This window comes from Marinobacter sp. EVN1 (genome assembly GCF_000475375.1).
GTDB lineage: Bacteria > Pseudomonadota > Gammaproteobacteria > Pseudomonadales > Oleiphilaceae > Marinobacter > Marinobacter nauticus.
Genome location: NZ_AXCB01000006.1, coordinates 1 through 56956, shown reverse-complemented (window position 1 = coordinate 56956; position 56956 = coordinate 1). Strand labels below are relative to the sequence as shown.

General features: G+C 58.0%; 51 protein-coding genes and 3 tRNA genes (1 of these 54 cut by a window edge). 31 read left to right on the top strand and 23 right to left on the bottom strand.

What is annotated here, in order from left to right; genetic code table 11:
• From Q674_RS23320 to Q674_RS23305, 4 genes are all read left to right on the top strand, one after another.
• Positions 1 to 25: the 3' end of a DUF368 domain-containing protein gene (locus tag Q674_RS23320; RefSeq protein WP_023007893.1), read on the top strand. Its footprint begins 965 nt before the window's first position; the window shows 25 of its 990 coding nt (coding positions 966-990); the start codon falls outside the window, past its left edge; its stop codon occupies positions 23 to 25.
• A 290-nt stretch (positions 26 to 315) separates the two neighbouring features.
• Positions 316 to 1086 (top strand): peptidoglycan DD-metalloendopeptidase family protein, encoded by a 771-nt coding sequence (locus Q674_RS23315; protein ID WP_031209663.1) that lies wholly within the window; start codon positions 316 to 318, stop codon positions 1084 to 1086.
• Between the two features lie 193 nt (positions 1087 to 1279).
• The gene (gene rpoS, locus Q674_RS23310; protein WP_023007891.1) at positions 1280 to 2278 is read left to right on the top strand and encodes an RNA polymerase sigma factor RpoS; all 999 of its coding nucleotides are present in this window, start codon (positions 1280 to 1282) and stop codon (positions 2276 to 2278) included.
• A 195-nt stretch (positions 2279 to 2473) separates the two neighbouring features.
• Entirely contained in the window at positions 2474 to 3049 is a 576-nt protein-coding gene (locus tag Q674_RS23305) for a chalcone isomerase family protein (protein WP_011784447.1), read from the top strand.
• 71 nt (positions 3050 to 3120) lie between these two features.
• On the opposite strand, the gene nth is transcribed toward Q674_RS23305, so the two are convergent.
• From nth to metG, 8 genes are read right to left on the bottom strand one after another with little or no spacing between them, the layout of a single operon-like run.
• On the bottom strand, positions 3121 to 3759 hold the full coding sequence (gene nth / locus Q674_RS23300) for an endonuclease III (protein WP_014421910.1): 639 nt from the start codon (positions 3757 to 3759) through the stop codon (positions 3121 to 3123).
• A gap of 16 nt (positions 3760 to 3775) precedes the next feature.
• Positions 3776 to 4492, bottom strand: a complete 717-nt coding sequence (locus Q674_RS23295; protein ID WP_023007890.1) for an electron transport complex subunit E — start codon at positions 4490 to 4492, stop codon at positions 3776 to 3778.
• A gap of 2 nt (positions 4493 to 4494) precedes the next feature.
• A complete protein-coding gene (rsxG, locus tag Q674_RS23290; protein ID WP_031209662.1) occupies positions 4495 to 5196 on the bottom strand; it encodes an electron transport complex subunit RsxG in 702 nt (233 codons plus the stop codon).
• 2 nt (positions 5197 to 5198) lie between these two features.
• The gene (gene rsxD, locus Q674_RS23285) at positions 5199 to 6251 is read right to left on the bottom strand and encodes an electron transport complex subunit RsxD (protein ID WP_031209661.1); all 1053 of its coding nucleotides are present in this window, start codon (positions 6249 to 6251) and stop codon (positions 5199 to 5201) included.
• Positions 6252 to 6271: 20 nt separating this feature from the next.
• Positions 6272 to 8101, bottom strand: coding sequence for an electron transport complex subunit RsxC (rsxC, locus tag Q674_RS23280; protein ID WP_023007887.1), 1830 nt, complete (start codon positions 8099 to 8101; stop codon positions 6272 to 6274).
• The gene (rsxB, locus tag Q674_RS23275; RefSeq protein WP_023007886.1) at positions 8101 to 8679 is read right to left on the bottom strand and encodes an electron transport complex subunit RsxB; all 579 of its coding nucleotides are present in this window, start codon (positions 8677 to 8679) and stop codon (positions 8101 to 8103) included. Before rsxB ends, rsxC begins: the two co-directional genes overlap by 1 nt.
• A 13-nt stretch (positions 8680 to 8692) precedes the next feature.
• Entirely contained in the window at positions 8693 to 9274 is a 582-nt protein-coding gene (rsxA, locus tag Q674_RS23270; RefSeq protein ID WP_014421904.1) for an electron transport complex subunit RsxA, read from the bottom strand.
• Positions 9275 to 9295: 21 nt separating this feature from the next.
• Positions 9296 to 11332: a methionine--tRNA ligase gene (metG, locus tag Q674_RS23265; RefSeq protein WP_023007885.1), complete on the bottom strand. Its 2037-nt coding sequence runs from the start codon at positions 11330 to 11332 to the stop codon at positions 9296 to 9298.
• A gap of 180 nt (positions 11333 to 11512) precedes the next feature.
• Here metG and apbC point away from each other — a divergent pair, with 180 nt between their 5' ends.
• The 4 genes from apbC (at position 11513) to Q674_RS23245 (ending at position 15424) form a co-directional block, all read left to right on the top strand.
• Positions 11513 to 12613, top strand: coding sequence for an iron-sulfur cluster carrier protein ApbC (gene apbC / locus Q674_RS23260; RefSeq protein WP_023007884.1), 1101 nt, complete (start codon positions 11513 to 11515; stop codon positions 12611 to 12613).
• A gap of 307 nt (positions 12614 to 12920) precedes the next feature.
• Positions 12921 to 13487 (top strand): dCTP deaminase, encoded by a 567-nt coding sequence (gene dcd / locus Q674_RS23255; protein ID WP_011784457.1) that lies wholly within the window; start codon positions 12921 to 12923, stop codon positions 13485 to 13487.
• Positions 13484 to 14083, top strand: a complete 600-nt coding sequence (locus Q674_RS23250; protein WP_014421900.1) for a YjaG family protein — start codon at positions 13484 to 13486, stop codon at positions 14081 to 14083. Before dcd ends, Q674_RS23250 begins: the two co-directional genes overlap by 4 nt.
• A gap of 63 nt (positions 14084 to 14146) precedes the next feature.
• Positions 14147 to 15424 (top strand): valine--pyruvate transaminase, encoded by a 1278-nt coding sequence (locus Q674_RS23245; RefSeq protein WP_023007883.1) that lies wholly within the window; start codon positions 14147 to 14149, stop codon positions 15422 to 15424.
• Here the strand turns inward: Q674_RS23245 and Q674_RS23240 are convergent.
• The 3 genes from Q674_RS23240 to purM all read right to left on the bottom strand — a co-directional run bounded on the left by Q674_RS23240 (position 15421) and on the right by purM (position 17958).
• Positions 15421 to 16161 (bottom strand): DUF3108 domain-containing protein, encoded by a 741-nt coding sequence (locus Q674_RS23240; protein ID WP_023007882.1) that lies wholly within the window; start codon positions 16159 to 16161, stop codon positions 15421 to 15423. The two genes, Q674_RS23245 and Q674_RS23240, sit on opposite strands and share 4 nt — an antisense overlap.
• 73 nt (positions 16162 to 16234) lie before the next feature.
• Positions 16235 to 16897 (bottom strand): phosphoribosylglycinamide formyltransferase, encoded by a 663-nt coding sequence (gene purN / locus Q674_RS23235; protein ID WP_014421897.1) that lies wholly within the window; start codon positions 16895 to 16897, stop codon positions 16235 to 16237.
• Positions 16894 to 17958, bottom strand: coding sequence for a phosphoribosylformylglycinamidine cyclo-ligase (gene purM, locus Q674_RS23230; protein WP_014421896.1), 1065 nt, complete (start codon positions 17956 to 17958; stop codon positions 16894 to 16896). Before purM ends, purN begins: the two co-directional genes overlap by 4 nt.
• Before the next feature lie 188 nt (positions 17959 to 18146).
• Between purM and Q674_RS23225 the strand changes: the two genes are divergently transcribed.
• Genes Q674_RS23225 through Q674_RS23205 form a run of 5 tightly spaced genes read left to right on the top strand, consistent with a single transcriptional unit; the run spans position 18147 to position 21936 of the window.
• Complete coding sequence (locus tag Q674_RS23225) at positions 18147 to 19466, top strand: DUF2066 domain-containing protein (protein WP_023007881.1); 1320 nt, start codon at positions 18147 to 18149, stop codon at positions 19464 to 19466.
• A 21-nt stretch (positions 19467 to 19487) separates the two neighbouring features.
• The gene (locus Q674_RS23220) at positions 19488 to 20048 is read left to right on the top strand and encodes a CDP-alcohol phosphatidyltransferase family protein (protein WP_031209659.1); all 561 of its coding nucleotides are present in this window, start codon (positions 19488 to 19490) and stop codon (positions 20046 to 20048) included.
• Entirely contained in the window at positions 20045 to 20743 is a 699-nt protein-coding gene (gene hda, locus Q674_RS23215) for a DnaA regulatory inactivator Hda (protein ID WP_014421894.1), read from the top strand. The genes Q674_RS23220 and hda overlap by 4 nt, the downstream gene beginning before the upstream one ends.
• 43 nt (positions 20744 to 20786) lie before the next feature.
• Positions 20787 to 21584 carry a ParA family protein gene (locus tag Q674_RS23210; protein WP_011784466.1) on the top strand — a complete coding sequence of 266 codons (798 nt, stop codon included), beginning with the start codon at positions 20787 to 20789 and terminating at the stop codon, positions 21582 to 21584.
• Between the two features lie 10 nt (positions 21585 to 21594).
• Positions 21595 to 21936 (top strand): YqcC family protein, encoded by a 342-nt coding sequence (locus tag Q674_RS23205; RefSeq protein WP_022991712.1) that lies wholly within the window; start codon positions 21595 to 21597, stop codon positions 21934 to 21936.
• A gap of 16 nt (positions 21937 to 21952) precedes the next feature.
• Here Q674_RS23205 and nadC read toward each other — a convergent pair whose 3' ends face one another.
• Positions 21953 to 22792, bottom strand: a complete 840-nt coding sequence (gene nadC / locus Q674_RS23200) for a carboxylating nicotinate-nucleotide diphosphorylase (protein WP_011784468.1) — start codon at positions 22790 to 22792, stop codon at positions 21953 to 21955.
• A gap of 225 nt (positions 22793 to 23017) precedes the next feature.
• Between nadC and Q674_RS23195 the strand changes: the two genes are divergently transcribed.
• The 4 genes from Q674_RS23195 to Q674_RS23180 all read left to right on the top strand — a co-directional run bounded on the left by Q674_RS23195 (position 23018) and on the right by Q674_RS23180 (position 29069).
• Positions 23018 to 25318, top strand: a complete 2301-nt coding sequence (locus tag Q674_RS23195; protein WP_023007879.1) for a DUF1631 domain-containing protein — start codon at positions 23018 to 23020, stop codon at positions 25316 to 25318.
• A 105-nt stretch (positions 25319 to 25423) separates the two neighbouring features.
• A complete protein-coding gene (ampD, locus tag Q674_RS23190; protein WP_023007878.1) occupies positions 25424 to 26035 on the top strand; it encodes a 1,6-anhydro-N-acetylmuramyl-L-alanine amidase AmpD in 612 nt (203 codons plus the stop codon).
• Complete coding sequence (locus Q674_RS23185) at positions 26035 to 26922, top strand: histidine kinase (protein WP_014421889.1); 888 nt, start codon at positions 26035 to 26037, stop codon at positions 26920 to 26922. The genes ampD and Q674_RS23185 overlap by 1 nt, the downstream gene beginning before the upstream one ends.
• A 116-nt stretch (positions 26923 to 27038) precedes the next feature.
• Positions 27039 to 29069 (top strand): methyl-accepting chemotaxis protein, encoded by a 2031-nt coding sequence (locus Q674_RS23180; protein ID WP_014421887.1) that lies wholly within the window; start codon positions 27039 to 27041, stop codon positions 29067 to 29069.
• A gap of 27 nt (positions 29070 to 29096) precedes the next feature.
• Here the strand turns inward: Q674_RS23180 and Q674_RS23175 are convergent, their stop codons facing one another.
• From Q674_RS23175 to Q674_RS23155, 5 genes are all read right to left on the bottom strand, one after another.
• Positions 29097 to 29654: a cob(I)yrinic acid a,c-diamide adenosyltransferase gene (locus tag Q674_RS23175; protein WP_023007876.1), complete on the bottom strand. Its 558-nt coding sequence runs from the start codon at positions 29652 to 29654 to the stop codon at positions 29097 to 29099.
• Between the two features lie 23 nt (positions 29655 to 29677).
• Complete coding sequence (locus tag Q674_RS23170) at positions 29678 to 30562, bottom strand: ketopantoate reductase family protein (protein ID WP_023007875.1); 885 nt, start codon at positions 30560 to 30562, stop codon at positions 29678 to 29680.
• 4 nt (positions 30563 to 30566) lie between these two features.
• Positions 30567 to 33419, bottom strand: coding sequence for a valine--tRNA ligase (locus Q674_RS23165; protein ID WP_011784475.1), 2853 nt, complete (start codon positions 33417 to 33419; stop codon positions 30567 to 30569).
• A gap of 91 nt (positions 33420 to 33510) precedes the next feature.
• A complete protein-coding gene (locus Q674_RS23160) occupies positions 33511 to 34023 on the bottom strand; it encodes a DNA polymerase III subunit chi (RefSeq protein WP_023007874.1) in 513 nt (170 codons plus the stop codon).
• Positions 34013 to 35503 (bottom strand): leucyl aminopeptidase, encoded by a 1491-nt coding sequence (locus tag Q674_RS23155; RefSeq protein ID WP_031209656.1) that lies wholly within the window; start codon positions 35501 to 35503, stop codon positions 34013 to 34015. The genes Q674_RS23160 and Q674_RS23155 overlap by 11 nt, the downstream gene beginning before the upstream one ends.
• Before the next feature lie 237 nt (positions 35504 to 35740).
• On the opposite strand from Q674_RS23155, the gene lptF reads away from it, so the two are divergent.
• Both lptF and lptG read left to right on the top strand, forming a co-directional pair.
• On the top strand, positions 35741 to 36844 hold the full coding sequence (lptF, locus tag Q674_RS23150; protein ID WP_014421881.1) for an LPS export ABC transporter permease LptF: 1104 nt from the start codon (positions 35741 to 35743) through the stop codon (positions 36842 to 36844).
• The gene (gene lptG, locus Q674_RS23145) at positions 36837 to 37898 is read left to right on the top strand and encodes an LPS export ABC transporter permease LptG (protein WP_014421880.1); all 1062 of its coding nucleotides are present in this window, start codon (positions 36837 to 36839) and stop codon (positions 37896 to 37898) included. Before lptF ends, lptG begins: the two co-directional genes overlap by 8 nt.
• Before the next feature lie 8 nt (positions 37899 to 37906).
• Here the strand turns inward: lptG and Q674_RS23140 are convergent, their stop codons facing one another.
• Positions 37907 to 38443 carry an RDD family protein gene (locus Q674_RS23140; RefSeq protein ID WP_023007872.1) on the bottom strand — a complete coding sequence of 179 codons (537 nt, stop codon included), beginning with the start codon at positions 38441 to 38443 and terminating at the stop codon, positions 37907 to 37909.
• Between the two features lie 158 nt (positions 38444 to 38601).
• Between Q674_RS23140 and alaS the strand changes: the two genes are divergently transcribed.
• From alaS to Q674_RS23110, 6 genes are all read left to right on the top strand, one after another.
• Entirely contained in the window at positions 38602 to 41232 is a 2631-nt protein-coding gene (alaS, locus tag Q674_RS23135) for an alanine--tRNA ligase (protein ID WP_011784481.1), read from the top strand.
• A 105-nt stretch (positions 41233 to 41337) separates the two neighbouring features.
• Complete coding sequence (locus Q674_RS23130) at positions 41338 to 42576, top strand: aspartate kinase (RefSeq protein WP_023007871.1); 1239 nt, start codon at positions 41338 to 41340, stop codon at positions 42574 to 42576.
• A gap of 172 nt (positions 42577 to 42748) precedes the next feature.
• On the top strand, positions 42749 to 42946 hold the full coding sequence (gene csrA / locus Q674_RS23125) for a carbon storage regulator CsrA (protein ID WP_011784483.1): 198 nt from the start codon (positions 42749 to 42751) through the stop codon (positions 42944 to 42946).
• A gap of 126 nt (positions 42947 to 43072) precedes the next feature.
• Positions 43073 to 43162, top strand: a tRNA-Ser gene (locus Q674_RS23120).
• A 55-nt stretch (positions 43163 to 43217) separates the two neighbouring features.
• Positions 43218 to 43294: transfer RNA gene (locus tag Q674_RS23115), tRNA-Arg, on the top strand.
• A 20-nt stretch (positions 43295 to 43314) separates the two neighbouring features.
• Positions 43315 to 43391, top strand: a tRNA-Arg gene (locus tag Q674_RS23110).
• Between the two features lie 98 nt (positions 43392 to 43489).
• Here Q674_RS23110 and Q674_RS23105 read toward each other — a convergent pair.
• Complete coding sequence (locus Q674_RS23105) at positions 43490 to 44026, bottom strand: DUF2058 domain-containing protein (protein WP_011784484.1); 537 nt, start codon at positions 44024 to 44026, stop codon at positions 43490 to 43492.
• Between the two features lie 104 nt (positions 44027 to 44130).
• Here Q674_RS23105 and dbpA point away from each other — a divergent pair, with 104 nt between their 5' ends.
• The 4 genes from dbpA to Q674_RS23085 all read left to right on the top strand — a co-directional run bounded on the left by dbpA (position 44131) and on the right by Q674_RS23085 (position 49159).
• Positions 44131 to 45504 (top strand): ATP-dependent RNA helicase DbpA, encoded by a 1374-nt coding sequence (dbpA, locus tag Q674_RS23100; RefSeq protein ID WP_022991728.1) that lies wholly within the window; start codon positions 44131 to 44133, stop codon positions 45502 to 45504.
• A 225-nt stretch (positions 45505 to 45729) separates the two neighbouring features.
• A complete protein-coding gene (locus Q674_RS23095; RefSeq protein WP_011784486.1) occupies positions 45730 to 45981 on the top strand; it encodes an OadG family protein in 252 nt (83 codons plus the stop codon).
• 42 nt (positions 45982 to 46023) lie between these two features.
• On the top strand, positions 46024 to 47811 hold the full coding sequence (gene oadA, locus Q674_RS23090) for a sodium-extruding oxaloacetate decarboxylase subunit alpha (RefSeq protein WP_014421876.1): 1788 nt from the start codon (positions 46024 to 46026) through the stop codon (positions 47809 to 47811).
• Between the two features lie 13 nt (positions 47812 to 47824).
• Complete coding sequence (locus tag Q674_RS23085; RefSeq protein WP_031209652.1) at positions 47825 to 49159, top strand: sodium ion-translocating decarboxylase subunit beta; 1335 nt, start codon at positions 47825 to 47827, stop codon at positions 49157 to 49159.
• Positions 49160 to 49215: 56 nt separating this feature from the next.
• Here Q674_RS23085 and Q674_RS23080 read toward each other — a convergent pair whose 3' ends face one another.
• The 3 genes from Q674_RS23080 to imuA are packed head-to-tail and all read right to left on the bottom strand — an operon-like array spanning position 49216 to position 54452.
• The gene (locus Q674_RS23080) at positions 49216 to 52335 is read right to left on the bottom strand and encodes an error-prone DNA polymerase (RefSeq protein WP_023007870.1); all 3120 of its coding nucleotides are present in this window, start codon (positions 52333 to 52335) and stop codon (positions 49216 to 49218) included.
• Positions 52335 to 53756: a Y-family DNA polymerase gene (locus Q674_RS23075; RefSeq protein WP_023007869.1), complete on the bottom strand. Its 1422-nt coding sequence runs from the start codon at positions 53754 to 53756 to the stop codon at positions 52335 to 52337. The genes Q674_RS23080 and Q674_RS23075 overlap by 1 nt, the downstream gene beginning before the upstream one ends.
• A 3-nt stretch (positions 53757 to 53759) precedes the next feature.
• Positions 53760 to 54452 carry a translesion DNA synthesis-associated protein ImuA gene (gene imuA, locus Q674_RS23070; protein WP_011784491.1) on the bottom strand — a complete coding sequence of 231 codons (693 nt, stop codon included), beginning with the start codon at positions 54450 to 54452 and terminating at the stop codon, positions 53760 to 53762.
• 127 nt (positions 54453 to 54579) lie between these two features.
• Here imuA and Q674_RS0120515 point away from each other — a divergent pair, with 127 nt between their 5' ends.
• On the top strand, positions 54580 to 54918 hold the full coding sequence (locus Q674_RS0120515; RefSeq protein WP_014421872.1) for a 4a-hydroxytetrahydrobiopterin dehydratase: 339 nt from the start codon (positions 54580 to 54582) through the stop codon (positions 54916 to 54918).
• 32 nt (positions 54919 to 54950) lie between these two features.
• Positions 54951 to 55226, top strand: coding sequence for a YrhK family protein (locus tag Q674_RS23065; RefSeq protein WP_014421871.1), 276 nt, complete (start codon positions 54951 to 54953; stop codon positions 55224 to 55226).
• On the opposite strand, the gene Q674_RS23060 is transcribed toward Q674_RS23065, so the two are convergent.
• Positions 55223 to 56209, bottom strand: coding sequence for an integron integrase (locus Q674_RS23060; RefSeq protein WP_023007867.1), 987 nt, complete (start codon positions 56207 to 56209; stop codon positions 55223 to 55225). The genes Q674_RS23065 and Q674_RS23060 overlap by 4 nt on opposite strands.
• Positions 56210 to 56956 lie beyond the last annotated feature (747 nt).

Genomic DNA, 56956 nt, shown 5'->3' with positions numbered 1-56956 from the left:
GCCTGCGGAGAGTGGTTCTGCCTGAGCCAGAGAAAATGTTACCTGGCGCACAAAAAGACTGTTCCCGAGGGTAACAATCCTGTGCGCAGGGTAACTTGGAATTGCCCGATAATCGTGCAATATATTAGTAAGTTAGTCCTGAATGATAAGAAACTGGATAAAATCAGGGCAATTCTTAAGACGGATTTTTCATAACCGGGCAGCTTTTAATACGTGACTCTTTTTAACGGGCGCATTCAATTCGAGCATTTCCCCGTTTGGTGGTCTGAAGTCCCGGCTTCTGAGCGCCGGAGCCCTCCATTGTTCCGGGCCCTCATGACGGCGCTTCTGGTCGTCGCCGTGCTTATGCTCTCCGGCTGCAATACCAGTGCAATCTATCAGGACGATCTGTATAACCCTCCGGTTTACTGGGGCTCCCACGTGGTCAAGAAGGGTGAAACCCTGTATCGAATCGCCTGGCAATACGGTCGGGACTACCGGGAGCTGGGGAATGCCAATGGCATCGGGCCGCCCTGGAATATTCGTCCGGGGCAGGTGCTTCGACTCGATCGCAAGGGCACGATCCCCCGGACCGCGCGGACGACCGCGCCCTCCAGGCCCGCGGCATCACCACCCCCTTCCCGTTCAGATGCAGGCGCGACGGTGTCGAAACCGGCTGCCAAACCAGCGACCTCCGCTCCGACGTCCAGGTCATCCGGTAGTCAGGTGGTGGCCAATGTACGGTGGCACTGGCCGCATTCTGGCACTGTAATTGCAAACTTTTCTTCGTCTGGCAAAGTCAATAAAGGCATTGATATCGCCGGCAATCCCGGTGATGCTGTCAAGGCGGCGGCTGATGGAAGCGTGGTGTACGCAGGAAACGGGTTGCTAGGTTATGGCAATCTGATTATCGTGAACCATAACGAACATTATTTGAGCGCCTACGCACACAATCGGAAAATTCTCGTAAAGGAAGGGGAGGGTGTGAAAGCTGGACAGGTAATCGCCGAACTGGGCAATACCGGAACCGACAAACCGAAGTTGCATTTCGAGATACGCAAGAATGGCAACCCGGTAGATCCATCCAGGTATTTACCAAGGCGCTGAAAATGCGCACGGGCTCCAAGCCTGGAGGATATTACCCAACAGCCTGACTGAAACCGCGAAACAGAAGAACAAAAACGGCAACGGTAATTGCCAGCCAACAAGTAAATGTCCTGAAGAAAACCAAAACTGAAACACTCCCGGAATAAAAAGAAGTAGCGGGTGACAACAGGATTATTGAGAGGCGGGGTAAACAATGTCAGTAGAACAGGAAGATATCATTATTGATCGCGTAGCAGATCTGGAAGACGCCGACGATCAACTGTTAGCCGAAGACAAGCCTGAAAAAGCGTCTGCCGAAGACGAAACCACAGAAGTCGAAGACGGATTTCCCGCACAGGGAAAGTACTACTCCAACCAGAAGCAGCTGGATGCCACTCAGCTGTACCTCAACGAAATTGGTTTTTCTCCCCTGCTTACTCCGGAAGAAGAGGTGTACTTCGCGCGGCTTGCCCGTAAAGGGGAAGAGAGCGGCCGTAAGCGCATGATCGAGAGTAATCTCCGGTTGGTGGTCAAGATTGCGCGCCGCTACGTCAACCGTGGGCTGACACTGCTCGATCTGATCGAGGAAGGCAACCTGGGGCTGATTCGGGCAGTTGAGAAGTTCGATCCCGAGCGTGGATTCCGTTTCTCCACCTACGCTACCTGGTGGATTCGCCAGACCATCGAACGAGCCATCATGAACCAGACCCGCACCATCCGTCTGCCGATTCATGTGGTCAAGGAATTGAACCTGTACCTGCGGGCCGCCCGTGAGCTGACCCAGAAACTGGACCATGAACCGACCGCGGAAGAAATTGCCCGCATGGTCGACAAGCCGGTTGACGACGTAAAACGCATGCTCGGCCTCAACGAGCGCGTTGCCTCCATGGACACTCCGATCGGGGCTGGCAGTGACAAGTCCCTGATGGATACCGTGGCCGATGAGGGCGCGTCGGATCCTGCGGATCTGCTGCAGGACAACAACATGTGTTCTTGCCTGGAGAAATGGATTGACCAGCTCAGCGACAAACAGCAGGAAGTGCTTTCCCGCCGTTTCGGGCTGAGGGGCTATCCCATCAGTACCCTGGAAGAGGTTGGCCAGGAGATTGGCCTGACCCGGGAAAGGGTGCGGCAGATTCAGGTGGAAGCCTTGCGTCGCCTGCGGGAGATCCTTGAGAAAGAGGGATTGTCCGGAAGTCTGCTGTTCAAATAGACTGGATTGACGAGATCAGTGAAAAAGCCGGCCATGGAAACATGGTCGGCTTTTTTGTTAAATGTGGCGGCAAATGAGAACCAGGTGGCGATCAGCCCGCAAAGTTCGTTGTTAGAATGGGCCACCGGGCAGATCTAGGGAGTCGCCCTGGTGTCGAATGAAACACTCAATAATAACGATCGAAAGGAAAGGACTATGAAGAAGGCTCTTACTGCAGGATTTGCATCCCTTTTGCTAACCGGTGTTCTGTCAGCCCCGGCTTCCGCCCTGACCGTAGGGGACGTCGATGTGCCCGATACCTATTCTGCCATGGGGCAGGAACTCAAGCTCAATGGCGCCGGCACCCGTTCCAAGTGGTTTATGGATCTTTATGTGGGTGGTCTTTATGTACCTGAACAGGTGAGCGATGGCGAAGCGGTTATCAACGCTGATGAGCCCCAGGCCATCACGCTGCACATTACCTCGGGGATGATCACCAGCGAGCGCATGACTGAGGCGACCATGGACGGCTTCAAGGCATCCACCGATGGTGACCTGTCTGCTATCCAGTCGGATGTGGACCAGTTCATGGCGGTATTCCAGGAAGAGATCACCGAAGGTGATGTGTTTGATCTGGTTTACCTGCCCGGCGAAGGCGTGCGCGTACTCAAGAACGGCGAGCAGAAAGATACCGTTGGTGGCCTGGAGTTCAAGAAGGCGCTGTTTGGTATCTGGCTGTCAGACAAGCCCGCCCAGGAAGACCTGAAAGAGAAAATGCTGGGCCAGCGTTGATCGCAACCCAGATCTGAAAAAGCCGGCATTCGCCGGCTTTTTTGTGCCTGTCAGTTCGCTTTTAACACAGTTTACTGGTAGTCCCGCTTTTGCTTGAATTCGCACAGATCCTCAATTATGCAGGCGCCACATTTCGGCTTTCGGGCTGTGCAGGTATACCGGCCGTGCAGGATCAGCCAGTGGTGAGCGTCCATCAGGAACTCTTTCGGCACCAGCCTGACCAAGCGTTTCTCGACTTCCAGTACATTCTTGCCCGGCGCGATACCGGTACGGTTGGAGACCCGGAAAATGTGGGTGTCCACGGCCATGGCTGGCTGCCGGAACGCTGTGTTCAGCACCACATTAGCCGTTTTACGGCCGACGCCGGGCAAGGCTTCCAGGTCTTCCCGCCGGGCCGGGACTTCACTGCCGTGTTTCTCGATCAGAATGCGGCAGGTCTTGATCACATTCTCGGCCTTGCTGTTAAACAGGCCGATGGTCTTGATGTATTCCTTCAGGCCGTCAACGCCCAGGGCAAGAATGGCCTCGGGCGTGTTCGCTACCGGGAACAGCTTGTCGGTGGCCTTGTTCACGCCTACGTCTGTGGCCTGAGCGGAGAGAATGACCGCAATCAGTAGCTCAAATGGCGTGCTGTAATTGAGCTCTGTGGTCGGATTGGGGTTAGCCTCCCGCAACCGGGAGAAAATCTCGGTACGTTTTTCTTTGTTCATGCTGGCCCGATCTGGTTCAGGAAATAGTGCCGGTTACGCGCACCCGTTTGCTACCTGTGCTGGCCGGAGCGGGTTCGGCGGCTTTTCTGCGTTCTTTGAGGTGATTGTCGATGCCGTTCTTCAGGGCAATCAACAACCCGAGGCCCACAAAGGCGCCCGGTGGAAGCACCATGAACAGCATGTCGGGGTACTGTTCGAACGGCCGGATGACCCAATCCGCCGCCATGGGGCCGAGGAGCAGGTGCATGTCGGCGAACAATGTGCCCTGGCCGATCAGTTCCCTCATAGCGCCCAGGGTCATCAATACCGCAAGGAAGCCGATCCCCATCATGGCGCCGTCCAGAATGGCGGGTAACGGTGGATTCTTGGAAGCAAAGGCATCGGCACGGCCAAGAATGGCGCAATTGGTAACGATCAGCGGGATGAAGATGCCGAGAATCTGGTACAGCTCATAGGTGAACGCTTGCATCAGCAGTTCGGCGCAGGTTACGAACGAGGCAATGATCATGACGAACGCCGGCAGTCGAACGGATTCGCTGACGAAGTTCCGGATAAGGGAGACCGACAGGTTTGAGCCCATTAACACCAATAGTGTGGCCAGGCCCAGGCCGATGGCGTTGACGACCGTGCTGGTGACGGCAAGCAGCGGACACAACCCGAGAACCTGCACCAGGGCAGGGTTGTTGTGCCAGAGGCCATCCTTGATGATTTCGCTGGACGTTTTCGTGCTCATGATCAGGAGTGCTCCGCTGGTTGAGTATCGGCGGCAATGGCTTCCGGAGACAGGCGGCGCTTACCGGGCTCCGGGGGCGCGTTCACCCGTTCTCGGATGATCTCACGGTTCTGGCGAAAATAGACCAGGGTTTTCTGTACCGCTTTCACCACCGCTCTCGGAGTGATGGTGGCTCCGGTGAACTGGTCGAAGATGCCACCGTTCTTCTTCACATTCCAGGCGTTGGGGGCAGGGTTACCGAGAGACTTCCCGTCAAACCCATAGATCCAGTCAGACTTGCGGGTTTCGATACGATCGCCAAGCCCCGGTGTTTCCTTATGGCTGGTGACCCGAACGCCCAATACCCGGCCTTGAAGATCCAGGCCAACCAACAGGCGGATATTACCGGAGTAGCCGTCTGGTGCCACGGTGGGCAGTATCATGCCGATAGGCCGGCCGTCTTTTCTGGCAACCCAGGCCCGCACGGGGCCTTCAACGGGTAGCCGCTCGCTGGCAGGCAGGGTGACCATATCTCTCAGCAGGTCATTATCATGCTGGCTTTCCGGAATAATCTCGAACAGTGCCCTGGCCTCGGCGCGGGCAGCCTGCTCCTGAATCCGGTCTTTGGTCAGCCCCTGAGTCAGGGCAATGGTGCCGCCGGTAATAATGGCAAACAGGCCCAGGCCGATTGCGCTTCGACGGATGGCGGTGGTTACTGCACTCATGGTCAACCTCCACTCCGGCCCGGGACGCCCCGGCGGGCCTTGTGATGGCCGTAGGTGCGGGGTGGTGTGTAATGGTCGATAAACGGAACCGCGAAGTTCATCAGTAGCACGCTGAACGCGACCGCATCGGGATAGTTACCCCAACTGCGAATCAGGTACACCAGGACACCGATGCCGGCACCGTATATCAGCTTGCCCTGATGGCTGGTGGCTGCTGAAACCGGGTCGGTGGCAATAAAGAACGCGCCAAGCATGGTACCACCGGCCAACAGGTGCAGCTGCAAAGGCGCGTACTGGTCGGCGTTGCTGCCAAAGGCCAGGCTCATGGCGGCAATACCGGCCAGGAAGGCAACCGGAATATGCCAGGTTATGATTCTAAGGGCGATCAGCAGGACGCCGCCGGCCAGGAAGGCCAGATTGACCCACTCCCATCCCCGGGCAATCAAGTTGCCAAAGGTGGGGTGGCCGAGCACTTCCACTGACGTGTGACTGGCAATCTTGTGTTTGTATTCGTCCAGCGGTGTTGCCATGGTCCAGCCGTCGACGGCGGTCTGGCCCCCAGTGAAAATCTTCGCGAGGGTCTCACCAAAGCCGGGCGCGCCGCCCCAGAGCGTGGCTGCTTCGGCCCAGTTGGTGGTCATGGCGACCGGAAACGAGATCAATGCCAGGGCATAGCCCACCATGGCCGGGTTAAAGGGATTGGAGCCCAGACCACCGTAAAGCTGCTTGGCCACTACGATTGCTGAGACCACGGCAATACCGGAGACCCACCAGGGCGTGAACTGGGGCAGGGATAGCCCCAGCAGCAGGCCGGTGACCGCCGCGGTGTTGTCACGCAGGAAAAAGGCGACGGGTTTGCCGCGCAGCTTCAGGAAGGCGGCTTCAGAGCTCAGCGCCAAGGCAATGCACCAGACGACATTGATCAGGTTGCCCCAGCCAAAGAACAGAGTCTGGGCCAGCAGGCCGGGCAGAGCGGCCAGAATGACCCAGAGCATGACCCGTGACGTGGGCCGCGCGCGACGAGCATGGGGTGAGGACTGTTGAACAAGAGCCATGAAGTTCCAGCCTGATTGAATTATTGAGACGACGCGGGTTCTTCCGCCACTTGCTTGCGAGCCTGATCAAGCGCCTGCTGAGCCCGTTGCACCCGATCATGGTTCTTGGCGACAGCACGTTCGAGTTTCTCAACATTATCCGCCTGCTGAGCCCGGGCCTCATCGAGCATGCCCTGCATGGTGTTGAGCTTGGCTTCTGCCTGGGTGAGTTGCTTCTCCAGCGCCTCTATGTCGGGTTTGTCATCGGCCACTTCAGTGCTGCTCGGTACCGGTTGCTCTTTGGTGTCGGCGGCTGTTTTGGCCTTCTTGCGTTCCAGGGCCTGCTGTACCAGGGCGGCTTTGGCTGCCCGGTCGTCGCTTGCCTGGCCATCGGCGGCGGCCATTTCTGCTTCCGCCTGCTTTTTGGCCTGAGCTTCGGCAGCAGCCTTGGCCCGCTCCTTGCGCCGTAATTCCTTTTCCTGTTGCTCCCGTTCCAGGCGGGCCTGACGTGCCTCGAAGCGCTCGCGAGCGCGATCCGCTTTCAGCTGTTCCGCGCGCTGAGTGCGAATCTCGCCTTTGGCAAACCGATAGTACTGGACCAAAGGGATGGAGCTGGGGCAGACGTAGGAACAGGCTCCGCATTCGATGCAGTCGAACAGGTTCAGGTGTTCTGCTTTCTCGAATTCACCCGCCTTGGAATACCAGAACAATTGCTGCGGCAACAGTTCCATGGGGCACGCCTCGGCGCACTGTCCACAGCGGATGCACGGCTGCTCTGGCGGCGGAGCCGGCAGTTCTGCCGCGGTTGCCGCGATCACGCAGTTGGTGGTTTTTACCACAGGCACGGAATCGGTGGTCAGGGTATACCCCATCATGGGGCCGCCAAGAATCAGCCGGTCAAGACGTTCCTGTGACATCCCTGCCGTTTCGAGCAGGTGATGGATCGGCGTGCCGATCAGGACTTCAAAATTGCCGGGTTCCCGCACTGCCTCGCCGGTAACGGTTACCACACGGGATATCAGCGGCTTGCCCTCAAAGACAGCACGGCCCACGGCGACTGCAGTTCCGATGTTCTGGCACATCACCCCGATATCGGCCGGAATACCGCCACTGGGGACTTCCTGGCCGGTCAGAATCTGTATCAACTGTTTTTCACCACCAGACGGGTACTTGGTGGGCACCACCGCAATTTCAATCTGAGTGCCCGCCACCGCCTTGCGCATGGCGGCAATGGCCTCGGGCTTGTTGTCTTCAATGCCGACAACGCACCGGGAGGGCCGGAGAATCCACGCCATCACTTTCAGGCCTGCAACCACCTCGGCGGCCTGCTCGCGCATGGTCATGTCGTCGGCGGTGATGTAGGGCTCGCATTCCGCGCCGTTGAGAATCAGGGTATCGACCTTGCGATCCCTTGGAGGCCTCAGCTTGATATCGGTAGGAAAACCTGCGCCCCCCATGCCGGAAATGCCGGCTTCGCGAATTCGCTGCAGCACCGCTTCCCGGTCAAGTTGTTTGTAATCGTCAATCGGTGACAGGGCGCACCACTGGTCTTCGCCATCCGGTTTCAGTACCACGCACCAGTCCGCCATACCGGACGGGTGGGGAACCGGACGTTGTTCAATGGCCTCGATCACCCCCGAAGTGGGAGCATGCACCGGCACGCCCATGCCATTGGTAACGTCTGCGATTTTCTGACCCTTCAGTACCCGGTCGCCCACCGCAACCACCAACTCTGCCGGTTCGCCGATGTGTTGTTGCAATGGCAATACCAGGCGATCGGGCATGGCGGCCTTGCGGATCGGGCGGGCCGTGGACTGATGCTTGTTCTCGGGCGGATGAATGCCGCCGGTGAAATCCCACAGCTGAGTCATCAGGCGCTGGCTCCCTGGCGATCGGTGGCGATGATTTGGGGCACTGGAGGTGTCCAGGTCCAGGTACGGATATCCGGCTCGATGGTGATCATGTCGATGCAATCCACCGGGCAGGGTTCCACGCACAAGTCACAGCCGGTGCACTCGCTCTCGATAACGGTGTGCATGTGCTTGGCGGCGCCCAGGATGGCGTCTACCGGGCAGGCCTGAATGCATTTGGTGCAGCCAATGCATTCGTCCTCGCGAATAACTGCCACCCGCTTGGCCTGCTCAACACCGTGTTCTGCGTCCAGCGGTTGTGGCTCTACATCCAGCAGGTCGGCCAGCGCCTTGATGGTGCTTTCACCACCGGGCGGACATTTGTTGATGGCGTCGCCGTTGGCAATGGATTCGGCATAGGGCCGGCAGCCGGGGAAGCCACACTGGCCGCACTGTGTCTGCGGCAGCAGCGAATCAATCTGGTCTACCAGTGGATTGCCTTCAACTTTGAACCGTTCAGAGGCAAACCCCAGTAGCCCGCCAAAGACCAGGGCAAGCGCCAGCAGGACCACAACGGCAATCAGGAAACTCGTCCACATAACAACCGCTCCGTCAGACCGCGACCAGGCCGGTGAAGCCCAGGAAAGCCAGCGACATGAGCCCTGCGGTAATCATGCCGATAGCCGCGCCCCGGAAGGCCACCGGCACATCGGATACGGCAATGCGCTCGCGCATGGCGGCAAACAGCACCAGCACCAGGGAGAAGCCGACGGCGGCGCCAAAGCCGTAAAGCACAGATTCCACAAAGTTGTTGTTTTTGTTGAGGTTAAGGAGGGCTACACCCAATACCGCGCAGTTGGTGGTGATCAGGGGCAGGAAAATCCCGAGAACCCGATACAGCAGCGGACTGGTCTTGCGTACCACCATTTCGGTGAACTGTACCACCACCGCAATCACAAGGATGAAGGTGATGGTTTTCAGGAAAGCGAGATCCAGCGGGGCCAGCAGATAGGTGTAGGCCAGATAACTGCACACCGACGACAGGGTCAGTACGAACGTGGTTGCCAGCGACATGCCCATGGCGGTTTCCAGTTTCCCGGAAACGCCCATGAAAGGGCATAGCCCCAGGAACTGCACCAGCACAAAGTTGTTCACCAGAATGGTGCTGACCAGAATCAGTAAATACTCTGTCATCGGAGCGTCTCAGTCTCTGCTTTACATCACCCGCATGCCCGGCACAGCGCCGGAATCCGGAGACAGAATGAAGATATCCTTACCACCGGGGCCGGCCGCCAGTACCATGCCTTCGGACATACCGAACTTCATCTTTCTGGGTTTGAGGTTGGCGACCATCACGGTCATACGACCTTCCAGATCTTCCGGTTTGTAGGCGGACTTAATACCAGCAAACACGTTGCGTTCGCCATGCCCCACGTCAAGAGTCAGTCGAAGAAGCTTGTCAGCGCCTTCTACATGTTCTGCTTTGACAATCTTGACGACCCGCAGATCCACCTTGGCAAAATCCGGGAACTCGATTTCCTCGGCGATCGGTTCGAGATCCTTTGCCGCCTCTTTCTTGCTGTCACCCTGGGCCGCCGGCAGTTCCTCTTTGGAGGCCTCCAGCATTTTTTCGATCTGGTCCATATCCACCCGGTTCATCAGCGGCTTGAACTTGTCGATGCCGTGGTTTTCGAGCAGGGCGGCACGGTTGTTCCAGTCCAGACGTGAATTCAGGAACGACTGGGCTGCATCAGCGGTCTTCGGCAGTACCGGTGCCAGATAGGTCATCAGCAGGCGGAACATGTTGATGGCGTTGGTACAGATAGCCTGCAGCTGGTCATCCTGGCCGTCCTGTTTGGCAATCACCCAGGGCTGCTCATCATTCACGTACTGGTTGGCAATGTCTGCCAGCTCCATAATCCGACGCATGGCGCGGCCGAACTCACGGGCTTCGTAGAACTCTGCAATCTGTTCACCGGCATCAATAAACTCTTTCAGCTTGTCCTGCTCGGTGACCTTGCCCAACTTGCCGTCAAAGCGCTTGGTGATAAAACCGGCGCTGCGGCTGGCAATGTTCACCACCTTGCCCACCAGATCTGAATTCACCCGGGCAGCAAAGTCTTCCAGGTTCAGGTCCATGTCATCCACACCGCCGGTCAGCTTCGCGGCGAAGTAGTAGCGCAGGTACTCCGGGTTCAGATGGTCCAGGTAGGTCCGCGCCATGATGAAGGTGCCGCGGGACTTGGACATTTTCTTGCCGTTCACCGTCACGAAGCCATGAGCCCAAACCGCGGTTGGCGTGCGGAAGCCCGCATCGTGCAGCATCGAAGGCCAGAACAGGGCATGGAAATTGATAATGTCCTTACCGATGAAATGGTACACCTCGGCACTGGAATCCTTCTTCCAGAAATGCTCGAAATCGATGCCCTCGCGGTTGCACAGGTTCTTGAAGCTGGCCAGGTAGCCGATAGGTGCATCCAGCCAAACGTAGAAGTACTTACCTGGTGCATCCGGGATCTCAAACCCGAAATAGGGCGCATCCCGACTGATGTCCCACTCCTGCAGGCCCGCATCCAGCCACTCGGCCAGCTTGTTGGCCACCTGGGGTTGCAGAGCACCGCTGCGGGTCCACTTGCTCAGAAAATCGTGGAACTCCGGCAGTTTGAAGAAGTAATGCTCGGATTCTTTTTCCACAGGGGTGGCGCCAGACACCGCAGAGCGGGGGTTGATCAACTCGGCGGGTGTGTAGGTGGCGCCGCAGGCCTCACAGTTATCACCGTACTGGTCTTCGGTTTTGCACTTGGGACAAGTGCCTTTGATGAAACGATCCGCCAGAAACATCTCTTTTTCCGGATCAAAGAACTGCGTGATCTTGCGCGTGGCAATGTGATCATTGTCCTTGAGCTGGCGGTAGATGTACTCCGAGAAGTACTGATTCTCCTCCGAGTGCGTGGAGTAATAATTGTCGAAACGGATGTGAAAGCCCGCGAAATCTTCCTGATGCTCCTGACGAATCCGGTCGATCAGCTGCTCCGGGGTAATCCCCTCACGCTCGGCCCGCAGCATAATGGCGGTGCCGTGAGCATCGTCTGCGCAAACGTAGTAGCAGTTGTGGCCGCGCATGTTCTGGAAGCGCACCCAGATATCGGTCTGAATGTATTCCAGCAGATGCCCCAGATGAATGGGCCCGTTGGCGTAGGGCAGGGCGCTGGTAACCAGAATGTCGCGCTGTTGCTTGCTCGCTTGCGTCATGGTGATGTCCGAACCTTATGTTGAGTCGGGTTGGAAAGACAAAAACGGGGTTCCGGCGCCAATCGCAATTGATTGTTCCAGGTAAAGACCCCATATGGTCAGAAACGGGCACAGATGATACCTTCCGAGCCATCATTTTTCACCTGCATTCAAGCTTATGAGCTTATTCCGGAGACCCCGATGACCCAGATTTCCCAACAGGCCCTAGAAGCCGCCGTTCGAGAATACCGGGACCCCTACCTCAAGAAAGACCTGTACGAACTGGGAGCCGTGAAAAACCTGAGCGCAGACGACAGCGGCAACGTAACCCTGATGGTCGAACTGCCATACCCTTCCAAAGGCATCGCTGGTGGCCTGAAACAGATCGTCGCCAACGCTCTGGAATTTGTCGATGGCGTTGAAAGTGCCGAAGTACACGTAGCCCAGAAAATCCACAGCTACAAAACCAACAAAGACCTGCCGGCCGTCCCCGGTGTGAAAAACATCATCGCCGTCGCCTCCGGCAAAGGCGGCGTGGGCAAATCCACCACCGCCGTCAACCTCGCTCTCGCCCTGCATGCCGAAGGCGCCCGGGTCGGCGTCCTTGACGCCGATATCTACGGGCCCAGCATCGGCATGATGCTCGGCGTACCCGAAGGCAAACGCCCGGACGTACGCGAAAACAAATACTTCGTCCCCATGCAGGCCCACGGCCTGCAAGCCAACTCCATGGCCTTCGTCACCACCGACAAAACCCCCATGGTCTGGCGTGGCCCCATGGTCAGTGGTGCGGTGATGCAACTGCTCCAGCAAACCCTGTGGGATGAACTCGACTACCTCATCATCGACATGCCTCCCGGCACCGGCGACATCCAGCTCACCCTGGCCCAGAAAGTCCCGGTAACCGGCGCCGTCATCGTCACTACCCCCCAGGATATCGCCCTGCTGGACGGCAAGAAAGGCATCGAAATGTTCCGCAAAGTCGACATCCCGGTGCTGGGCGTGGTTGAGAACATGAGCGTCCACATCTGCTCCAACTGCGGTCATGAAGAGCCCCTCTTCGGCCAGGGCGGTGGCGAACGCATCGCGGAAGAATACGAAACCACCCTCCTGGGCCAGCTGCCCCTGCACATGACCATCCGCGAACAGACCGACAGCGGCGCCCCGACTGTGGTTGCCGAGCCGGATTCGGAAGTGGCAAGACGCTACCGCGACATCGCCAGAAGGGTGGGGGCGGAGTTGTCCACCCGGGAGCGGAATCTTGGTGGAACGATTTCCAGTGTCTCCGTGACGGAGCATTAACCAAGACCGGGTACAGAGGGACTCCAGCTCCATAGTCTGTTCGCGGCATCAGGCCCTTCTGTCCAAAAATGTCGGAGGCCATGGATGGCCGGAGAGAAGCGCACAGGGAAGTGCTCGTAGCGGTTTTTGGACAGAAGGGCCTGATGTTGCAGCCACCTGCTGTAGCGTTTTTTGGAAAGCAGCCCACACTTCCTTTGGTTCTGCTCGCAGGCTGCGAAGAGCGAGAGCGTCGAGGCTTCGACAGTCACCGCACGACAAGGTAAACTACGCCCCAATTTTCCCACCAGCTGGAAACGAGAATTCACCCATGAGCATCAAATCCGACAAGTGGATCCGCCGGATGTCCGAACAGCACGGCATGATCGAACCCTTCGAAGCCGGACAAGTTCGGGAAAGCGAAAAAGGCCGCGTCATCTCCTACGGCACCTCAAGCTACGGCTACGACGTACGTTGCAGCAACGAATTCAAAATCTTCACCAACGTCCACAGCGCCACCGTAGACCCGAAGAACTTCGACGAGAACAGCTTCGTCAACTATACCGGCGACGTCTGCATCATCCCGCCGAACAGCTTCGCCCTGGCGCGCACCGTTGAATATTTCCGCATCCCCAGAAGTGTACTCACTATCTGCCTGGGCAAAAGCACCTATGCACGCTGCGGCATCATCGTGAACGTCACCCCGCTGGAGCCGGAGTGGGAAGGTCAGGTAACCCTGGAATTCTCCAACACCACCAATCTGCCAGCGAAAATCTACGCCAACGAAGGCGTTGCCCAGATGCTGTTCTTCGAATCCGATGAAATCTGTGAAACCAGCTACAAAGACCGCGGCGGCAAGTACCTTGGCCAGACCGGCGTGACCCTGCCCAGGACATGAACGCCAACCAGTTTCTCAAAGCCGTCTCACAGCTGCAGGGCTGGCGCGAATGCGCCTTCCTGCTTGCCCTGGCCGAACGTTCCTTTCCCAACTACGCCCTGTTCGCCGACGCCGTTGGCCTGAAAACCGGCGGCAAGATGCGCCAGTTGCTCGATCTGGCCTGGGACATGCTCCAGAAAGACGTGGCCGATGCCGCAATTCCGCAGCTGCTCAGTAAACTCGAAACCCTGTGCCCCAATGTCGATGAGTACGATGCCTACGGTGTCTACCCAGCCTTCGATTTCTGCCAGTTGCTTGAGCAGGCGCTGCTGAACCGCCTGAACCCGAACAAACATCGCGCCACCGAAGCTTCCCAGTTGGCGACCCGCACCGTGATGGATTTTGTTGAAATGTCCGAGGGTGAGGGATTGGATGAAAACGAGCTGGTGCGCGTGTTTGAACACCACCCACTGCTCAAGGACGACAAGCTGTTTCAGCGTGACACCGTCATGGCGCTGAAAAAGCAGCGAACACCCAAAGAAGCCTTCCTGGCTGAACTCCGAGCCGGTGCCGCCAACGACGGTGTCAGCAATCTGGGAATCTCCCTGGAAGGCTGACATAAGGCAACCGAGCTACACTGCCTGTAACCTCCCTCAGTACTTTATTGAACGGAATGAATCATGAAACTCTCTGCTTTCGGTCGTAAATTCACCGCTGATGCCGGCATTACTTCCCTGATGGACGATCTCGGGAATGCCATGGCCTCCGGTGAAGACATGATCATGATGGGCGGCGGTAACCCCGGCCACATCCCGGAGATCCAGCAGAGAGTTCAGAGCATTCTGGCGGAGATGGCCTCCAGTGAAGCGGACGTACGTCGGCTGGTGGGTATTTACGATCCCCCTCAGGGGGAAAAGCAGTTTATTGCCTCCCTGGCCCAGTTGCTGAATCAGGAATACGGCTGGGGCCTGAAGCCCGAAAACATTGCGCTGACCAACGGCAGTCAGGCCGCCTTCTTCATGCTTTTCAACATGTTTGGCGGGGACTACGGTGATGGCCATCACAAGCATATCCTGCTGCCTCTGGCGCCTGAATACATTGGCTACGCCGATGCGGGGATTGAGCAGGGGCTGTTCCACGCGGTACAACCGGACATCTCGTTTACCGATGCCCATGAATTCAAATATCGGGTGGATTTTGCCGCCGTGGAGGTGACCGGAGAAACCGGCGCTATCTGTGTATCCCGGCCCACAAACCCCACGGGAAACGTCATCACCGATGAGGAGTTGGCCCGGCTGGAAGAACTGGCCCGGCAAAACGATATTCCGCTGATTGTCGACGGAGCCTATGGAACGCCATTTCCGAGCCTGCTGTTTGTCGACGCGCAGCCGAGCTGGAACGAGCAGGTTATCCTGTGTCTGAGCCTGTCAAAGCTGGGCTTGCCGGCGGCGCGAACCGGGATTGTTATTGCCGAAGAGTCCATTATCAAGGCATTGTCGGGTATCAACGCCATCATGAACCTGGCCACCGGAAGCTTTGGTGCGATGCTGGCAGAACCGCTGGTGCGCTCCGGAGAGATTCTGTCCCTGAGCCGGGATGTGGTTTGCCCATTCTACAAGGAAAAAATGGAGCGGGCGGTATCGGTGTTCCGCGATGCTATGGGCGAAGATAGTTGCCGCTGGTACATCCACAAACCGGAAGGAGCGATGTTCCTGTGGCTCTGGTTCCCGGATTTGCCGGTCTCCAGTCTGGAGCTTTATCAGCGTCTCAAGGCTCGGGGTGTACTGGTGGTCTCCGGGCATTACTTCTTCCCGGGCTTGCCCGAGGATGGCTGGCGTCATCGCCATGAGTGTCTTCGGGTAACGTATTCCCAGGACGATGCCCGGGTGGCTGAAGGCCTGCGGATCATTGCTGAGGAAGTAAAAGCGGTGTGGGCCGAGCAGGGGCTGGCCGATTAATCGGCCAGTGTCGCGTCTTTGAGTTTCAGCTCGTACTCGCTGCCGTCCGGCTCCACCTGGAGCAGGCGAACCAGCAGGTAATCCCGGGCCGGATCAAACCACATCAGGGTCTGGCGTTTGGAGTCTTCGTCCCGGACTTTTTCCGCCTTCAGGGTGTTCATGGTGCGGCCATTGTCGCTCAGGCTATCTTCGTCGATGACAGCAAAGCGGTCGTCGTCGTAATCCCCCTTGTCCAGCACCTGGTAGGTGACATCGCGTTTGCCTGCCTTGAGGTCCTGATGGAGTTGCAGTTGGTAGCCCAAGGGGTCCAGGGTGTTGTCTCGTAACTCCACTTCAAACTTATCGCCACGATAGCTGCCGGTGGCAATGCCTGCCTGCCAGTCAAAATCAATGGACTGTTTGCGATCTTTGATCAGGAAACCGGAGAGGTGATAGCGGTAGCGCAGGGGAATCACCTGGCCATCTTCCCAGCGAAAAATCAGTGATTCGTTGATATCGGCGATGAAAGAGTCGACATCCGTACGGTACAGCCAGACGTTATTGCCCTGGTCTGTCAGTTCCCGAACACCCTCGCCGTTGAGGCTGACGCCTTTGGACATGGAGGCGGTGTAGCGGGCCTCATAGGGCACCAGAGGGGCGTAATCTACATCGGCGGCGGACGCCGGCAGCGCAATCATGCCGGCAATTAGGGCTGCCCAGAGCTGAAAACGTGGTTTGTGGGGGTTGTCTGTGTGCATCAAAAAGCCTCTTTGACCGTCTACGCTAGCGACAGTGTAGTTGGTTCGGCGAGGCCTTGTGATGACAATCTGTTCAGTTCGCCGGCAGTCGCATGGGACGCTCGATGGGCGCGCCGTCAAACAGAACGCCCTCAGCGCCCAGCTGAATGCGACCCTCGCAGAACCAGCGCACGACGATGGGGTAGAGCACGTGCTCCTGTTGCTGAACTTTTTCCGCCAGGGACTCCGGAGTGTCATCCTCTGCCACGGCAACTTCCGCCTGGGCGATGACCGGCCCGCCGTCCAGTTCCTCGGTCACAAAGTGAATGGATACACCGTGGGTGCGGTCACCGGCTTCCAGGACCCTTTGGTGGGTGTTCAGTCCGGTGTAGGCCGGCAACAGGGAAGGGTGAATGTTAAGCATCCGGCCACGGAATGCGCGGACAAAGTCGCTGGTCAGAATCCGCATGAAGCCGGCCAGCACCACCAGATCCGGATTGTGGCGAAGGATTTCGGCCAGCAGGGCGGCGTCGAATTCTTCTCGGGAGCCATATTTTGTATGGTCGACCACAAAGGTGGTGAGATTGGCCTGGGCGGCGCGCTCCAGGGCAAACGCGCCCGGTTTGTTGCAGCCAACGGCAATGATCTCACCCGGAAAGTCGCGTTCCCGGGTGGCGTCGATCAAAGCCTGCAGGTTGGTGCCGCTGCCAGAGGCGAGCACCAGGATCTTCGGAACGGGGGCCGGATCTGCCTTCATGCCGTCAAAAGCCCCGGTGCGTAGCGAACAACGGGCTCAGCATCGCTGGATTCGGCTGCTTCCATTACGCCGATCTGCCATACCTTTTCACCCATGGCATTCAGGGTGTCCATGGCCAGTGCCTTCTGGTCTTCCGGTACACAGATGACCATGCCGATACCGCAGTTAAAGGTGCGATACATTTCCTCCTGGGCTACGCCGCCGGCATTCTGAAGCCACTGGAATACCGGGGGCAGCTCCCAGCTCTGGGTGTCGAGTGCGGCTATGGTGCCCTTGGGCAGTACCCGGGGGATGTTCTCGGGCAGGCCGCCGCCGGTAATGTGCGAAAGGGCCCGAACATCGACTTCGCGAATCAGTTGAAGCAGATTCTTCACATAGATGCGTGTGGGCGCCATCAGGGCGTCGGCCAGTGTGGTGTCGCCCATTGACTGGCTCAGGTCTGCGCCACTGACTTCGATAATCTTGCGAATCAGCGAGTAGCCGTTGGAGTGGGGGCCGGAGGAGCCCAGCGCCAGCAGGGCGTCACCCGGCTGCGCGCGGCTACCGTCAATGATCTTGTCACGCTCCACAATGCCTACACAGAAGCCGGCCAGATCGTAATCGTCGCCTTCATACATGCCCGGCATCTCGGCGGTCTCGCCACCAACCAGAGCGCATCCGGCCTGCTCACAACCCTGGCCAATGCCTTCAACTACCTGAGCGGCAACGTCGACATTCAGTTTGCCGGTTGCGTAGTAGTCCAGAAAGAACAGAGGCTCGGCGCCGCCGACCACCAGGTCATTCACGCACATGGCCACCAGGTCGATGCCGATGCTGTCATGCTTCTGCAGTTGCATGGCAAGCCGAAGCTTGGTGCCTACGCCGTCCGTGCCAGAAACCAGTACGGGCTCTTTGTAGCCTGCCGGAATCGATACCATGGCGCCAAAGCCGCCGAGGCCGCCGAGTACTTCCGGGCGACGGGTGCGCGCTGCAGTACTCTTGATTCGGTTGACAAGATCGTTACCTGCGTCGATGTCCACGCCGGCATCGCGGTAGGTCAGGGAGGGCTTCTGTTCGCTCATGGAAAATAACCGTAGGCCTGTGAGTCAAGGCGCGGATTTTAACAGGTGCGCACGGGGGCTCCAAATGGAATTGGGAGCACAGGCAATATTGCCGGTTTCAGATTGCCTGACTGCAACCTGTGCTTGCTACTCTCGGCTCTGGTGATGGTGTATCCTGTGCGCCAACCATGGGAATGGCAAGGTGTTTCATGACCGAATCAGTGAAAACAGCCAGGAACGGGCGAGTTGCTGCGTTTCTGTTGGCGGCAGTCTGTTGGGTACTCTCGGCCGGCCCGGCATCGGCGGTCAGCGTGTCGGGACTCTACGCGGCCGATGTTCCGGTTGCAGGCACCTCGGCGGATGCGTTGAAGGCCGGATACGCTGAAGGGCTGCGTCAGGTAATGGTGAGGGTGTCCGGAACCCGTGAGGTGCTGGAACTCGAAGGGATAGACGAGGTATTGGCAGACGCCGAGTCCATGTTGCTGTCTTATCAGGTGAACCGTACCGCGGGGCAGTCACGTTTGCAGATGAGTTTCGGAGCCGTCGGGGTCAACCGCACGCTGGCGTCTGTGCAGGCGCCGGTATGGGGCGCCAACCGCCCCCTGACGCTGGCCTGGATTGCCGTGGAAGACCGGGGAGACCGGCAATTACTGACCCGTGCAGCGGATTCAGCGCCGGGAAGTAATGAGGGGCTCTGGGCACAACATCTCTTATCAGCAGCGGCCGATCGCGGTCTGCCCATCGCCTTCCCGCCGGAGACCTATGCCGGTGACCGGGCCTTGCTGTCGGATTTGTGGGGCCAGTTTGTCGGCCGCATCCAGCAAGCTTCAGACGATCTGTCCCACGACGCCCTGACTCTGGTTCGTATCAGTCGTTCCGGCGGCCAATGGCGCGCAGGCTGGGTGGTTGAAGGCATGGGGCTCGATGCAGGTGAGCAGTCGGTCAATGCCGATACGCCGGAACAGTTGGCGCAAGCTTTAATCGATCGCTGGACAGAGCAATACGCCAGCCGATATGCGGTCACAGCCGGCGAGGCGGGTGAGGCTCCGAAAGTTGATATGGTGCTTGAGGGTGTAACGACGCTGGCAGATTACGGCCAGGTGACCCGGGCACTGCAGGACATGACTCCGGTAGTGTCTGTTGGTGCGTCACGGGTTCGTGGCAACCGGCTGACCGTGGAGGTGGCATTCTCCGGAGAACTTGACCAGTTGAAGGAGCATATCGCGCTGGACGCACGATTTGTGCCGGCGGAGCAGCCTGCAGAGCCGATAACGGCCAGCAAGAACAGCCAGGCTACTGGCTCGGAAGGGGATGGTGCGGCGCAAACAGGCGAGGCCGGTTCCCGGAACGATACCGAAGCACCGGCCGGAACGGATGCGCAGGATAGTGCTGAGACGGCTGGGTTCAGCTATCAGCCCCTGGCTCCGGGCGATGAACAGGATGCCGAACAGGCTTTTGAGTCTTTGTACCAGGTACTTTATTACCGCTGGCAACCCGCTCCCGGCGCCACTGGCGGCGACCGAAGCTGATGGTTTGATGGAGGCGGCCCGGTGAGTTCTAGGCAGTGGCGCTGGATCCCGAATGCACTGACATTCCTGCGAATGGTGCTGATCGTGCCGTTCGCCGGCGCACTGCTGGAAGGTAACTACCGGCTGGCTCTGGTGATATTCTTCGTTGCCGCACTGACCGATGCCTTTGACGGGTTTCTGGCCCGTCATTTCAACTGGCGCTCCCGGCTTGGCGCTGTGGCCGACCCTCTCGCGGACAAGGCGCTGTTGATTTCGGCCTATCTCATGCTCACCATTACCGGTGTACTTCCGTTGTGGCTGTTTGCCCTGGTGCTGGGTCGGGATCTTGTCATTGTCTGCGGCGGCCTGGCTTTTCATTACGGCATCGGCCGCTTCGATATGGAACCCAGTATTCCGGGCAAGATCAACACGTTTGTCCAGATACTGGTGGCGCTCGCCATTATCATCCTGCTGGCGGGTTTGCCCATGCAGCCCTGGGTAATCGACACCGGGATCTGGCTGGTTGCCGTCAGCGCGCTGGTGAGCGGGGGCCACTATGTTGCCGTGTGGAGTTTGCGGGCCTGGAGGGCGAAACGGTCATGAAAGCCTCACAAATGGTATTGGGGGTCAAGCTCCGGGACGATGCCCGCTTCGACAACTTTCACGGTGACCGTAACCGGTCGGCCGCACAGCGGCTGGAGCTGGTGTGCCGGGAGCCGTCGGGGCTTCCGGTAGTGGTGATCTGTGGCGATTCCGATACCGGCAAAAGTCATCTGTTGCAGGCGATCTGCCATGAGTCCGAGCAGATGGGAAAAACCGCCGTCTGCATCAGCATTGTCGAGCTCCTGCCGTTCGGCCCGGACGCCCTGGCGGGCCTGGACAGTCATGATGTGATCTGTCTTGACGATCTGGAGCATGCCGCGGGTGATCCCGGCTGGGAGGAGGCGGTTTTCCACCTGTACAACCGGGTGCTGGACCGCAATGGCCTGCTGGTGGTCAGTCTGTCCGAGGTGCCCGCTTCGCTGCCGTTCGGACTGGCAGACCTGGGATCTCGTCTGGCACATGGCTTGCTCATTCAGTTGGGCGTGTACCGGGATGAGGATCGGCAGCGAATCCTGATGGCCCGGGCAGAGCAGCGCGGGCTGGTGATGAGCGAGGATGTTGCCGGCTTCATCATGCGCAGGGCCCCTAGAAAGCTGGGTGATCTGCTGGGGCTGCTGGATACCTTGGATGAGAATTCGCTGCAGGCCCAGCGACGTTTAACCATTCCGTTTGTGAAAGCTGTGATGGGATGGTAACGGTAAAGGGATTAATAACGATAAAGGCCATTGGAGAGACGACATGAGACGGGTTGTATTCAATCAGAAAGGTGGCGTTGGCAAGTCCAGTATCACCTGTAATCTGGCGGCCATCAGCGCCGCAAGAGGAAAGCGTACCCTGGTGGTGGATCTGGACCCGCAGGGCAACTCCACCCACTACCTGCTGGGCAAACCGGCGGCTGAACTGAAAGATACCGTTGCCGATCTGCTGGAGCAGACGGTCGCCTTCAGTGTCTTCAATCGTCGACCTGACGAGTTTGTACACGCCTCGTCGTTCGACAACCTGTACGTGTTGCCATCCAGCCCTGAGCTGGATTTTCTGGAACGCAAACTCGAAGCCAAGCACAAGATCTACAAGCTCAGGGAGTTTCTGAAAAAGCTCAGCGACAGTTTCGATGAGATCTATATCGACACCGCCCCGGCCCTGAATTTCTACACCCGTTCTGCCCTGATTGCTGCCCAGCGCTGCCTGATCCCGTTCGACTGCGATGATTTCTCCCGCCAGGCGCTCTACAACATCCTCCATGAAATCCGCGAATTGCAGGAGGATCATAATGAGGAGCTGGTTGTTGAGGGCATCATTGCAAACCAGTTCCAGCCAAGGGCGAGCCTGCCCAGGCAGTTGGTCCGGGAGCTGACGGAGGAGGGGTTGCCGGTGCTGCCGGTACGCCTGTCCAGTTCCGTCAAGATGAAAGAATCACACCAGAGTCGCCAACCGCTGATTCACATGGCTCCGAAACACACGCTCACACGCCAGTATGAGGATCTATACCGTGTGCTGCATGGGGAGTCTGTTGAGCTGGAGCCATTGGCAGACTGAGAGGAATCCCATGAGTGAAAAAGCACGCCACCTGGATCAGGTGACCGACGGTTTGCTGCAGATTGAAATTGAACTTCGGCAACTGGGTGTCTGGCAGACAGAAAGCCTGCCACCGGAGGCGTTCCAGAGTACCCAGCCGTTCTGCCTGGATACCATGGACTTCACCCAGTGGCTGCAGTTCGTGTTTCTTGAAAAAATGAAGGCGCTGGTGGAAGCCGGTCACGCGCTGCCAGAGGTATCTGGTATTGCGCCCATGGCAGAAGAGCATTTCCGTGGGCGTGAGCAGTCCGGCCGTGAGCTGATCTCAGCGCTTGAGGAGATGGATCGGCTGTTGTCCTCTGGCGGCCGCTGATTATTCCGGGACTGGATTACTCCAGGCGCATGGACAAATCGATGGCTCGTACGTCTTTGGTCAGTGCGCCAATAGAGATGTAATCCACGCCGGTTTCGGCAACGGGCACCAGCGTGCGCGCGTTGATGCCACCGGAAGCTTCAAGGCGGGCTTTTCCGGCATTCCGTTTTACCGCTTCAGCCATGTCGGCAAGCGAGAACTCGTCCAGCATGATGATGTCGGCCCCGGCCTCAAGGGCCTGGTCCAGTTCGGCGAGCGATTCGGTTTCCACTTCCACGGGTTTGCCTGGTGCAATGCGGTGCGCTTCGGCGACCGCATTGGCAATGGAGCCGCAGGCGGCAATGTGGTTTTCCTTGATCAGGAAGGCGTCCCAGAGCCCCAGCCGGTGATTGTCGCAGTCACCGCAAGTCACCGCGTATTTCTGGGCCAGTCGCAGCCCTGGCAGGGTTTTCCTGGTGTCCAGAAGGCGGACGTTGGTATGGGACACCCGGCGAGCGTAATGGGCACAGGCCGTTGCCACGCCAGACAGGGTCTGCAACCAGTTAAGAGCAGCGCGTTCAGCGGTCAGAAGCGAGCGGGCCGGGCCTTGCATGCGGAAAATCACGGCGTTGGCGGGTACATCGTCGCCATCGTGAAACTGCCACTGAAGTCTCACTGACGGATCCACCTGGCGAAAAACCTCCTCCACCCAGGCGCTTCCAGCCAGGCGGGCGTCTTCCCGGGTGATTACCCTTGCGGTTGCCAGTTTTTCGGCAGGAATCAGCTGGGCAGTGATGTCGCCATCGCCAATATCTTCCCGCAGACTCTGGGCAACGGATTCGATACGGGCCTGGCGCAGCAGTTCGGCAGAAATCATTGGGACGTGTCCGGAGGTTGATGGTGGCTTGGAAAAGTGTGGAGGGCAATTCTACTGCCAGCGCTATCGATTCGCCAAATGGAGGTGTGAGCGGTCTGAAGTGTGATGCAGTTCCTGCTGACACAAAAGGTGACAAATTCTGACACAAGGTGACGACACTCGCCCGTATGATGTAATCCTATAAAGGTTTAAGTACCATCAGCTGATCGATTCCGGAGCATCCACATGGCGCACGATAACAAGGTAGTCCGCTTGGCCGGTCAGAAGCCGGTGAGCCGGTTCTCGTTACCGGTAGAGCTGGTGCGACTGCGTGACACATCGGGTCAGTCACTCAAGGCGGTACTTGCCAGTTTTTTCGAACAGGCTGACGACAGTTTGTTTGCCCTCGCAGACCGGGCCGGCTCCAACCAGGACCAGACTGCCTACTTCGATGCCATGCGGGAGCTGCGACTGCGCCGGAAGGCAATGACAGTGTCAGTCCTGCAATACGTCAGCCAGGCCTTCAATGAGCTGGGTAAGTTCAAACCTGCCCGCTCCGGTGGTTCACTGGAAGAAGTGGACCAGGACTCCCTCAGCCTGGTGGATCACTCTGACCTTGAACAGCAGGTAGCGATAGATAACCTGACCAATCGCCTGCGGAATCGATACCAGGAGCCGGTAAGGATGTTGGCGGCCCGGATTCGCCATCTTGTTCCGCAGTTGGATCTCTCTGACGATCAAATGCCTCTCAGCCCGGAAGTCATTTGTGGCGCTATCTCGGATGCTTGCACCGATCTGGATATTGATATCCGTGCCAAGCTGGTGGTTTTGAAGCTGTTTGAGCGCCTGCTGGTGGACAAACTCAGCGATTTCTACCAGGAATGCAACAAAACCCTGATCGCCGCCGGCGTGCTGCCTGACATGAAGCGGGCTCCGGTGGGTGGTGCTCAGGTAGCGCCGGGTCGCAGTGCGCCAAAGGCAGGCGGTTCGTCAGCGCCGGCAGAGGAAGCCCCGGCTGCCGAAGGTACTGCCCATAGCCATGGACCGTCGCCTACTTTCAGTGAGCTGAGTGCGCTGTTGCACCAGGGAGAGACCGGCAGTGCCGGTATAGCACAAACCGGCGCTGTTCTGGATACCGATCGTCTGATGGCGCGCCTGAACGAACTGCAGGGTGCAGCGCCGCAGGGTGAAGGCGACAATGTGGTGCCTTTGCGCCAGCAGTTACAGCCGCTGTTGCAGGGTCCGGAAGGGAAGCGATTCTCAGTAGGGCAGGTCGACAGTGACGTGATCAACCTGGTCTCAATGCTGTTTGATTTCATTCTCGAAGATCGGCAGTTGCATCCGGTTATGAAGGCGCTGATCGGGCGGCTACAGATTCCGGTGCTCAAGGTCGCACTCAGCGACAAGAACTTTTTCAATCGTGGTGGCCATCCGGTTCGCAAGCTCCTCAACGAACTTGCCCTTGCCGCCATTGGCTGGAGCGAGAAACGTGCCGGAATGCGTGATCCGCTTCGGGAAAAAATTGAGGAAGTGGTGGGTCGGGTGCTCACCGAATACACCGATCAGGTAGGGCTGTTCGAGGAATTGCTGAAGGACTTTGGTCACTTCATGGATCTGGATCGCCGCCGTCGCGAGCTGGTTGAGCAGCGCCTTCGGGATGCCGAAGAAGGACGCGCCCGGCAGGAACGTGCCAGTCAGGCTGCTACCGATGTTATCCGTGAGCACACGGCAGGCCGGGACATTCCCGAGCCGGTTTTACAGGTGCTGAACGAGCCCTGGACCCGTTACCTGCAGTGGGTGGTGTTGCGCGAGGGTGAAGAAAGCGAGCGTTGGCTGCAGGCAAAGGCCATCAGCGAGCGGCTGGTGTGGAGTGTTGACCCGCGACCGGTGTCTTCTGATACCCGGGCGGAACTGTTGCGAATGATTCCAGAGGTGGTGGAAGAGCTCCGCAAGGCGCTTCAGGAAATCTCCTGGGATCCGTTTGCAACCGATGCGGCCATCCGGGACCTGGAGCTTGCCCATGTCGATGTTTTCCAGAAACTGGTGACCGCGCCGGTTGTTGAAGACAAGGCACCCACGATTGAGAATTTCGAGGTACCTGAAGCTCCGGCAGAGCCGGCGGAAACTCCCGAGCAATCGGAACCTGCGCCGGAGGTGATTGACGAGGTGACTGAACCTGCGTCAGTCAAGCCTGCTGAGATCTCAGCAGGCGTTGAGACGGCAGCCGTTGCCGAGGAATCCGCGGAGATCCAATCACCAGTAGCGTCGGCGGAATGGCTGGCGAAGGCGGACGGCCTGAGAGTTGGATCCTGGGTTGAGATGGCCAGAGACGAGACCAGGGTCCGTTGCAAGCTGGCGGCCTTCATCAAGGCCACCGGCAAGTACATCTTTGTTAACCGCAGTGGTGCGAAGGTGGCGGAATATCATCGGGATGACCTGGCGATTGCTCTGCAGGAGCAGGCGATCACCATGCTGGATGACGGCCTGATCTTTGATCGGGCGCTGGAGTCCATCATCGACAACCTGCGTCATAACCGAAAAGACTGATCTCCGGTACTGAGTGCCCGCGCAGGGCACCGGCGACGTCGTGGCATCCATGGGCGCTTTGTGATTCAATCATCTGCATGAGTCCCCTGCGCCGATGGAAACACGTTGTCTAGTATCCAGAACGATCATCACCCACACTCCCTGAAAGATGCGGCAGCACTTTTGCGTTCCAGTGGCCGGTTCCCCGGCGTGCGCTGGTGTCCGTCGCCCAATTTTGGTCCCCGCCCGGACGGTTCCTCTATCTCACTGCTGGTGGTTCACAACATCAGCCTGCCGCCGGAACAGTTTGGCGGCCCGCACATCGAGAATTTTTTCTGTAACTGTCTGGATACTGCTGCCCACCCCTATTTTGAAACGATCGCAGAGCTGAAGGTGTCTGCACACGCGTTGATTCGCCGGGATGGTTCCGTTATTCAGTTTGTCAGCTGTCTGGACAGGGCATGGCATGCTGGCCGTTCCAGTTTTCAGGGTAAGGAGGAGTGCAACGACTACTCCATTGGTATCGAGCTCGAAGGTGCGGATGACGTTCCCTATACCGATGATCAGTACCGTGCGCTGGCGCGTCTGGCGCTCCTGGCAATGACAGCCTGGCCGGAAATCACGCCGGGTCGCATTGCCGGCCACAGTGATATTGCTCCGGGCCGAAAAACCGATCCAGGGCCCGCGTTTGAGTGGTCTCGCTTCCAGACACTGCTGTCGAACGAGGAGATGGCCTGATGTCGTTGGTTGTTTTTCTGATTGCGTACGTGATTCGCCGCAGGCTGGACCGCGCCGATCACCTGGCTGGCGATGAGGTCTGGCGTAACTGGTTTCATCGTTGGGGCCGGGTAGAAGCGGGTCAGGAGCGGTCAGTCTGGAGAGGGGCGCTGCTGGTTGTGTTACCTTCTCTGGCGCTCGCTGGCGCGTGGGCGCTGTCCAGTGAGGCGGGCTACCGCTATGCCCTGTATCCGCTTGAACTGGTGCTGATGGTGGTACTGATGGGAGCGCCGGGCTGGCGCAAGGTGCTGCGAGCCTATTCCGATGCCTGGCGGCGCGGAGATATGCAGGCTGCCTGGCACCATGTTCAAGAGCGCCTGCCCGCCTCCGAAAGAGGAGCAGCGCTATCGCCAGAAGCCATGCACCTGTCGGTGTCGCGGGCGCTGATGGTCTCGGTTTTCGAGCGTTTCTTCCTGGTGGTTTTCTGGTATGCCGTCGGCGGCATAGCGCTGGCTTTTCTGGCTCGAGGGCTTGTAGCTCTGGCGGGCCAATGGCCGCAGGCGGCCGCGCGGGAACGCTATCAGCGGGCAGCCCGGCTTATCGGCTGGATTCCTTCCCGCTTGCTGTCATGCACATTCGGGCTCGCCGGTGACCTGGCCGGCTGGTCCCGGGAAATACGCAAGGTATTCCCGGGATTCGGGAAAAAGACCGCGGATGTGCTAATGATTTCCGCCAACGGGTCGTTAACTGGATATGCACTTGATCCTGCGCGCTTTTCGGAGTTGCACCCGGAAGAGTGGCCCGATTTTGGCGGGCGGAGCCTCAGCGCTATAAGGGACCTCCTCAACCGGAGCATGCTGGTGTGGATATGTGCGCTTGCATTGCTGGTGATCGCAGGCATGGCCTAGCCGGAAAGCAAAAACGGATTACAGAATAACACTAAATAGTGATTAAGTTTTTCCGGCAACGGGCGATAATCAAACAAAAGAATAAAGATTCAGTTGTTAGAAGCAGCGAGGGCTCTGTGAACTATATAATCAATCCGGCTGTAGCACTGATGAATCGGCTGCCCATGGTTTACAAATTCAGCCTCATCAGCATTCTCTTTCTTGGCCCTATCATCGTGCTTTCCTGGTTGGTGATTTCCGGGCTTAACCAGTCGGTTCAGACCATGACCCGCGGCATTGAAGGTCTTGCAGAACTCCAGAAGGTGGAGCGCCTGCTGGTGGCGGCGATGGATTACCGTGACTATCAGGCCCCCGGCATTCTGAAAGACGAACAGCCCTTGCTCGAAAAAGCCAACGAAGCGGCCAGTCGCATGGATGCCCTGTTGGCAGATCTCGCCGAACCACAGCGTTCTTTTGACACCTCCGGCTCCTGGCAGGAGCAGATCCTGGTTGTAAGAGAAGAATGGGAGACGCTCAAAGCCAACGATAACTATCAGGGCAACATTGACCCCCAGTTCAAGTACTACCAGGAGTTTGTGCAGAAGGTGATGGCCTTGCTGCCGGCGACCATTGAAATCAGCGGATTGGGTCAGGATGCGTCCCGGGAAAACCTGCTGCTGTTAGGGCTGGTGCGTTCTGCGTTGCCTGAGTCTCGCACTGTTGTTGGCCGCGCCCGTTCATACGGTATTTTTGCGCTGGTGGAAGGTCAGGTGGGCTATGCACTCAGCGAAACCCTGAATGAAATCTACGATCAGTTGACCAACCGCAGTTCGCTGCTTTCGCCGGCCCTTTCCGTTGCTGTGGAGGCGTCGCCCCAGCTGGCAGAGAGTGCGAGCGGTGCACTGACCCGCACGGAAGAGAGTCTGATGACAGTCCGTGATGAGCTGGACCTGAATGTCATCACGCCTATGCGCCTGGAGCTGCCCTGGCAGGAATTTGACGAGACCGTATCGGCGCAGATGGGATATTACGATACCCTCAGCGATCGTATCTTCGATGTGGTTGCCGGTAATCTTGAGGATCGCCTGGCTCGCCAGACCGGGCAGCGCACCCTGATTCTGGTGGCGCTGATTGCTGTGATGCTGGTAGTGGTCTACCTCTATGTGGGCTTCTTTATGTCTGTGCGGATTGCCATCAACCGGTTCAGCGAAGCTGCAAGAAATGTGGCCGCCGGCGATATGACCACCCATATCCGGTTGAACAACCGGGACGAACTGGGTGAGCTCACCTCTGAGTTCAACAACATGACCGATCGTATTGCTGAGCTTGTCCGGTCGGTGGGCTCTACAACAGCAGATGTTGATCAGCAGGCGGTCCGGGTGAATGACACCGCTTCGGCGAACAGTCAGGCCGTGGCCCGACAGATGGAAGAGACCGGGCAGATCAACGAGGCCATGGGCCAGATGGTGGAAGCGGTCAATGAAGTCACGGAGAGTGCGCACCGGGTGGCGGATAGTGCGGGGAATGCCGAGAAAGATACCGAGAAGGGTCGGGAAGTGGTGGCCGATACGGTGGCGACCATTAACCGGCTGGCTACGGAGATTGCAGGCGCCGTTGATGTCATCAACCGGGTGAGTGCGGACAGTGACAATATCAGTCAGGTTCTGGTTGAGATTAAAGCAATTGCCGAGCAGACCAACCTGCTGGCGCTGAACGCGGCCATCGAGGCAGCGAGGGCGGGAGAACAGGGGCGTGGCTTTGCGGTGGTGGCGGATGAGGTTCGTTCATTGTCTCAGCGTACCCACAAGTCCACTGAGGAAATTGAAGGCATGATCTCCCGGCTTCAGGGTGGTGTAAAAGAAGCGGTATCTGCCATGACCTCAAGTCACGATGCCACGGAGAAGACGGTACAGAAGTCTGGTGAAGTGACCGAAGCGCTGGATCGGATCGCCTCGGGCATTTCCGAGATCGTTGATATGAGCCATCAGATTGCCCAGGCGGCGGAGGAACAGTCGGCCGTGGCCAGGAACGTGAATGCCAACGTGGAGCGCATTGGCGAATTTGGCCAGAGCACTGCCTCCAACGCCGAAGAGACTCTGGCTTCGTCCAGACAGATGTCGGAGCTTACCGCGTCGCTTCAGCGCCTGGTGGAAGCATTCAAGGTGTAATCTGTGGTTGTTGTGAAAAATCCGGCCTCAGAGGCCGGATTTTTTTTGCTCCCAGAGAATCTCCTGGCTGCCATCCCGGCGAGCCAGCACCCGGGCGATGACAAACAGCAGATCGGATAACCGGTTCAGGTAGTGACGCGAGGCAGTATTGATGGAGTCCTCGTGGCCAAGGGCCACCACCACGCGCTCGGCCCGGCGACAGACCGCCCGTGCCAGATGACATTGTGCTGCGGCAGGGCAGCCCCCGGGCAGGATGAAGTTTTTTAGCGGCGGCAGGTCGGTGTTGTACTCGTCCAGAGTCTGCTCCAGCCACTCAATGTGATTGTCGCTGATCACCTTGCTGCCCGGGATGGCAAATTCGCCGCCCAGATCAAACAGGTGATGCTGAATGCGCCGGAAGGTATCGATCAGACTGTCACCAGAGGGAAGCGTCTCAATCAAAACGCCGATATGGCAATTCAGCTCATCTGCCATACCCATGGCTTCCACTCGCTGGGCATTTTTGGCGATACGGTTGCCATCGGCCAGGCCGGTAGAACCGTCGTCTCCGGTTCGGGTGTAGATCTTCGACAGGCGATTGCCCATGGTCTTGCTCCCTCTGGTAAAAGTCAGTTCAGTTGTTGTACCTGTTCGGCGAGCATTTGGTTCACCTGTACCGGTATGCCATGTTGATGGCCGAGCCGCGCCAGGTAACCGTTAATGAAGTCGATTTCCGTGGTTCTGCCTGCCTTTACATCAGCCCGCATGGAAGACGTGTTGGCGGCGGTTTTGCGGGCGACAGCCTCAATAGTCTCGCGCAGGTTTTCCGGGGCTTGTTGCGGTTGTCCGGCGGCAGGGAGCAGGCGGCTGATCTCCTCGCACAAGGGGGCAATCCATTGCAGGTAAAACGGTTGTGTCAGGATCTCTCCGTTGGGGCAATCCAGAATGGCCGTAAAGGCGTTTATGCCGGCGTTGATCACCAGTTTTTGCCAGAGCCTGGCGAGTATATCGTGTTCAGGGTGGACCATGAGGCCGCTGCTGGCGAGCTGTTGGGCAACCCTTTCGACCAATGGATTCCCCGCCGGGTTCAGGGCGCCGACCCAGGTAGTGCCGCGGCCAGCGTGAACGGTCAGCCCGGGGGCGGGCCGGTTTGCGCCTTCGGTCGTGGATGCGGCCAGTACCGGCCGGTCCGGCCATGTTTCGGTGACCTGCTGCTGGCTCCCCAGGCCGTTTTGGAACAACACAATGGGAGTCTGTTTGGCAATGGAGGGCAGGGCCGCCTTGAGGGCTTCGAGGGTGTCGCCGGCTTTGGTTGTCACCAGGATCAGATCAGGAGACTGGCCGGGTTGTAGCCAGGGAATAATGGCATTGGCTGATTCGCCGTCAATGGACTGAAAGCGATAACAGACGGGGTCTGGGGCCTGCCCCGGGCGGGGCACAAACGCTACCTGCCCGCCAGGTAGCGTTGCGGCCCAGAGCCGGCCCAGGGAGCCGGCACCGAGGATGGCGATCATGGCCTTACATGGCCTCGATTTCTGCCCGTTGCGCACTGAGCCGCTGCAGGCTGCCCTGGGCATCCTTCAGCTTCTCTTTTTCCTTCTCTACGACTTCGGCTGGGGCCTTGGCGGTGAACTTTTCGTTGTTCAGCTTGCCTTCCAGGCGACCGATTTCCTTGTTCAGGCGTTCCAGCTCCTTGTCCAGGCGCTTGAGTTCGGCGTCCTTGTCGATCAGGCCGGCCATGGGCACCAGCACTTCCATTTCGCCTACCAGTTGGGTGGCGCTCATGGGAGCTTTGTCGCCCTCGAACCATTCCAGCTTCTCAAGTTTGGCCAGGGAAATGAGGAATTGGCGGTTGTCGTTCAGGCGGCGCTGATCGTCGGCGTTGCCGCCTTTCAGAAGTACCGGTACCTGCTTACCCGGGGAGATGTTCATCTCGCCGCGGATATTACGCACCGCTACAATCACGCCTTTAAGCCACTCGATATCGGCGGCCACGGCGGCATCCTGCTTGCTGGCATCCGGCTGCGGGTAGGGCTGCAGCATGATGCTGTCGCCCTGCTTGCCGGCCAGCGGTGCAATACGTTGCCAGATTTCTTCCGTGATGAACGGCATGATCGGATGCGCCAGGCGGAGTACGGCTTCGAGTACGCGTACCAGGGTACGACGGGTGCCCCGTTTGGCTTCGGCACTGGCGCTGTCATCGCTCAGGGCTGGTTTGGACAGTTCCAGGTACCAGTCGCAGTATTCGTTCCAGATGAACTCGTACAGGGCGTAGGCCGCCAGGTCAAAGCGGTACTGGTCCAGGTGGCGGATCACCTCCTGCTCGCAGTGCTGCAGTTCGCTGATGATCCAGCGGTCTGCCAGGGACAGTTCCACCGGCTCATTGTTTACGCCGCAGTCTTCGCCTTCCGTGTTCATCAGCACGTAGCGGGCGGCATTCCACAGCTTGTTGCAGAAGTTGCGGTAGCCTTCCAGGCGCTTCATATCCCAGTTGATGTCACGGCCGGTGGTCGCCATGGCTGCGAGGGTGAAACGCAGGGCGTCAGTACCGTGGGCGGCGATGCCTTCCGGAAATTCCTTCTCGGTGCGCTTGCCGATTTTCTCGGCAAGCTTGGGCTGCATCAGGTTGCCGGTGCGTTTTTCCAGCAGGTCCGGCAGGCTGATGCCGTCGATCATATCCAGCGGGTCGATCACGTTACCCTTGGACTTGGACATCTTGTCGCCGTGCTCGTCCCGGATCAGACCGGTGACATACACGGTATGGAAGGGTACCTGTGGGGTGCCGTCTTCATTTTTCATGAAGTGCATGGTCATCATGATCATCCGGGCAACCCAGAAGAAGATGATATCGAAACCGGTCACCAGCACGTCGGTGGGGTGGAAGGTCTTCAGCCGTTCGGTGATTTCCGGCCAGCCCAGAGTGCCGAAGGTCCACAGGGCGGAGCTGAACCAGGTGTCCAGTACATCGTCGTCCTGCTTGAGTTCCAGTGTGTCCGGGAGCTGATGTTTGCTGCGAACCTCAGCCTCGCTCCGGCCCACATAGATATTGCCTTCAGCGTCATACCAGGCAGGAATCCGGTGCCCCCACCAGAGCTGGCGGGAGATGCACCAGTCCTGGATGTCGCGCATCCAGGCGAAGTACATGTTCTCGTACTGTTTGGGTACGAACTGGATGCGACCGTCTTCTACCGCTTCAATAGCCGGTTTGGCCAGAGTCTTGGCGTCGGCAAACCACTGATCCGTCAGCATCGGCTCGATAATCAGCCCGGAGCGATCGCCGCGGGGTACGCTCAGCACGTGGTCTTCGATTTTCTCGACCAGGCCTGCCAGTTCCATGTCGGCAACAATCTGCTTGCGGGCTGCTTCCCGGCTCAGGCCGGCATAGGCGGCCGGGAGGGCGCTGTTAATCTCGGAATTTTCGGTGCCGTCCGCATTGAAGACTTCGGCGATTTCACGAATGTTGGCGTCCTGCGTCATGACGTTGATCATGGGCAGGTTGTTGCGTTTGCCTACGGCGTAATCGTTGAAGTCGTGAGCGGGGGTGATCTTCACGCAGCCGGAACCTTTTTCCGGATCGGCGTGGTGGTCGGCCACGATGGGAATGCGGCGGTTAACCAGCGGCAGCAGAACGTGCTGGCCAATCAGATGCTGGTAGCGCTCATCGTCCGGGTGGACGGCTACGGCGGTGTCACCCAGCATGGTTTCCGGGCGGGTGGTGGCGACGATGACGTAGTCTTTGCCGTCCTGGGTTTTCTGGCCGTCGGCCAGCGGGTAGCGCAGGTGCCAGAAATAGCCCTTTTCTTCCTTGTTTTCAACTTCCAGATCAGAGATAGCGGTGTGCAGCTTCGGATCCCAGTTCACCAGCCGTTTGCCGCGGTACACCAGGCCTTCATCGTACAGGCGGATAAAGACTTCCTGTACGGCTTTGTAGAAGCCATCGTCCATGGTGAAGCGTTCGTTGCTCCAGTCCACGGAGTTGCCCAGGCGACGCATCTGGCGGGTGATGGTACCGCCGGAGTGTTCTTTCCAGTCCCAGATGCGCTTGATGAATTCTTCCCGGCCGAGATCGTGGCGGGTTTTGTCTTCTTCTGCAGCCAGTTTGCGTTCGACGACCATCTGGGTGGCGATGCCGGCATGATCGGTGCCGACGGTCCACAGTGCGTTACGACCCTGCATGCGCTTGAAGCGGGTGAGGGTGTCCATGATGGTGTGCTGGAAGGCATGGCCCATGTGCAGGCTGCCGGTCACGTTGGGTGGCGGGATGGCGATGCTGTAGGAGTCGCCTTCGCCGCTGGGGCGGAAATAGCCTTTGGATTCCCAGTTTTCGTACCACTGGCGCTCGATGTTTTCTGGCTGGTAGGTTTTTTCCATGGGATTATGCAGTGACCGTTTTGGTTGATTCACATAGGGAAATTCTGAATCGGACGATTATACATGGTCGTCTTGATCGCGGCGAACCTGGCTAGCGTTTCCGCATATCATGCACCCGAGCTTCAATGCCCAGTGCCCGCAACTGCTTGTAATGCCTCCGCGCCTGGTTCAATACCGCCGGGTCATTGTGGGCCACCAGGGCCAGGCGGCGGTATTGGTCAGCGTCTTCAGGCAGGGTTGAGGACAAGACGATCACGGTATCCCAGTCCACCGCGGCTGGCGGGTAGAGCAGGATGCCGACAGGATCGGTGCAGGGGGTGGTTGGGTCTTGGGCGATACTGTGGGGGATGAAGGCTTCGGGGGTGAAGTTCCACAGCAGGTCGTCGAGTTCCACGGCCTGTTCTTCGGTGTCACAAAGAACGCACACACGGTCGCCCTGCTGCCAGGCTTTGTCCACGAGTTTGGCGGCGTGGAGGTTGCGGGCGGCGTGGGTGTTCTGGGCGAGGATGTGGAACCAGTAGCGCTGGTTTTTATCGTCCCGGCCGGAGGGGCCGGCAGCGAGGCTGCCGGGCTCCGGGGAAGGGTTTGGCTGGTTATCCTGCATGGGTCATCAGGTAGTCGACCAGCAGGGGGACCGGGCGGCCGGTGGCGCCTTTGGCTTTGCCGGAGTTCCAGGCGGTGCCCGCGATATCCAGGTGGGCCCAGCGGTAGTCCTTGGCGAAGCGGCTCAGGAAGCAGGCGGCGGTAATGGTGCCCGCGGGGCGGCCGCCAATGTTGGCCATGTCTGCGAAGTTGCTGTCGAGCTGGCTCTGGTATTCGTCCCACAGAGGCAGGCGCCAGGCGCGGTCGCCGGTGCGTTCGCCGGCGGCGAGCAGTTCGTTCGCAAGCTCGTCGTTGTTGGACAACAGGCCAGTGGCGTGACTGCCCAGGGCGATAATGCAGGCGCCGGTGAGGGTGGCCATGTCGACCACGGCTGCCGGGTCAAATTTCTTCACGTAGGTGAGGGCGTCGCACAGCACCAGGCGGCCTTCGGCGTCCGTGTTGAGGATTTCGACGGTCATGCCGCTCAGGGTTTTGACGATATCGCCGGGGCGGGAGGCGCCGCCGTCTGGCATGTTTTCAGCGGCAGCGATCACGGCAACCACGTTGATCTTGGGTTTGGTTTCAGCCAGGACTTTCATGGTGCCGAAAACGCTGGCAGAACCGCCCATATCGTATTTCATTTCGTCCATGCCCTCGCCCGGCTTGAGGCTGATGCCGCCGGTGTCGAAGGTGATGCCTTTCCCCACCAGTACGTAGGGCTTGTCTTTGGCCTTGCCGCCACGGTATTCCATCACGATCAGGCGCGGAGGCTGCTTGGAACCTTTGCCTACGGCCAGGATGGTGTTCATGCCCAGTTTTTCCATCTGCTTCTCGTCCAGAACTTCGGTCTGGATGGAGTCGTAGTCTTTGGCCATGGCCTTGGCCTGTTCGGCAAGCCAGACCGGGTGGCAGATGTTGGGTGGAGTGTTGCCCAGGTCTTTGGTGTAGTTCATGCCGCGGCCGGTGGCCAGGCCAAGGTTGAAAGCATCTTTCAGGGACTTGCCGGCGCCGGATGCCTGTACCACAACTTTTTTCAGTTTGCGGGCGGCAGGCTTGTCGCTTTTGAATTCGGTGAAGGTGTAGAGCTGGTCTTCCAGAATCCGGCCAATCAGGTTTAGCCGGGCTTCTTCAGAGCTGACCGCAGCTTCGCCCTGAACCGCAGTATCGGTCAGGCTGATCAGTGCACTTTTGGAGGGGCCATCTTTCAATGCGCCGGTCATGGCAATCAGGCTCTTACGATAGGCTGTGGCTGTGCGGTCTGCATCTTTGCCGGTGCCAATTACCACAACGCGCTGCCAGGGTTGATCCACCAGGGGCAGGGTATTCACGGAGGCGTTCTTGCCGGTCAGGTCGCCGGCTTTCTCGAGTTGCTTGATCAGTCCGCCCAGCGCGTCGTCTGCCGCTTTGGTGGATTCTGGCCACTCGCCTTTCTCAGGCAGGCCGATAACCAGGCAGTCGGCTTTGGTGGCTGTGATGGCTTTGCTGCTCAGGCTGAAATTCATGGCAACTCTCATGGCAACTCCGTTGTCAGATTATGCTTTATTCAATTGAATTGAATGTTGATGGCAATGCTCATAAGGATTGGGGCAAAGCCTTTATTAATCAAGCCGGGTGCCCGCTTCGTTACGATGGTTTTATCGTGTAGGCCCCGTACTGTCATTCGTCGGCGAGGTTACATAGAATACGCGCTGTTCTCCTTAACCTCCATCTCCAATGACGGCGCCGCCAGAGAGACTGATTTGAGTATTATCTTCCGTTACCTCATTCGCCAGATCATGGTCAGTATGCTTGCAGTGTCAGGCATTCTGTTGCTGGTGTTCATGAGTGGGCGTTTTATCAAGTATCTGGCCGATGCTGCTGAGGGCGAGATTGCGGCCGGCGTCCTGTTTGCGATTATGGGGTATCGTTTCCCCGGGTTTCTGGAATTAATTCTGCCCCTGGGCCTGTTTATCGGAATTCTGCTGGCCTATGGCCGGATGTACCTCGAAAGCGAGATGACGGTGTTGTTCGCCTGCGGTGTGAGTGAAAAGCAGTTGCTGGCGAAAACGTTACTTGGAGCGCTGCCGGTCATGCTGGTGGTGGGGGCCATGAGCCTTTACATCTCTCCCTGGGGCATGAAACAGGTGGAGCACATCTTTAACGAGCAGCGAAAGGCTACCGAGTTTGAAATGCTGGCCCCGGGGCGGTTTCAGGACTTTACCTCCGGCGATCGGGTGACTTACACCGAAGCCCTGAGCGACGACAAGCGCCAGTTGCAGGGGGTGTTTATTGCCGAGTACGACAAGGATGGTAAGGGTGTCACTCTGATCACTGCGGAGTCTGGCTCCCAGTTCATTGATGAGGAAACCGGCAGCCGGTTTCTGGTGCTGGAGGATGGTGGTCGTTTTCAGGGGGCTCCCGGCCAGCTTGATTACAATGTCACTGAATTTGAAGCCTACGGTTTGAAGATTGTCAGCGGCCAGGAGGGCAGCAAAGAGCTGGAGGAAGGCCTGAGTACGCTGGCGCTTTGGAACTCGGATGATCCGGAAGACCGGGCTCTCTTGCACTGGCGAATATCGTTACCGTTGATTGTGCCCATCGTCACCTTGCTGGCCGTGCGGCTCAGTCGGGTGAATCCCCGGCAGGGGCGGTTTTTCCATCTGTTGCCAGCCATGCTGGTTTACATCACCTATCTGGGCTTACTGATTGTGGCGCGGGATGCGCTGGCGGATGAAAAGGTGCCTGAATGGGTGGGTATGCTCTGGGTGCATGCGCTGTTCCTGGCGCTCGGCCTGTGGCTGCAGTTTGGCCCCGGGTGGCTGAACCGTCGTCGTCTTGAGAGGGAGGGGCGCCAGCGTGCATAAGATCGATGGTTATGTCATGCGTACCGTTGGCGGCGCCATGTTCCTGGTTATGGTTGTGGTGTTGTCGCTGGATGTGATCTTTGCATTCATTGCTGAACTGGAAGACACGCGCAACGAATATCAAACCCTGCAGGCGCTGTGGTATGTGGCGCTGACCTTGCCCCGGCGAATCTACGATTACCTGCCTCTTGGCGCCTTCATGGGTTGCCTTGTCGGCCTGGGCTCCATGGCCAGTTCCTCGGAGCTGACGGTGATCCGGGCAGCCGGCGTGTCGCTCAAACGCATTGTCTGGTCTGCCATGAAGCCGGCGCTGATCGTGGTTCTGCTCGGCGTGGCGATTGGTGAGTATGTCGCGCCGACCACCGAACGTATTGCCCAGAGTGACAAGGCGGTGGCCTTGGGTGCGGGGAGCAGCGTGGCTTCCGCGGAAGGGGTGTGGCATCGGGAAGGCAATACCTTCATGCACCTGAATGCGGTTCAGCCAAACGGTGTGTTGCATGGGGTTTCGCTGTTCCGGTTTGACGATGCCCGGCAATTGCGGGTTGCCAGCTTCGCCGAGCGTGCCATCTACCAGGGCGACTACTGGTTGCTGGAGAACGTGACCTCCACTCGCATTGAGCCGGAGCGGACCGTGCGTGATGTGAGTGCGTCACTGCGTTGGGAGACCGGCCTGTCGCCGAGCGTGCTGAGTGTACTGATTGTGAAGCCGGAGAATCTGTCGATGACGGGCCTGTATACCTACGCGGCCTATCTCGGAGAGCAGGGGCTGAGTGCGGCGCAATACTGGCTCGCGTTCTGGAAAAAGGCACTGATGCCTCTGGGCACGGCGGTTATGGTGTTGGTCGCCATCTCCTTTGTGTTCGGGCCACTGCGGTCTGTGACCATGGGGTTTCGGGTATTTACCGGTCTGCTGGTGGGATTGCTGTTTAAGTATATGCAGGATCTGCTGGGGCCGATGAGTATGGTTTATGGCTTTAATCCGCTGATTGCGGTGCTGGCTCCGATTGTTGTTAACGGTATTGTCGGAGCCGTCCTGATGCGTCGGGCGGGGTAGCGCCAGACCTATTTCTTCTCGGGCCTGGCCACCTGAACAACCACGCTGTTGGAGGTGCGGTCGGTCAGCGACAGCCCATTGATGGGATAGAACAACGCGATGATGGCCGGGATGCTGAGCAGCAACGTCAGCGCGCCCAGGTAGTAGGCGCCGAGAATGCTCAGGAAAACGACGATCGCAGCGGTAACATAGCGAATCAGGGCCTGGGTCCAGCTCACGGAGGTGCCATCAAGATTCTCGATGCGAACTCGCCATACCTGCATGCCGAGGGTCTGGCCGATGCGGGTCCAGAAGTAGGCAAAAAACAGATACAGCACCAGAAACAGAACGAAGGTCAGCCCCGGGTCTCCTGAGATTTCACCGGCTTCGGCCATTTGTTCATAGCGATCCCAGCCCGTAACCCATCCCGCAATCATGGTGTATACCCAACTGGCGACAAGCAGCACGGCGATACTGATCAGTCCATCGTAAATAATGGCCAGGGCGCGTTTCAGGCCGGTCGCCGGTGGCAGAAGTTCATCGGCTTCATGAAAGCGTCGGGGCATGGCGTCTCCTGTGAGTTTTCACGTTTTTCAAGTTCTCGGCGTGTGCTAGAGTAGCCGATTTGCACACGCATGTAAGTAATCGCATTTAACCTCAGACCCGGCGGTTCATTCGGCGGGTGTCTGGCAAGGTGTATCAGGTCGAAAGGTATCAAAGGTCTATGAAAACCGCAGAGTTGCGACAAGCATTCCTCGAATATTTCCAGCAGCAAGGGCATGCCATTGTGCCCAGCAGTTCACTGGTACCCCACGATGATCCCACTCTGCTGTTTACCAACGCGGGGATGAACCAGTTCAAGGATCTTTTCCTCGGCCGCGAGGAGCGCGACTATACACGAGCGACCAGCTCCCAGAAATGTGTGCGTGCCGGCGGCAAGCACAATGATCTGGAAAACGTGGGCTATACAGCGCGCCACCATACCTTCTTCGAGATGCTTGGCAACTTCAGCTTCGGCGATTACTTCAAGCGCGAGGCCATTAATTTTGCCTGGACTTTCCTGACTGGCGAACAGCACCTCAACCTGCCCCAGGAGAAGCTGTGGGTAACGGTTTACGCCGAAGACGACGAAGCCTTTGATATCTGGAACCAGGAAATCGGTGTGCCGGCGGAACGGATTGTGCGCATCGGCGACAACAAAGGCGCCCGCTACGCCTCCGATAACTTCTGGCAGATGGGTGATACCGGACCCTGCGGCCCGTGCACCGAGATTTTCTTCGATCACGGCCCGGATGTGGCAGGTGGGCCTCCCGGCAGCCCGGAAGAAGATGGCGACCGCTACATCGAAATCTGGAACGTGGTTTTCATGCAGTACAACCGCACTGCCGATGGCGAGATGCTGAACCTGCCCAAGCCCTCGGTGGACACCGGCATGGGGCTGGAGCGGATTGCTGCGGTTCTGCAGGGTGTTCACAGTAACTACGAAATCGACCTGTTCCAGGACCTGTTGAAGGCGGCATCCGACATCCTGGGTGGTGCGGCCACCACAGAAGCGTCTCTGCGCGTGGTGGCGGACCATATCCGTTCTTGCGCCTTCCTGATTGCCGACGGCGTGATGCCGTCCAACGAAGGTCGCGGCTTTGTTCTGCGCCGAATCATTCGTCGCGCAGCTCGCCACGGCAACAAGCTCGGTGCTACCCAGCCGTTTTTCTACAAGCTTACCGGCGCTCTGGTTGAACTGATGGGCGAGGCTTATCCGCAGCTGGTGAGTAGTCGCAAGCAGATCGAAAAGGTGTTGCTGCAGGAGGAAGAGCAGTTCGCCAAGACCCTGGACAAAGGCCTGCGCCTGCTGGAGCAGGACATTGCGGAGCTGAAGGGTACCGAGATTCCCGGTGAAACCGTGTTTACCCTTTACGATACCTATGGGTTTCCGGTCGATCTGACCAACGATATTGCCCGCGAGCGTGGCCTGACTCTGGATTACGAAGGCTACGAAAAAGCCATGGAGGCCCAGCGCGACCGGGCTCGTGCCGCCAGCAAGTTTGGTATCGACTACAATGCCGCCGGCATCACGATTGAGGGCAAGACCGAGTTTACCGGTTATGACCACGTCGACGGCCATGAACGTATCCGCACGGTGCTGGTCAACGGTGAGGAGCGTAACGCGGAAGCGGGTGATGAGTGTGTGGTGGTATTGGAGCGCACGCCGTTCTATGCGGAGTCTGGTGGTCAGGTGGGTGATACCGGCCTGCTGACCTGGAGCGGTGGCCGCTTCCAGGTAACCGACACCCGCAAAGAAGGGGATAACCATCTGCATGTGGGCACCCTGATTGAAGGTGAGCTGTTCCCCGGGCTGGAAGTGGATGCGCGGATTGATCATGCCCGTCGTGAGCGCACCAAGCGCAACCACTCGGCTACGCACCTGCTGCATGCGGCTCTGCGCAATATCCTGGGTGAACACGTTACCCAGAAGGGCTCGCTGGTCGACCCGGACAAACTGCGATTCGACTTCTCCCATTTCGAAGCCGTGACGCCGGAGCAGCTGAGAGAGATCGAGCGTACGGTTAACGAACAGATCCTGGAGAACACGCCGGTAGATATCGACATTACCGATATGGATACCGCGAAGGAAAAAGGAGCGATGGCTCTGTTCGGCGAGAAGTACGGCGATGTAGTACGGGTGCTCACCATGGGTACCGACAAATACTCTGTTGAACTGTGTGGTGGTACTCACGTTGCCCGTACCGGCGATATCGGGTTGTTCCGCATTACCTCCGAAAGCGGCATTTCCTCTGGCGTTCGTCGTATTGAGGCTGTAACCGGGTTGGGTGCGCTGGAATGGGTTGATGAAACCGAGCGTACACTGCGCGAGACCGCACGTCTGGTTAAGGGCACCCGTGATTCTGTCGTCGACAAGGTCAAGCAGGTTCTGGACCGCAATCGCCAGCTTGAGAAGGATGTCGATGCCCTGAAAGCAAAACTGGCGAGTTCCGCGGGTACTGATCTGGCTGGTTCCGCGGTCGAAGTGGCAGGCCTGAAGGTGGTGGCCTCCGAGATGGAAGGCGCTGACCGCAAGGCCTTGATGGAAACTGCGGATCAGCTCAAAAACAAGCTGGGCGAGGGCGTTGTGGTGCTGGCCACTGTTGAAGACGGAAAGGTGGTGCTGGTGGCCGGTGTTACCAAGTCCGCCACCAACCGCATCAAGGCTGGCGACTTGATGAAGCATCTGGCCTCGCTGGTAGATGGCAAAGGCGGCGGTCGCCCCGACATGGCCCAGGGTGGTGGTAATGATCCATCCCGTCTGGCCGAAGCCCTCGCTGGTGTACCGGCCTGGGTTGAGCAAAATATCGGGTAAACAACTGTTTTCTGATACGGGCGGAGGTTTATAATCCCGCCCGTTTGTTTTTAATGGCGGGGCGCCCAGCCCCGTTGTGACACCCCGTTTCGGAGTTTGGGAAACATGGCTCTGCTGGTTCAGAAATTTGGTGGTACGTCCGTCGGGACAACCGAGCGGATTGAAGCGGTAGCTGACAAGGTCTGTCGGTTCCGCAAAGAAGGGCACGATGTCGTGGTTGTGGTCTCGGCCATGAGCGGTGAAACCAACCGTTTGATTGCACTCGCCAACGATATTATGGATGAGCCTACCCCCCGTGAGATGGACGTTCTGGTTTCCACCGGCGAGCAGGTGACCATTGCCCTGTTGTCCATGGCGCTCCAGAAGCGGGGCTGCGATGCCCGGTCCTACACCGGTTCCCAGGTCAGGATTCTCACCGACAGCAGCCATACCAAGGCGCGTATCAAGCAGATTGATGAGCAGCGCATGCGGGAAGATCTGGATGCCGGTCGGGTGGTCGTGGTAGCCGGCTTCCAGGGCATTGATGACAACGGCAATATCACCACGCTCGGCCGTGGCGGTTCTGACACCACGGCGGTTGCCCTGGCGGCGGCACTGAAAGCCGATGAATGCCAGATCTATACTGATGTAGATGGTGTTTACACAACTGACCCCAGGGTAGTGGACAGTGCCCGCCGGTTGGAGCGCATTACATTTGAAGAAATGCTCGAGATGGCTAGTCTGGGTTCTAAGGTACTCCAGATTCGCTCAGTTGAGTTTGCAGGTAAATACAACGTTCCATTAAGGGTGTTGTCCAGCTTTCAGGAAGGCGAGGGCACCCTGATTACTTTTGAGGATGAGAACGCCATGGAACAACCGGTTGTTTCCGGCATTGCTTTCAATCGTGACGAAGCCAAGCTGACGATCTCTGGTGTGCCCGATACACCGGGCAGCGCACTGCGGATTCTCAAGCCCGTCAGTGATGCTAATATCGAAGTAGATATGATTGTTCAGAACGTGGGCGAGGATAACAAGACTGCCTTTACGTTTACGGTGCATCGCAACGATTTCAAACGGGCCCAGGAAGTGTTGCGCAGTGTTACCGCTGAGCTGGGTGCCGGTGAAGTGGGTGGAGATACCAAGATCGCGAAGGTCAGCATCGTAGGCGTGGGTATGCGCTCCCATGCGGGCGTTGCAACCAAGATGTTTGAAGCGCTGTCCAATGAGGGCATCAATATTCAGATGATCTCCACGTCAGAAATCAAGATTTCGGTGGTGATTGATGAGAAGTATCTCGAGCTTGCCGTTCGCGCACTGCACAGTGCGTTCGAGCTGGATAAAGCCGGGGTGGAGGAGAGTGCCTGAGGCAGGAGGTCTCAAATGCTCTCTGATCAAGGTCATTGAAGATAGCTATCAGGATTCAGGTAAGTATAAGTATTTCTGCGTCTTTAGTGTCTGAAGTGATCTCATTATAAAAGCAATAAGTAAACAGTAGTGTTTGTCGGAACAGGTAGCTCTGGAATAGGGAGTAAGGGATATGTTGATTTTGACTCGCCGTGTTGGCGAAACCCTCATGATCGGCGACGAAATTACCGTCACCGTTCTGGGTGTAAAGGGGAATCAGGTACGCATCGGTGTGAACGCGCCAAAAGATGTGGCGGTTCACCGCGAAGAAATCTATCAGCGAATTCAATCTGAAAAAGGCTCCGAAGAGCCGGAATCGGGCAATCGTTGATCAGTTAAAAAGCCGTTCGAGGGTAACCCGGACGGCTTTTTTGATTGTGGGGAAAATCGGCCAGAAAAAAGTCGTGTCAACCCTATGAAAACAGAAAAATTATGGTAGTATACGCCCCGTTCTCAAGGAGAGGTGGGTGAGTGGCTGAAACCAGTTCCCTGCTAAGGAACCGTACGAGCAATCGTACCGAGGGTTCGAATCCCTCCCTCTCCGCCATTTTCTCCCCGGAGAGAAGTGAGAACAGTTGAGGTAGCACTCAACGTTGCGATGCGCGGCTGTAGCTCAGCTGGATAGAGTACCTGGCTACGAACCAGGCGGTCGGAGGTTCGAATCCTCCCAGCCGCGCCAACATCGCAAACCAGTTTCAAGCGGCTGTAGCTCAGCTGGATAGAGTACCTGGCTACGAACCAGGCGGTCGGAGGTTCGAATCCTCCCAGCCGCGCCATATTAAAGTCAAAGCGCCTCAGTTTGTGTACCCACAGGCTGAGGCGTTTTGCTATACAAAATAAAAAACCCCGCCTTGTGCGGGGTTTTTTATTGTCTTTACCACATCAAATCGTCGGGGATTTCATACCCTGCATACGGGTCGTCTTCGCCTGCGTCATCCTGTTTACGATCATGCATTGAGATGATGGCGCTCTCATCGCGCTCCATAATCTTGCGGGCCACCCTGTCCGGGACGATCTCATAGTGGTCACCCAGCGCCACAATGGCCAGACGACCGCGAGAGAGTTGGTCCACCATCTGTTCGTTCACCAGAATCTTCTTGATCTTCTTGCCGTCGACAAACTGGTAGGAGGTTTCGCCGCGGCTCCGGTCCAGGCGATTGGTTTCAATCAGCTGCCGAATCTGTGCCTGAATCGCCTTTTTCTCAGCCTCTTTCTTGCGCTCGAGGTTGAGCTGCCGATCCCGCTCGGCCTTTTCCTGGCGAGCCTTGCGGGCGCGCTCTTCGGCTTCGTTTACAGTCGTGGCGCCTTTGGGCTGTTGCTTTCTCTGTTTTCGTTTTTCATTTCGTACTTCCCGGGCTTTCTTTTCGTCGGCCAGCCCGGCCTTTAATAACTGTTCCTGCAGTGAGGCCATCAGCGACTCCGTGAATTCATGATAAACTGGTGCAATCAAACGTTAAGTATACGCCGTCAGCATTCTCTCAATAACCCATCACAACCCACCCCACGGATTTTTCTATGTCATCTTTTAAAGCGCTTGGTCTTTCCGCGGCCATGCAGGCCAATCTTGATCAATTGGGTTACCAGCAACCTACGCCGGTTCAGGCAGAGGCGGTTCCGCTTGCGTTGGCGGGCAAGGACGTGATTGCCATGGCGCAAACCGGCAGCGGCAAGACAGCGGCGTTCGGGATACCGATTATCGAGACCATCGATCCGCGACGCTTCCAGGTTCAGAGTCTTGTTCTTTGTCCCACCCGGGAACTGGCGGATCAAGTGGCCAAAGCGTTGCGAGAGTTGGCACGGGCCAAAGATAACGTGAAGGTGCTGACGTTGTGTGGTGGTGTGCCTATCGGGCCCCAGATCGGGTCGCTCAGCCATGGCGCTCATATCGTCGTGGGCACGCCCGGCCGGGTAGATGACCACCTGCGCAAAGGTACGCTTTCGCTGGATGGCTTGAAAGTGCTGGTGCTGGACGAGGCGGACCGCATGCTGGATATGGGGTTCGAGGAGGTGGTCACCAGTATCGTCTCCCAATCTCCCGGTGGCAGGCAGACGCTGCTGTTCTCCGCCACCTGGCCGCCGGCCATCAGAAAGCTGAGCGAGCAATTCCAGAGCAAGCCGGAAGACGTGCGGGTGGAATCAAAAGCGGCCGCCATCACCATTGAAGAATCCTTTTACGAAATCCAGCCCGACCAGCGGGCGGCGGCCGTGGCAGCACTGCTTTCCCGTTTTCAGCCGGTGTCGTCTCTGGTGTTCTGTACCACCAAACGGGACTGTGATGAGCTGTCGGATGAACTGGGTCGTCTCGGCTTTTCGGCGTTGTCGCTACACGGCGATCTGGACCAGCGCGAACGGGACAGCGCTCTGGTTCGATTTGCCAACCAGAGTTGTACGGTTCTGGTGGCTACCGATGTGGCGGCAAGGGGGCTCGACATCAAAGGGCTACCACTGGTCATCAATGCCGAGCCTGCGCGGGATCCCGAGGTACACACCCATCGGGTGGGCCGTACCGGCCGGGCAGGCGAGCAGGGGCATGCGGTTACTCTTTGCACTCCGCGCCAGGGCCACAAGATTACGCGCCTGGAAGCGGAGCGGGGCGAGCCGGTGTTGTGGGGCGATACGGAGGCGTTGCTGGCGGAGGCGTTGCGCCCGGTTACGCCGGCCATGAAAACGCTATGCCTGGCTGGCGGCCGCAAAGACAAGGTGCGCCCTGGCGACGTGATGGGAGCTCTCACCGGCGAGGCCGGTATTCCCGGCGCTGCCGTTGGCAAAATCGATCTGTTCGACTTTCAGTGCTTCGTGGCGGTTGAATCCCGATGGGCGGCCCAGGCGCTGGCGCGGCTGGAGAAAGGTAAGGTGAAAGGTCGGAAATTCCGGGTTAGATATGCATGATTAAAGCCTGATGAGGCTGTTGCAGCAGGTGTCATTTCAGGCCGGGACGCTCGGAAAGTCCCTATAGAAATGCGTGCTTCAGGTTGCTCCTGGTCATTGAAAACGGTAAATTACGCAGGATTTTGCCTCCCGAATTGTTCCGCCGGGCCATTAGACTTTAGTTTTAGTGGTGGCTTGTCGGGCGGTACGGGGAAATCAACAAACCAATACAGGTAGCTGTTCGATATGAATGAGCTGATGTCACAAGCCGTAGACTTGATGATTGCCGGCATGGGCTTCGTGTTCGTGTTCCTGATTATTCTGGTATTCGCGACCGGCCTGATGTCCAAAATCATCCTGCGGTTTGCGCCGCCAGAGCCGGCAACCCCGGCCAGAACGCCACGTGCCAAGCCGAAGGCGCCCACGTCGGTTGACCCTGACACCGCCGAGGCCATCAAGAAGGCGATTGCACAATACCGGTCACGCCACAAGAAGTGACCCCGGTACACGATTAGAACCTTTTAACAGAAGGCTGACACGATGACTGACACGAAAAAACCGCTGGGGATTACGGACGTAATTCTGCGTGACGCCCACCAATCCCTGCTCGCCACCCGCATGCGTCTGGACGACATGCTGCCAATCGCCGAGAAACTCGACAAAGTGGGTTTCTGGTCGCTGGAATCCTGGGGTGGGGCTACCTTTGATGCCTGTATCCGTTACCTGGGCGAAGACCCCTGGGAGCGCATCCGCGAACTTAAAAAAGCCATGCCCAATACTCGCCAGCAGATGCTTCTGCGCGGCCAGAACCTGTTGGGCTATCGTCACTATGCGGATGATGTGGTTGACCGTTTCTGTGAGCGTGCCGCCGAGAACGGCGTAGACGTGTTCCGTATTTTTGATGCCATGAACGATCCCCGCAACATGGATCGCGCGATCAAGGCCGTTCGCAAGACCGGCAAGCATGCCCAGGGTACGATTGCTTACACCACCAGCCCTGTGCACACCATCGATATGTGGGTAGATCTGGCGAAAGAAGTCGCCGACATGGGCGCAGATTCCATCGCGATCAAGGACATGGCTGGTATTCTCAAGCCGTATGTGGCCTATGATCTGGTCAGCCGCCTGAAGAAAGAGCTGGATATCCCCATCCACATGCAGTGCCACGCCACCACCGGCATGTCGACCGCCACCGCCATCAAGGCTGCGGAAGCCGGTATCGATAACGTGGATACTGCTATTTCCTCCATGAGCATGACCTATGGTCACTCGCCCACCGAGGCGGTTGTGGCCATCCTGGAAGGTACCGATCGTGACACCGGTCTTGATCTGAACCTCCTGGAAGAAATTGCCGCCTATTTCCGCCAGGTGCGCAAGAAGTACGCGAAGTTCGAGGGCAGCCTGCGCGGCACTGATTCCCGCATCCTGATTGCCCAGGTTCCGGGCGGTATGCTGACTAACATGGAAAACCAGCTGCGTGAGCAGAACGCAAGCGACAAGTTTGACCAGGTGCTGGAAGAAATTCCCAAGGTTCGTGAAGACCTGGGCTTCATTCCGCTGGTGACCCCGACCTCGCAGATTGTCGGCACCCAGGCGGTACTGAATGTTCTGACCGGCGAGCGTTACAAGTCCATCTCCAAGGAAACCTCCGCCATTCTGAAGGGTGAGTACGGCGCAGCGCCAGCCCCCATGAACAAAGAGCTGCAGGAGCGTGTTCTGGATGGCAAGGAAGTCATGACCTGTCGCCCTGCAGATGTGCTTGAACCGGAAATGGACAAGCTGACCGACGAGCTCAAGAAGCTGGCGGACGAGAAGGGCATCAAGCTGGCCGACAATCTTGAAGACGACGTGCTGACCTACGCGCTGTTCCCACAGATCGGCCTGAAGTTCCTGGAGAACCGCAACAACCCGGATGCGTTCGAGCCGGTCCCGACCGCAGAAGACGCCGCACCGGCCAAGAAAGCCGCAGGCCCGGAGACTTACACCGTGGACGTTAACGGCAAGAAGTTTGTGGTGGCGGTTTCCGAAGGTGGCGAGATTACCCAGATCCAGGGTGACGGTGGCGCCGCGTCTGCTCCGGCCGCTTCCTCCGCACCTGCTCCTGCGGCAGGCGAAGGCGAGCCTCTGGTGGCACCGCTGGGTGGTAACATCTTCAAGGTTCTGGTTTCCCCGGGTGACACCGTTGAGGAAGGTGACGTGCTGATTATCCTCGAAGCCATGAAGATGGAAACCGAGGTTCGCGCACCGAAAGCCGGTACTATCGGCGAAGTCTTCATCAAGGTCGGTGATGCCGTCTCCCCTGATGATGAAATGCTGACAATCGCATAAGGGCCAGCATTCCATGGATAAATTAATGACACTGTGGACAGGCAGTGGCCTGTTCAACATCGAGCTGGGCCAGGTGATCATGATCGCTATTGGCCTGTTGCTTCTCTATCTTGCGATCAACAAGAAGTTTGAGCCGTTGCTGCTGGTGCCCATCGGGTTTGGTGGCATTCTGGCGAATATTCCGGAGGCAGGGCTTGCCCTGACTGCGGCTGAAAACGCTATTCACTTTGCATTGCAGGGTGGCAACTCCAAGGTTCTGGCTGCATTGGCTGCGCCGCTGGATGTGGCCTATCAGGTCGGACAGGCGATTACGCCTGAGCTGAAAGAAGCCTTCAAAGTAGCGGTGAAAGAAGCCAGTTATTCCGAAATGGCGATGGCCAACTCCATTGCGCAGGATTACGGCTACGGCAATGGCATGCTGTATAACTTCTACTCTGTGATTATCGGCAGTACCGTTGGTCCTCTGCTGATTTTCATGGGTGTAGGGGCGATGACCGATTTCGGCCCTTTGCTTGCTAACCCCAAAACCCTGCTTCTGGGTGCGGCTGCGCAGTTCGGTATTTTCGGTACCGTTATTGGCGCGGCGTTGCTGGACTGGACGGGAATACTGGAGTTCAATATTCTCGAGGCCGCTGCAATCGGCATCATTGGTGGCGCCGACGGCCCCACCTCCATCTACGTATCCAGCGTACTGGCCCCGCATCTTCTGGGTGCGATTGCCGTCTCTGCTTATGCGTACATGGCGCTGGTGCCGATGATCCAGCCGCCGATCATGAAGGCGCTGACCAGCGAGAAAGAGCGTGCCATCAAGATGTCGCAGCTGCGCCCGGTGAGCAAGAAAGAGAAGATTGTCTTCCCTCTGGTTGTTCTGATTGCCGTGGTTCTGTTCCTGCCCGATGCGGCTCCGCTGCTGGGTATGTTCTGCTTCGGTAACCTGATGCGTGAGTGTGGCGTGGTAGAGCGTCTGAGCGATACCGCACAGAACGCGCTGATCAACATCGTAACCATCTTCCTGGGTCTGTCTGTTGGCTCCAAGCTGATGGCCGACAAGTTCCTGGATGGCCAGACGCTGGGTATCCTGGGCCTGGGTATTGTGGCTTTCGGTGTAGGCACCGCTTCCGGTGTACTGATGGCGAAACTGATGAACAAGTTCACCAAGGAAGCGATCAACCCGTTGATTGGCTCCGCAGGTGTATCCGCGGTGCCGATGGCGGCGCGGGTCTCCAACAAGGTGGGCCTGGAAGCCAACCCGCAGAACTTCCTGCTGATGCACGCAATGGGTCCGAACGTGGCCGGTGTTATTGGCTCTGCGGTTGCAGCGGGGGTAATGATCAAGCTGCTCGGCTGATCCTTACCGACACTGCCCTGAAAACCCCGCCTTTGGCGGGGTTTTTTCGTTTGTGGTCAGTGGAAATCCCGGGAGCTGACCGGTAGCGAGTTGATCAGATGGCTCAAGTCAGACAGCTTGCCGGCCATGACATGAACGATATCCCCCTCTTTCTCGATAACTCCTTTTACGTGTAACAACCGGGCGGTGAGCAACGGTTTGCGTTGGCGGCGGGCGGTGTCTAGCCAGACGACGACGTTGACGTTGCCGGTTTCGTCTTCAAGGGTGACGAAGGTGACGCCGGAGGCGGTGCCGGGCCGTTGGCGCCCGGTGACCAGGCCGGCTACTTGTACGGGGATGCCGGGGCGGGTGGCTTTGAGTTGGTCGGCGGTGAGGCAATGGCGCAGGTGGCCTTGTTCGCGGAGCAGGGCAAGGGGATGTCTTTGTAGTGTTAAGCCCTGGCTGCTGTAGTCGGCCAGTACGTTTTGCCCTTCGGTGGGCTCCGGGAGCAGGTGGCAGGGTTCCGGTGTGTATTCGGTCATGGCTTCGTTAGCGAAGAGCTCGGCGGGTTCTTCGTGTTCGAGCAGTTGCCAGTAAGCCTGGTGGCGGTTGCTGGTGAAGCCGGGCATGGCGTTGGCGCCGGCGAGAAGTTCCATGTCACTCTGGTTGAGGCCAGCTCGGGTGCGCAGTTCGGCGGCGCTTTGGTAACCGTTTGCCGGGCGGTTCTGGTGGGCGCGCTCGGCGCCATTGCGAGACAGGCCTTGAATGATTCTAAGGCCAAGGCGCAGGTGCTGCTCCGGACCTTGCAGGGTGTGCTGCCACTGGCTGTGGTTGACGTCTGGTGGCAGCACGGTAACGTTGTGGCGCCGGGCATCCTGAACCAGTTGGCTGGGCGAGTAAAAGCCCATTGGCTGGCTGTTGAGCAGAGCGCAATAGAACGCTGCCGGGTGGTGGCGTTTGATCCAGGCGGAGACGTACACCAGCAAGGCAAAGCTGGCGGCATGGGATTCCGGAAATCCATAGCCACCAAAGCCGCAGATCTGTTTGTACAGGCGCTCGGCAAAGTCGGCATCGTGGCCCCGCTCCAGCATGCCCTGAATCAGTTTGTCGCGGAAGGGTGTCAGATCGCCATGGGATTTCCAGGCCGCCATTGCGCGGCGAAGTTTATCGGCCTCGCCCGCACTGAAACCGGCGGCAACCATGGCCAGTTTGATGACCTGTTCCTGGAAGATCGGCACCCCGAGGGTGCGCTCCAGCACCTGGCGTACGGCATCGTTGGGGTATTCTACTGCTTCCATGCCGTGTTTTCGGCGCAGGTAGGGGTGCACCATGTCGCCTTGTATGGGGCCCGGGCGAACGATGGCGACTTCGATCACAAGGTCGTACCAGGTTTCCGGTTTAAGCCGCGGGAGCATGTTGATCTGGGCGCGGGACTCCACCTGAAAGACACCGATACTGTCGCCTTTTTGCAGCATGGCGTAGGTGTCAGGGTCTTCCTGAGGGACATCCTGAATGGTAAACGGCGTGTCTTTCTCTTCACTGATCAGCGCCAGTGCTTTGCGAATGGCGGTGAGCATGCCCAGGGCCAGGACATCCACCTTCATCAGCCCCAGGCTTTCCAGGTCGTCCTTGTCCCACTGGATAACCGTGCGCCCTTCCATGGCGGCATTCTCGACAGGCACCAGTTCTGAAAGCGGGCCGGCGCTGATCACGAAACCGCCCACGTGCTGGGACAGGTGGCGTGGAAAGCCCAGCAAGGTGTTCACCAGCGTGAAGAACTGATCCGCGACTTTGGGGCTGCGGGTCAGGCCCTTGTCCAGAATCTGCTGGCGCCAGCCGGTGGCCTTGTCACGCCAGTCGATGCCATCCAGCAGCTTCTCCACCAGTGTGGTATCAAAGCCCAGCGCCTTGCCCACATCCCGGATGGCGCTGCGGGGGCGATAACGAATCACGGTGGCGGCCAGGGCGGCCCGCTCACGGCCGTAGCGCTGGTAAATGTACTGAATAACCTCTTCACGCCGTTCGTGCTCGAAATCCACATCGATGTCGGGGGGCTCATCCCGGTCTTTGGAGATGAACCGTTCAAACAGCAGTTCCACATTGGCCGGGTTCACCTCGGTGATGCCCAGGCAGTAACAGACTGCGGAATTGGCTGCGGATCCCCGGCCCTGGCAAAGAATGCCCTGGCGCCGGGCAAAGTCGACGATGTCGTGGATGGTGAGAAAATAGTGTTCGTAGCGCAGTTCGGCAATCAGCTCCAGCTCTTTGCGAATCAGTGCCTGCACCTTCATGGGTGTGCCCGATGGGTAACGCCGCCGTTCACCCTCCCGGGTGAGTCGCGCCAGAAACGATGTGGGTGTTTCGTGTTCCGGCACTAAATCGGGAGGGTATTCATAACGCAGGCTGCCAGGCTCAAAGCTGCAGGCTTCGGCGATTGCCACGGTCTCCCGAACCCAGGGCTCGGGGAATAGTCGCCGGATAACCGGTATCGGGCGCAAATAACGCTCGGCATTCTGAAACAGGCAGTGTCCGGCCTGTTCCAGCGTGGTGTGGTGGCGCAGAGCTGTCAGCACGTCCTGTAATGGCTGGCGTTCGCGGCGATGCATATGCACCTGGCCGGTTGCCACCACTGCGCAGCGCATTTGCTCAGCTAACCACCGTACACGGACCAGTTGCTGTTCCTCGCCGGCTTCCAGTGTACGGGTCGCTGCAAGGCGTAGCCTGTGCTCGAAAATCCGTTGCAGCCATTCGCCGGTGATCAATGCCTGGTGCGCGTTGGTTTGTGATACCAGCGGTGGCAGCCACAGGCAGAGGCAGTGGTCCAGCGAATGGGTTTCGATGTCCCGGGTAAATAACCGGTATTGCCCTTTCTCAGCGCGTCGCCGCCCGGTGGTGATCAATTGGCAAAGCTGACCGTAGCCCTCGCGGGTTCGAGCCAGCAGTATGAACCGGGGTGGGGCAGTGGCGCCCTCGGGAGTATCGCTCAGTTCGAACCAGCTCCCGGTAATCAGCTTTACCGGGCTGTCTTTAAGGGCTGCCCAGGCTCTGGGGATGCCTGCCACCGAACAGGCATCGGTGATGGCAATTGCCCGATAGCCAAGCTCCGCGGCTTGCTCAGCCAGTTCATGGGGATGGGAGGCGCCGGTCAGGAAGGTGAAGTTGCTGAAGCAGAACAGCTCGGCGTAATCAGAATCCATCAGCCAAACCACCCGTGTATGTACCAGCCATCGCGAATATCCCGGAACACCCACGCCAACTGGCCGCTGGACAACTGGGCAATATAGTAGTCACGGTGCACCCGCTGGCCGTCCCACCAGCCAGCACTGATGCGTTCCGGCCCCGAGAACCATCTGGCCGGAGGTTCTGCCAGTGGGTGCGGCGTGGATAACAGCCATAAAGGGCGCGCAGGCAGGCCAGAGACCTCTGGTGTTTCGCTGTGCCTGCTGGCCGGTTTTATGGCGGAGGCTGTCCAGGCAAACTCCGGGCGGTGGTCTGCCCGCGGTGCAAGCTGTTGCAATGCCTCAGTACCAAGGCGGGCCTGTAAACGACTGGCCAGCGTATGCCAGGCTTCATTCAGGTCCTGACCATCGCCCAGGAGGTCCTGGCCAACCGGGGCTTCCCGGCCCAGAAACCGCTTTACCGACAGGGACAGACTGATCACCGGTGCCCGCAGCGGGTGCTGATCCAGTTTCAGGCGCAGCAGTTTCAGAAAACTCTCTGCCCGATGCTCCGGGCCAGTCGTTCGCAACGTTAACCGGGTGGCTTCTTCGTGCCGGTGTTGGAGTAAAAGGTGCAGGGTATCGGTGTCCTGTTGGCGCCAGCACAGGTCTTCTTCCAGCTCGGTCAGAATCCGCTGCAGCGCGAACAAAAGCCCTTGGGCATGCTCCACTTCCTGAATAAAATCGGCCCGCTGGCGGAATCGGTGCGGGGGGTGCCAGGGCGATTTGGGGTCTGGCCTGGTGCCCTGGGCTTTTTGTATACGTGCCAGCAGCTCCGGGGATAGCCTCCGTGCCAGTTCCCGGGCTGGCAGATTGAAGACTTCAGCCAGCGTATTCAGCCCCAGGCGATGCAGGCGGGTACAGGATTTTTCATCAAAACCCGCAGCCACCAGAGGCAGTTTGCCCAGGGCCGTCAGAATGTGGCCTTTGTCTGCGGTGCACTCGCCTTTGCCTGCTTGCGCAAGGAGCTGAGCCGCCAGTGGCGTATGCCCAAGAGCCAGCCAGGCAGTGAGTTGCCGCTCTGCCAGAGCCTGCTCGACCGTTTGCCAAACGGCGGGAAGCCCGCCATATAGTCGCTGGAGGCTGCTGACTTCAGCCCACAGACCGTGCGGCGGCGACAGGGTAATGTGGGCCGCGTAACGGTATAGCCAGCGGGCCTGCTCTTCCAGCAGATTGGCTTCCTGTTGAGAATCGAGATGCAGAATCACCAGGTCTGGTGCCAGGCCCAGTGCGGTCTTGAGGCGCATGCCCGGCCGAATACCCAGGTGATCGGCTTCTGGGCAAACCTGCAGAATAGCCTGCCCGGCAAGATCGACCACTGCAAGTGCGCCCTGAGTTTGCTGACTGCGGCGAACATGGTCCAGCAGCAGGTGAGGGAAGTGCAGATACAGCCACAACATGAATCAGGTGGCTCCATCCTGTGACCATGGCCCCTGAATCACACCAGTGGGGTCGCTGGCTTGAATGCCCGCGCGATGCCCAAGGGCAAGAGTGCAGCGCTGTCCTGGCCAGCTACCACGGCGTTTCAGAATGTTGATCTTGAGATCCTGGTGTTCTCCGGGAATCAGCTCCAGCCGAAGTGCGGCCGGTGAATGCTGCTCTGCCTGCCGACGTTCCCGAAACAGAATGCAGACATTGTTACCCGCTTCGGAAGCCAGTTGCAGCCGGCGGATATCCCGGGTGGCCAACTTCCCCGGCCAGGCCATCACCAGGCCTGTGACAGGGGAGCGCAGGCAGTTTTCCAGTGTCCACAGAAAGTCAGCGGAATCGTGAGTTTGAACCAGCACCAGTTGATCGGTATTTACGCCAGCCCTGGCCAGCGCCGGGGCATAAGGTGTGTGGGGCGGGTTCAGCCAGAAAATGGTTTTTCCCTGCCTGGCGACCTTCTGCATAAGCGGAAGTACCAGGTGCAGCTCGCCAATGCCACAGCTGTCCAGCAGGCATTCACTCAAGGCACCCTTGGGCCAGCCGAGCCCACCAAGTTGGTTATCCAGAACCTGATACCCCGTGTGCTCCGCCGGAGAGGCGTGTTTCTGGGGCTTATGACCCTGCCAGATACGGGCGTCCTGAAGCAGGTGGTTGAGTGATTTGCTCATGCTTATTTCTCGAGTACTGTTTATATATACAGTATTCGGAAAAAGGGTCGATTTCAACTGCCGGGTTGATAAACGACGGGTGGGCACCCACGATGTGGTTGAAGCCACAAATATAGTGGAGGACGTTATGTCGAATCTTGGCCAGCAAAGCTGCAGCGCCTGCAGTGCCGATGCACCCCAGGTCACGGATGCTGAAAAGCAGACCCTGTTGAAAGACGTGCCTGAATGGCAGTTGATCGTTCAGGATGGGGAAGAGCAGTTACAGCGGGTGTTTACCTTCAAAAACTTTGTCCAGGCCCAGGCCTTTACCAACAAAGTGGCGGACCTGGCGGAAGAAGAAGGCCACCACCCCGCGATACTGTTGGAATGGGGGAAAGCCACCGTACGCTGGTGGACCCATAAAATCGGAGGCCTGCACAAAAACGATTTCATCATGGCCGCCAGAACCGACGAACTTTACCCATAATCGCTTCAAACAGACCGGAAACAGGAAGTGCCATGGACGAACAATCAATGGACAACCCGCTTACCCTGAAACTTGGCCACGAAGAGCTGATCATCCGGCGCCGCTACGAGATGATCAGCATCATCAATGATTTCTTCATCGCCATCTGGTTTCTGGTGGGGAGCATACTCTTCCTGTTTCCGAAGCATGAGACCGCCGCAATCTGGCTGTTTATTATCGGCAGCTTCCAGTTCCTGGTACGGCCCACCATCCGCCTGATCAGCCACATTCATATCCGCCGAATACCAGCGAGTAACTGGGAATCCTAAACGGCCTGGTCAATCGGGCTGCGGACTCCAAAGCCGCCTTTCTGCACAACGTGGGTGTAGATCTCCGTTGTGCGCACGTCTGAGTGCCCGAGTAATTTCTGAATGGTTCGCAAATCGTAGCCAGACTCCAGAAGCCTGGTGGCAAAACTGTGCCGGAAGGTATGGCTGCCGGCAGGTTTATGAATACCAGCCTCTCTGATAGCGTTTTTGACGTGTTTCTGGACGGTTCGATCCATCATGTGATGTCTTCGCCGTATACCTGAACGAGGATCGATAGAAAGATCCGGCGCGGGAAAAATATACTGCCAATCTGGTTCCTGGCTGGCATTGGGATATTTTTTGGACAAGCCCGCTGGCATATATACCGAGCCACAGCCTTTGGCCAAATCAGCCTGATGCTGCAAAAGTGCGGCATGAACCTGGTCATGCAGTGGTTGAATCAGACGGTCTGGCAGGAGTGTTATTCGATCTTTGCTGCCTTTCCCTTCGCGAACGATTAACTGCTGCATGCCGAAATCGACGTCTTTGACACGTAAGCGAAGAGCTTCGTTAATCCTCAGGCCCGCACCGTAGATCAGCATGGCCACCAGCTTGAATTCGCCCTTCAGATTATCAATTACCCGCCTGGCCTCGTCCGGGCTGAACACAACCGGAAGCCTCTTGGGCTTTTTTGCCGCTTCATACTCCAGGTTTTCCAATGGTGTTCCCAGAAACTCCCGATAAAGAAATATCAAAGCATTCAAAGCGACACGCTGAGTAGCCACGCTGACATTCGCCTGCAGAACCAGATGGGAAAGAAAAGCTTCAACCTCCGCTGTACCCATAGATTCCGGGTGTTTTCGACCATGGAAGCGGATAAAGCGCTTGATCCAGAACACATAGGTTTTTTCGGTTTTGTAAGCGAGACCGCGAAGTCGGATAAAATTTCTGAGCCGATCCAGAAAGCGTGTGGATTGCGGAGAAATCGGGCAGCGGATGTCCATATCCTGGCTCCTTGATGGTTATGTATAAATATACAGTATTTGATTTTTCGGGATTGTCAATCAAGTATCCAGAAGCGGAGTTATACGAACGCGTTCGCAAAACTCCGGGAAACCAGGGCGAAATGTTGCTAACCTTCTGATAAGTTTGAAAAGGAGTATCGGGGCGTGCGGAGTTATACGCCCCCAATCTGGAGCAGGGGTGGCTCGAACACGGGCGTATAACTCCGGCGGTAGCCGTGGTGGATTCAGGTAATTTTCTGATTTTATTGGTGAAGCTGGGGTTTCTGAGAGCCGCGCTTTTTGGAGTTATACGAATGCGTGTTATACGAACGCGTTCGTATAATTAGCTGTTATTGGCCCGGCATTCGTGAGTTTTTAGCAGGTGCGGTGCAAAGGCCTTGGCACTGGGCTTGGTTGTAAAGCCCACTCATTCTGGTGATCGCCAAGGCCGGAAAATTTGCTGTCTGGTTTGGTTGCCACCATGGTCAGCGGTGTTGGTATTCATGGCGTGCCCCAGTTGTGGGGCCGTCCGTCTCAACCGGTAATCGGGTCGGCAGCTTTTGCGTTCTGGTTCCTTTCGCCATCCGTCGAGTTGGTGCAAGCTTTCTGGGAGAGGGCATGCGGACGTTGGTGTCTGGCTCAACCACAGTGGTGAACGGCCATTAACAAGGCGGTCAACCGGACGCCAAAAGCGTACCGCTTTTGGTTCCCTCCGCTGCGCTGCGGCGCCGGTTACCTTCAGCGTTA

Coding starts and splice junctions, on each gene's coding strand:
- Q674_RS23315 (WP_031209663.1), top strand. CDS start 316: ATGACGGCGCTTCTGGTCGTCGCCGTGCTTATGCTCTCCGGCTGCAAT.
- rpoS (WP_023007891.1), top strand. CDS start 1,280: ATGTCAGTAGAACAGGAAGATATCATTATTGATCGCGTAGCAGATCTG.
- Q674_RS23305 (WP_011784447.1), top strand. CDS start 2,474: ATGAAGAAGGCTCTTACTGCAGGATTTGCATCCCTTTTGCTAACCGGT.
- nth (WP_014421910.1), bottom strand. CDS start 3,759: ATGAACAAAGAAAAACGTACCGAGATTTTCTCCCGGTTGCGGGAGGCT.
- Q674_RS23295 (WP_023007890.1), bottom strand. CDS start 4,492: ATGAGCACGAAAACGTCCAGCGAAATCATCAAGGATGGCCTCTGGCAC.
- rsxG (WP_031209662.1), bottom strand. CDS start 5,196: ATGAGTGCAGTAACCACCGCCATCCGTCGAAGCGCAATCGGCCTGGGC.
- rsxD (WP_031209661.1), bottom strand. CDS start 6,251: ATGGCTCTTGTTCAACAGTCCTCACCCCATGCTCGTCGCGCGCGGCCC.
- rsxC (WP_023007887.1), bottom strand. CDS start 8,101: ATGACTCAGCTGTGGGATTTCACCGGCGGCATTCATCCGCCCGAGAAC.
- rsxB (WP_023007886.1), bottom strand. CDS start 8,679: ATGTGGACGAGTTTCCTGATTGCCGTTGTGGTCCTGCTGGCGCTTGCC.
- rsxA (WP_014421904.1), bottom strand. CDS start 9,274: ATGACAGAGTATTTACTGATTCTGGTCAGCACCATTCTGGTGAACAAC.
- metG (WP_023007885.1), bottom strand. CDS start 11,332: ATGACGCAAGCGAGCAAGCAACAGCGCGACATTCTGGTTACCAGCGCC.
- apbC (WP_023007884.1), top strand. CDS start 11,513: ATGACCCAGATTTCCCAACAGGCCCTAGAAGCCGCCGTTCGAGAATAC.
- dcd (WP_011784457.1), top strand. CDS start 12,921: ATGAGCATCAAATCCGACAAGTGGATCCGCCGGATGTCCGAACAGCAC.
- Q674_RS23250 (WP_014421900.1), top strand. CDS start 13,484: ATGAACGCCAACCAGTTTCTCAAAGCCGTCTCACAGCTGCAGGGCTGG.
- Q674_RS23245 (WP_023007883.1), top strand. CDS start 14,147: ATGAAACTCTCTGCTTTCGGTCGTAAATTCACCGCTGATGCCGGCATT.
- Q674_RS23240 (WP_023007882.1), bottom strand. CDS start 16,161: ATGCACACAGACAACCCCCACAAACCACGTTTTCAGCTCTGGGCAGCC.
- purN (WP_014421897.1), bottom strand. CDS start 16,897: ATGAAGGCAGATCCGGCCCCCGTTCCGAAGATCCTGGTGCTCGCCTCT.
- purM (WP_014421896.1), bottom strand. CDS start 17,958: ATGAGCGAACAGAAGCCCTCCCTGACCTACCGCGATGCCGGCGTGGAC.
- Q674_RS23225 (WP_023007881.1), top strand. CDS start 18,147: ATGACCGAATCAGTGAAAACAGCCAGGAACGGGCGAGTTGCTGCGTTT.
- hda (WP_014421894.1), top strand. CDS start 20,045: ATGAAAGCCTCACAAATGGTATTGGGGGTCAAGCTCCGGGACGATGCC.
- Q674_RS23210 (WP_011784466.1), top strand. CDS start 20,787: ATGAGACGGGTTGTATTCAATCAGAAAGGTGGCGTTGGCAAGTCCAGT.
- Q674_RS23205 (WP_022991712.1), top strand. CDS start 21,595: ATGAGTGAAAAAGCACGCCACCTGGATCAGGTGACCGACGGTTTGCTG.
- nadC (WP_011784468.1), bottom strand. CDS start 22,792: ATGATTTCTGCCGAACTGCTGCGCCAGGCCCGTATCGAATCCGTTGCC.
- Q674_RS23195 (WP_023007879.1), top strand. CDS start 23,018: ATGGCGCACGATAACAAGGTAGTCCGCTTGGCCGGTCAGAAGCCGGTG.
- Q674_RS23185 (WP_014421889.1), top strand. CDS start 26,035: ATGTCGTTGGTTGTTTTTCTGATTGCGTACGTGATTCGCCGCAGGCTG.
- Q674_RS23175 (WP_023007876.1), bottom strand. CDS start 29,654: ATGGGCAATCGCCTGTCGAAGATCTACACCCGAACCGGAGACGACGGT.
- Q674_RS23170 (WP_023007875.1), bottom strand. CDS start 30,562: ATGATCGCCATCCTCGGTGCCGGCTCCCTGGGCCGGCTCTGGGCCGCA.
- Q674_RS23165 (WP_011784475.1), bottom strand. CDS start 33,419: ATGGAAAAAACCTACCAGCCAGAAAACATCGAGCGCCAGTGGTACGAA.
- Q674_RS23160 (WP_023007874.1), bottom strand. CDS start 34,023: ATGCAGGATAACCAGCCAAACCCTTCCCCGGAGCCCGGCAGCCTCGCT.
- Q674_RS23155 (WP_031209656.1), bottom strand. CDS start 35,503: ATGAATTTCAGCCTGAGCAGCAAAGCCATCACAGCCACCAAAGCCGAC.
- Q674_RS23140 (WP_023007872.1), bottom strand. CDS start 38,443: ATGCCCCGACGCTTTCATGAAGCCGATGAACTTCTGCCACCGGCGACC.
- alaS (WP_011784481.1), top strand. CDS start 38,602: ATGAAAACCGCAGAGTTGCGACAAGCATTCCTCGAATATTTCCAGCAG.
- Q674_RS23130 (WP_023007871.1), top strand. CDS start 41,338: ATGGCTCTGCTGGTTCAGAAATTTGGTGGTACGTCCGTCGGGACAACC.
- csrA (WP_011784483.1), top strand. CDS start 42,749: ATGTTGATTTTGACTCGCCGTGTTGGCGAAACCCTCATGATCGGCGAC.
- Q674_RS23105 (WP_011784484.1), bottom strand. CDS start 44,026: ATGGCCTCACTGCAGGAACAGTTATTAAAGGCCGGGCTGGCCGACGAA.
- dbpA (WP_022991728.1), top strand. CDS start 44,131: ATGTCATCTTTTAAAGCGCTTGGTCTTTCCGCGGCCATGCAGGCCAAT.
- Q674_RS23095 (WP_011784486.1), top strand. CDS start 45,730: ATGAATGAGCTGATGTCACAAGCCGTAGACTTGATGATTGCCGGCATG.
- oadA (WP_014421876.1), top strand. CDS start 46,024: ATGACTGACACGAAAAAACCGCTGGGGATTACGGACGTAATTCTGCGT.
- Q674_RS23085 (WP_031209652.1), top strand. CDS start 47,825: ATGGATAAATTAATGACACTGTGGACAGGCAGTGGCCTGTTCAACATC.
- Q674_RS23080 (WP_023007870.1), bottom strand. CDS start 52,335: ATGGATTCTGATTACGCCGAGCTGTTCTGCTTCAGCAACTTCACCTTC.
- Q674_RS23075 (WP_023007869.1), bottom strand. CDS start 53,756: ATGTTGTGGCTGTATCTGCACTTCCCTCACCTGCTGCTGGACCATGTT.
- imuA (WP_011784491.1), bottom strand. CDS start 54,452: ATGAGCAAATCACTCAACCACCTGCTTCAGGACGCCCGTATCTGGCAG.
- Q674_RS0120515 (WP_014421872.1), top strand. CDS start 54,580: ATGTCGAATCTTGGCCAGCAAAGCTGCAGCGCCTGCAGTGCCGATGCA.
- Q674_RS23065 (WP_014421871.1), top strand. CDS start 54,951: ATGGACGAACAATCAATGGACAACCCGCTTACCCTGAAACTTGGCCAC.
- Q674_RS23060 (WP_023007867.1), bottom strand. CDS start 56,209: ATGGACATCCGCTGCCCGATTTCTCCGCAATCCACACGCTTTCTGGAT.